The organism is Thermoplasmata archaeon (assembly GCA_038874435.1).
GTDB lineage: Archaea > Thermoplasmatota > Thermoplasmata > Lutacidiplasmatales > SKW197 > SKW197.
In genome coordinates, this window is record JAVZCK010000013.1 from 1 (window position 1) to 50,607 (window position 50,607).

Below are 50,607 nucleotides of genomic sequence, written 5' to 3' on the forward strand. Positions count from 1 at the left end.
AGATTGCCATGCATCCCATCCTCCTTCGTTTTTATTCAGGGAATTCTTAGAAATAAATTAAGGTTTAGGAGTTGTGAATAGAACCATGCTGCTTTATATACTAGCACCCCAAATCTTTATGACCCATCACCCAAAACTGAATATACTCCCTCCATTTTTGCATGGTGATGCGAACCTACACTAATAGTTATCTGGTTTCGGCCATGATGTTCAATCTTATAAATGGAGCTGCAATCGTGGTTTTTCCACTGTACATGCTCAAGTTGAGCAATGACTATTTGATGGCCACCTTAGTTACTGGGCTGCCACTATCAGCACAAGTTGCAGGGAACTATTTTTGGGGCAGAATTTCTGACAAACTCAGAACTAGGAAACTGCCAGCGGTTATGGGTTGTGCTGTGGGCAGCATGCTTTTTCTTTCCCTCCCTTTTCTTTTACCCCTCCTTTTCATTGTTACTCGCACACTCCAGAACATGCTATTAAGTTCTCAGATTTTGCTCCAGAACCTTGCTTCAGATACTAAATCTGAAAAGGGGAGTTCATTAGGAATCCTGAACATCTATTCCAACATTGGTGTGGTAGTAGGTGCCCTGGGTTTCGTATTTATACTGCCCTCTGAAACTCTGTCTTACAACTTCATTGTGGTATTCTCCATATCATTGACAATTGTGGGTATTCTAGGTACTTTGTTCCTCTGGCTTTCTGGCGATGTTTTCTTCAAGTCCCAAACAAAGAGAACAAAGGCAAGAACTATCTACCTCCTTTGCTTTCTCACTGCCATCGTTATGTGGGGTAACTATACAGTTTTCTCAATTTTCCCAGTTTACATCTCTGATTTTTCTGTCTCAATCAACGGGTTTACATTCACGGGCGTAAAGCTCACAGGGATTTTTATTGCAAGTTCTAGTCTCACGGGAATCCCTGCGAGTTACATTGCGGGTAAATTTACAGATAGGTATAGAAAAGAAAAAATTGCTGCAGCAAGCATTCTTGTCTATTCACTCATCTGGTTCATACTTTCAATCACAAACTCTCTTCCAATCATTTACCTAATCTGGATTCTTCCTGTTTGGCTCTTCTTTGTTCTTCCAGTAACCGCAGCAAGTTCAGAGAGTGTTAAGCTTGAAGAACGGGGTTGGGCAATTGGAATGATAAATGCAGGGATTGGTTTGGGTGCATTGCTTGGGAGTTACACGGGTGGTTATCTTTCAGACCACTATGGGTTCCAGGCCGCATTTGTGATGGCAGGTTTGATTGTGCTCCTTGGGCTTTTACCTCTTGCGTTCTGGAAAATTTCGTTTAAAAAAATGTACTGTTGCACATAGCCCGCAAATATTCCAAACCGTTTTCTGGCAAAATCTGAAAGAATTCTGTAAATTTTGTCAGACATTTTCTTTTGATTTAGCGCTGCATTCACACTCTCAAGTTCCATATAGTTCTGCTTTCTGAACCATGAACTTATATGGACATCTATTGGAAACGCCATGTAATGTTTCAAGCTGAAAAGGCAGACGCAATCAGCCACTTTGGGACCAACGCCCTTAATCTCCAACAGTGCATTTCTTGCGCTGGTATAATCCAATGTCGCAATTCTCTCAAGATTTATTTTCCCATCCACAATTTTTTCTGCCAATTCTAGAATTCTGGAATCTCTGAAACCCAAGCTGCAATTCTTTATTTTTTCAGAACATTGCAAAAATTTCTCTGGTGTAGGAAAACCAAAATAAATCCTTCCAGCTACTTCAATTTTCTCTCCGTAAGTGAGGCAGATTTTTTCCACCATTGCTTTAATCCGCTTTATGTTTGTGTTTGTGGCAAGTAGGAAAGAAAAGAGGCATTCATAGAGTTCCTGATTTAGAATTCTAAGACCTTTATAAGCAGTTGGAAGATGAGAGACCTCCGGAGCCCCAAAACTTGTTTCGACAACTTCTTTCATTTTAAGGTTGAGTCCGAAATACTCAAGAAATTCTTCCATTGTAAAGCCAGTAAAAGTTATCATCCTCCCTTCCTGTCTCAATTTGCACACTTTCTGTCGCACAATGCCCTCCCATATCTCTCCTTCCTTCCTCCAGCGGAATGCCTGTCCGCTATCTAAAGTGAAATCAAGATTGATTGGATTATCTGGCTCAACAAAGTATCTCATAACAGCACTTCAATACCTTTTTCCGTGATTCTGATAAGCGAGGGATTCTTCATCTTCTTCCATTTCATTTTCCCATGTTTCAATCGTTCCGAGCAGACCACATGACACCCATCCTTGCTGGCATAGTATAGAGAATAGTAATCTGCGCACTTTTTTGCATCTCTGTAGGCATAGATTTCTCCTTCTGATAGAAGCAGGAAATTGAGTGAAGAATAGTTAAGCATCTCTCTGAGTTTTCGCACTGCAGAAATCAGCCCTTTATCAATGTAATTTAAAAGTGTTTGGAAAATGTATTCGCTATCAATCATTCCACCATGGGCAATTGCCTTGTAGTTCTCAAGGCCGCCATTGTGGGCAAAATAGTACTTTCTTCGTCCATGCTCTGCGGAAAAAGGATGGCTGTGTTCTGCAGAAATTGTGTTTTTCTCGGATGCACGTCTTAAGTGCATAATTAGATTTACCTTTTCAAGTTTAGAAACCCTGCTTAGCAGCTCATTGATTTTCTGGCTTTCAGTTGCAGCATTGGCTTCTTTATAAAAAATCTCTTCTCCTCCAAGCACTGCAATTCCCCACCCATCCTTATGTCCCCTTGTTTTATCACCGCTACAGCCAAAGTCAGCACCAATCTTTCCGTTTTCGGCCAGGAAAACGAACTCTTGAAGAAGTTCTTTAGGCACGTTCAAGCTAGCCATCACCCCAAATAATCTGCACATGAAGATATGTATGTAGTATGAATATATTAATGTTAGTGTCTCATCAGTATCTCCGAACAAGTTGGAAAAGCCAGATACTCATTACTACCCTAAAAGCCATTAGAAAGGGAATTGATGTGGACATACTACCGGGAAACCTACTGATTTTTTCCCGGCCTACACCCCTATGGCTCCTGTGCCATAGAAGTGGCCATCAACCCTTTCCCAGTGTATTTTCATTTCACTCTCTTACTTCATAGAGAGCGAGAAGAAATTCCTTGAATCTCACCTCCTTCTCTATATAGATCTGCCCACTTGGCGCTGGTGCCGAAAGGCGTCACCTTACGAATATAGAATCCCCGTATGTTCCTGATAGTCAGTTCAGTTGCGGGTGTTATAGGTATTCGTTTCATGAGATATCTATAAGATATCTTAAATATTTAACACTTTCTATGCCTCGGTGGAATTTTGAAAGACCCGTTTGAAAATTTATAAGAAAGATGTATCAGGAGCTTTGCATACTGGCATCAATTTTTGAATTTTAGCCAGTATCTTTCGGAGATACTGCTCATTAGTTTCAGCGTCAAAATAAGGGATATGGCAACAGAGGTATTATATACCCCAAATACCATATGTACTATCTGGGTTTACCATGCTGCAGAATGTAGGAAGAAAGGTTTTATGTGCCGGGGTGCTGGTAATAATCATGCTCTCTCTGGGTTTCAATTTGTCTGGAGAAAAGAGCGTTTCTGTTGGCAGTGCTTCGAGAGGTGATTTGGCAATTGGGCTCATTCTCCATGGAACTGTGGTGACGATGGATAACAGTTCTACAGTGATTGACGATGGAATTGTAATAGTAAATGCCTCAAAGATTGTTTATGTGGGTGCGAATAACACAGTGCCACCTGAGTACGCGGGTGCACTTGAAATTTACACGAATGGCTACATCTTTCCAGCCCTCATGAATGTGCATGACCACCTCTCCTACAATTTTATGCCACTCTGGACTGTGCCTGCAAAATTCACAAACAGGTATCAGTGGCAGAACCATCCGTTGTATAGAGTGAACATCACAAATCCAAAGAACCTGCTCACTGGTACTACCTACCTTAACATGGTGACTGAGGTTTCTAAATGGGCAGAAATCAAGCACATTGCAGGTGGTGCAGCAAGCGTGGAAGGGAGTGACAATCTGAACTCAATCACAAAGATTCTAGCGAGAAATGTGGAGCACTACAACTTCGGACAGGATAGGGTGAGGACAAGGGTGACAAGTGTTACTTCAATGACACAGAGTGAGATTGACTCGCTGAGGAGTGCGATGGAAAATGGCACGATTGATGCCTGGATTGTGCATCTTGCAGAAGGTGTGGATGCATCCTCGCTAAACGAGTTTGATTTCATAAAGTCAATTGGTTTGCTTTCTAATACTACAAGAATTGTGCATGGTGTGGCGCTCACACAACAAAACTTTACAGAGATGGCTGCAGTTGGTGCGTGGATTTACCACTCTCCAGTTTCAAATCTGTTGCTCTATGGAGCTACGACCAATGTTTCGCTAGCGAAGCAGTGCGGTGTAAATCTGGTGCTTACAACGGACTGGTCACCAAGCGGGGGCAAAAATCTCCTGCTTGAGATGAAGTATCTTTATGAGTATGCGGATGAATACTGGCCAGGGACTTTCACACCACAGGACATTGTGAAGATGGTGACAAGAAATCCTGCAATCTCAATTGGCTGGGATAATTATGTAGGACATTTAGCAACAGGGCTTTATGCAGACATTGCAGTGTTTGCCAAACTTGAAACAGACCCATATCTCTCGCTCTTGAACAGCACAGAAAAGGATGTGAAATTGGTTTTGATTAATGGCGAGGCAATTTATGGTGACATAGAATACATGCAGATTTTGAAGCCAGGCGACTATGAGATAGTTGCTGCCCCCTGCGGTTTGCAGAAGGCAATAGATGTGACAAACGCAAGTGTCACGCTTGGCAACGAAACCTTTGCCCAGCTTTCATACTGGCTCACGGAAGCCGCAAAACTCAACAAAAGCTTTTTGAAAGAGCACATGAACAATGCAACCGTGCAGAACATGACAGATACAGAATTCGACCTTTGGCTTGCTTCCAAATTCCCGGAGGGAATCACACCCTATGTGCTCGACCCCGTGTTCACCTGCGACGACAGATTGTTCTTTGACATAATGCGAAATTCCACAAACGCAAACCTTACATTTGATGTGGAACAAATTTACTATACCTTCCATCACCAACCCTACATGCCAGACCTTGCAATCTCCCAGGCAGATGTTTCGATTACGCCAGCGTTTCCACCTGCTGGAAAGAATTCCACAATCAATGTGAGTGTGAGGAATGCAGGTAATTATTGGGCTTCAAAGGTGAGAGTTGAGGTTTACGCAGATGATGTGCTTGTAGGTAAAACCTTTGTGAACTTCTTGAATGCAAGTGAGAGCAAGACGGTGAGTTTCAGCACTTATTTCCAAGCAAGTCCGAACAAAATAAAGGTTGTTCTGGATGGAAAAAATAAGGTGCCTGAGAGTGTTGAAACCAACAATGTGGTGGAGATAAACCTTGCCTACCCTGACCTTGTGATAGAGAATGCCAGTGCATCGCCTTCTTCACCAATAGAAGGGGACAATGTAACTATTACTGCTCAACTCAAGAACTCGGGAAATGCTGCAGTGTCTGATGTTGTGGTGTATCTCATCGTTGATGGTATCAAGGTGAGCGAGGTCAAGGAGTCCTTAGCCATCGGGGAGACCAAGACAGTGACTTTCTACTGGATTGCTGTGTATGGCACTCATAACATCAGCGTTTACGCAGACCCAGGCAACACAGTGGGAGAATTGAACGAGGCAAACAATGGAGCTGAGTTTCAGATAACTGTGACGCAGCCAGTGAGTGAAACCTCGCTGCTGACTTTGGTTGTGCTTGGCATTGCAGTGTGTGTTCTGCGAAAGCCAAAGGATAAATAACCCCATTTCATTGGGGCGGTAATGAAGGCCTATCCTTTCCTCAAATATTCTTTTCTTTCCATGGGACGAAATTTGAGACGGACTTTCTTTTCAATTATTGGGATTCTCGTGGCAATCTCGCTGATTGCAGGTGAAGGAATTTCCATTGATTCTTCAGTCAGTTACATGATTGAGAAGCAACTTGCAGCTCTCCCTTACGAATTTTCTGGCTATGGAGAAAAAATGAATTTAAGTCAGATACAGGATGTGCAGGCACTTGTGAACAACCAGACGAATGTGCAGGAAAGCAGTTTTATGCTCTACTCAAAGGTGATTGCAGGAAACCAGACAATGCTGAACACTAGCATTAACCAGACCGAAATTCTATTTACTGGGGTTTATGGTGTTGATGCTATCTTCATAAAAAATCATGAAAAGCTTGGTGTTGAAGGAAGGATTTCTGTGGGGCAGGGGAATGCCACACTCACACGAATCCTTGCCCAGACACTTGGGCTTTCTCCCGGTGATGCCGTTTTCCTGTTTCAGAATACTACCGTGAAACAATTTAATGTGTCAAGCATTGTTGAGGATGGAAGCATTGCATATGGTGGCAGAACAGAAACACCGTCCCAAGGAATTTATGAAACAGGAGCGATTTACATAGACATTGCAGAGGCGTCTGCATTGTTTGCAGATTACCCTGCTGCAACTGTGGTTTACATCTGGGCAGAGAAATCAAAGGTTGTGAGTCCTGCTGACCCTGAGGCAACAGTGTTCAACCTCAAAAGAATGGAACGAAACCTCAACAATGTTCTGGCAGAGTATGGCATCACAGTGAGCTACAATCAGGAAATTGTTGTTGCAATCAACAGTGTCCAGTTCACACTTCTTGGCATCAGATTTTTGCTGGGTGGGCTTTCATTACCAGTCATTATTCTTGGTGTTTATCTTGGCACTCTGGGAAGCGAGTTGAATTATGCGGAGCGAAGGAGGGAAATTGGGATTTTGAAGGCAAGGGGTGCATCTGAATTAACAATTTTCACAATTCTGATGGGTGAGGCAATATTCTATGGTGTGGTAGCTGGCATTCTTGGATTGCTGCTGGGCATACTGATTTCAAGGGTGTTCCTTGCCACCTCGTTCAGCATTTTTGATGTGCAGCCGTCAGTTATGGGCTTCAGTGTCTCAGCGCTTACAATTGGAATTTGTGTGATTCTGGCCATTATTCTCAGTTTAATAGCAAGTTACAGGGCTGCAAAGAATGTGAGCAAGATTACGGTGCGAGAGGCACTGCATGCTTATACCACGGAGGAAGCAAAAATTCCCTACAAGCCAAAGAGGGATGTAATAATGGTGGCACTTGCGTTGATTACCTATGGGGCAATGATAACAATTTCTGAGGTTGCAAAACATCCAGAGTATTATGGATTCCAGGTGGCTATCAGTTTGCTCTGTCTTTCAGCAATTTTCATGGTGCTTGTGCCATTTTCACCGTTCTTCCTCATCATCGGGCTCTCCCGTCTTGTAACCAGAATTTCACCGAAAATCTACGATGTGTTTTCAAATACAGCCAAGCCATTCCTGAAAGGGTTGCATCCTCTTCTCCAAAAAAATCTGAAGCGAAATCCAAGAAGGGCATCTACAGTGTGCATGTTGATTTCGCTTGCGCTTGCCTTCGGGCTGTTTGTGGCTGTTACTTACGATTCCCAGGTTGCTTACGATGCGAAGCTTGTGAAGGCGGAGGTCGGAGCGGACATAAAGGTAACTGGATACACTTACAGAACAGTTGGAGGTGCCCATAATCTTCAGGGCTATCCAGCAATTCATGGCAATATCTCACAGTTGCCTGGTGTTAAGAGGTATGCAGAATGTCTGGTGTTTTCAGCGAATGCAGGAAGTGCGGGTGTGAGTGTGAGTACATTTAATGCGAGTGCCTATGCTTCTGTGGTGCCTGTGGAGAGCAGCATCTTTGTGGCAGGGAGTGTGGAGGCACTTAGTAAGCTGGATACTCAGAGTGCAATAATCACTGAGAGTTTTTCAAAGAGGGAAGGATATGCAATGGGGGATACGCTCAGGATAACTGCTGGGAATTTTTCAGCGGTTTTCAAAATAACAGGGATTGTCAAATACATGCCTGGTTTTGGAAGTGTGCCTGCAGCCGACATCTACATAACGAAGGAGAGTGTAAATCTGGAATTTTCGCAGTATCTTCTGTTTCTGGATGTGGAGGAAGGCAGGGATGTGGAGTGCGGAGAATACATTCGGGAAAACTATGGTGGCGAGGTTGCAGTGATGGTTTACAGTGAGGAGGTGGCGAAGCTGAAAGAGAATCCGCTCGTGGGTTCTGTTTATAATTTCCTCACAATTGAATTTGTTTTTGCGATAATAATTACTGCAGTTGGTATCGGAATGATAATGTTTATTGCTGTGCTGGAGCGGAAGCAGGAGATTGCAAACATGGTTGTCAGAGGTGGAAGTTTCGGACAGATTGCAAAGTTGATCTGGGGCGAGGGTCTCACTGTGTCAATTGTGGGTATTATTCTGGGTTTTGGCACAGGTGCCTTGACTGCGTTTGTGTTCAACAAACTTTTTGACCTTGTGATGACTGGTGGGAGTGTGATAGTGAGAGATGTGGTGTTTGGGCTAACGAGTTTGCAGATTGTTGTTGTGGCATTGAGTGTGCTTGTGGTTACAACATTTATAGTTGTGCTGCCGATGAAACGGCTGAAGTTGAATGAGATTTTGCGATGGAGAGGTGGTTAGATTGATAGTGATAAAGGACCTGATGAAAGTTTATAAGATGGGCAGAACTGAGGTGTTTGCGCTGCGTGGTGTGAATGCGGAGATTAAAGAAGGCGAGTTTGTGGCTGTGGTCGGACCTTCTGGATGCGGAAAGACAACGCTTCTCAATTTGATTGGTGGAATTGATTTGCCCACTGCTGGCTCAATCATTGTGAAGGGCACGAACATCTGCAATTACAGTGAGAAGGAACTTGTGGATTACAGGAGGAGGTATGTGGGAATGGTGTTCCAGTTCTTCAATCTTGTGCCAACACTGACTGCTTATGAGAATGTGGAATTGCCTGCATTGCTTGCTGGTATCGAGAAGAAGGCAAGGGAGAAGCGGGTGATGGAGTTGCTGAAGAGTGTGGGAATGGTGGAGAGAGCAGGGCATCTGCCTGATGAGATGAGTGGTGGGGAGCAGCAACGGATTGCAATCGCGACTGCACTTGTGAACAATCCCGCAATAATTCTGGCTGATGAGCCGACTGGAGAGCTTGATAAAAAGACAGGACTGGAGATTCTGGAGCTTTTCAAAGCGTTGCAGAAAAATGAGAAGAAGACACTCATTGTGGCAACGCATGACCCGAGGATAGCTGAGTTTGCAGATAGAATTTTGCACATGGAAGACGGAAAGATTACTGGGAAGAAAGAATAGGGTTTTGTAATTGTTTTAGAGATTAATTATTGCATAATGGCATGAAACGAAGGAGTGCTTACTTTCCTGCAGCGACATTCTCCAGCATTATGTTTAGCTTTTTTTCAATGAATTCTTTTACTCTTTGTGCAATCATATAACACTCTTCAGCTTCTTCAAGTGTGGGAACATAAAATTCATCTGGATAGCGGATATTCACGGCATAGAATGTGGGGTTTCCTACATCTATGTTTTCAAAATCACTGTCCTGTGCCTTACAAAGTTCCAGGAGGTACTCAAGATTATGGGTTTTCCCGAAATCCACGCCTTTCAAAACTAGATAAGATTTCAGCAGTTTTTCAACAAATTGCTGGCAATGAAAACAAACAGCACCTTTGGGAATTTCCTCAGAGGGTAAACACCTCTCATGGATAACAACTTTCCAGTCCTCCATTGCCCTTAACATCCATTTTTTCACATCTTCATTCATATTGAGATTCCTTCCTTCATGGCCTCTCTCACCAGAGAGCCAAACATTTTCTTACCGCCCTCAAATTCCTGTTCCGATTTTATTATCACATCACAATCTATTTTGACTTTGGCTAGAGATTCTCTAATCGTTTTTGAATAGAGCATTTTTTCTTTAACAGAGAGCCGTTCCTTCACCACTACAAGCACATCCCAGTCACTCTGAATTTTAAAATCGCCTCTTGCTCTGGAACCGAAGAGAATTATTTGCAAAACCTCAATTGAATTTGCTTTCATCACGCTGTTTATTTTTTCCTTCAAAACCGAGATTGCTGCTTCTCTGGTGTCTATTTCTCTCATTTCACACCATTTTAATCAATGCGTTTGAAGTATTTATTAATTTTCTCTTCAAGAATTTGGAAGGGAGTTGCTGAAAAGCGTGGGAGTGGTGGGGAGCAGCAACGCATGACACAAGGATAGCTGAGTTCGCAGATAGAATTTTGCACATGGAAGACGGGAGGGTTGGGGAAAAGAAAGTGAGATGAAATTGGCGAAATCATCTAACAAAAGGTTATATATTTGTTTCTTATCTCCTTTTTGTGAGCACAAAGGAAGAGGATAAAGTAGCAGAAACAATTAGGATGGCTGCCTTACTCCACGATATTGGAAAGTTTGTCCAGAGGGCTGGAGAGCTGGCGTGGCACGAAGATATTAGTGCGAAACTCCTAAGACCTTTTGTTCCTGCGAACCTATTGGATGAAAAGGTTGTAAAAGCGATCCAGTTCCATCATCATGAAAGGAGGGGATTGAGGATTGATGGGTTGGATGACGATGATAAGGAGATTCTGAAGATTGTACAACTTGCAGATAGATGGGATTCTAGACAGAGAGATGACCTGGATGACCCTGATGCTGAAAAGGGCTCACCTACTACAACACCATTGAGCTCGTTTTTTTCGAAGGAAATGCACTACCCAGTGGTAAGGTTTTACCTGCCTTACCACTATTGCAAACCGTCGCGGAATCCCCCGTTAGATTACAAAACATGTAAAGCTGGGTTTGAAGAGGGGCTGGCCCAGATTTTGACAAATAAAAATGTTTCTGCAAAAACAAGGATAGGAGGTCTTCTTGAGTTGCTGAAAGAATACACATACTTTGTTCCGAGTTATACACAAACTACATGCCAGATTTCCCTTTACCATCATTTAAAAAGTACATGTGCCATGGCACATGCAATCTATCTCTGGAAAGAAGAAAAAGGGATTGAGGTAATAGAAAAGCCTGACGGGGAACTTGAGAAGGAAGAAATCTTTTTGTTGGTTTGTGGTGATTTTGTAGGAATCCAGAATTTCATTTATACTATAAAAAGGGGAGCAGAGGAGAAGGAGGCGGGAAAGGGGTTTGGAAAAAGGTTGAGGGGCAGGTCTCTGCTTGTCCAAATGGTTCAATACTTTGTTGTGAATTATTTGCTTGAGAAACTTGGGTTAGGACAGGAATCTATTGTGTATTGTTCTGGTGGAAATTTTGCAATTCTTGCGCCTAACATCAAGAGCATAAAGGAAAAGTTAGATGAGGCAGAAAGAGAAATTACACAGTGGTGCAGGGAAAATTTGGAACCATTGGGAGTGGTAATAGCTACTATTCCATTTAGTGCAAATAACATTCCGAAAAAAGAAGATGAGACATGGGAAATTTGGACTAGTATTGGACAGAAGCTAGGAGAGAAAAAGCTGAGAAGAGACCGCAACCAGATTGAAAACTTATTTGAGCTTGAAAAAAAGGTAGAAGCTACTTGTTCATATTGTGGTGCCCCGAGAGAGAAGAATGCTGAAAAATGTGGTTTGTGTGAAGTATCTGAAATCCTTGGTGAAATTTACAATAAACCAGAAAATCTTGTTATGGTGTATGGCCCAGGGCGGGGTGGTAGCGGAATTAAGTTCAATGATGTAGGTGTGGAAATTGTTGGAGAAAAAATGTACAAACCAAAAGAAGGAGATGTCTGCAAATTGCTAGCTAACCAGGAGAAAGAAGAGGCCAAAGGCAAAGATTGGTGGGAGCTTGTAAGCATAGAGTGGCTTTTGGAGAATATAAAGGCAGATGCAGTACCTAGTAGAGATTATAGGCCTATCTGGCTCGGTAAATCATTTGATGCACTTACAAGCGTAGAGGAATCTGATAAACCAGAGAATGAAGGAGAAGAAGCAAAGAGTTTTCTCGGTTATCTCCTTATGGATGTAGATAGTCTTGGTGAAAAGCTTAAGAAAGAGATTAAAGTGCTTTCTCACCTTTCTGCTTTTTCTGGTGAACTTGATTTGTTCTTTACACGCGGGTTGGACTATATAATTGGAAAAGAACTCGGGAGAAAAAATGTATATGTTGTATACTCCGGTGGAGACGACCTTTTTGCAGTTGCGAGATGGGATAAGGCGATTGCTCTTGCCGAGAAAGTCCAGAAAGAATTTTCCGAATTTTTTGGAAACCAACTTACGATTTCTGCAGGTATTTCACTTGCCAGGCCGAGGTACCCAATCTATGGTGCGGCGAGAATGGTGAAGGAGCAAGAAAAAATTGGAAAAGGAAGAAAGGATAGTGAAGGCAAGCCTGTGAAGAATGCTGTAGGTATCTTTGATGGACCATTGGATTGGGATGGACTGCGAGAAGCATTAGAATTTGGGAACAAGATAGGAAATTGTGAGGAGATTTCCTCTTCATTTCTCTATCAACTCCTCTTCTTGTTTACAGATAAGGAATTACCTATCACAAAAAGAAATGCAAGAATTGCTTATCAGGTTGCAAGACATTTTGTCGAAAGAAAGCCAGAGGTTAATAAGTTACTTGAGGACCTGAAAGATAAGTTGTGCCAGATACCTCCTGGAGATAAAGCGGATAAAGAGGAATACCATAAAATGGTAGTTGCACTTTCTTATGCATTACTGAAAAGAAGGTTGAAAGAAAAAGAAGAAAGAGAGGTGAATAAAAATGTATCAACAACATGAACGGAGAGATTATCGTGGCCATGGTCCACAGAAACAGGAAGAAAAAGTAAACATTGATTTGAAGGGCATGAATTATGAGCAGATCGACCAAAAAGCCGCAGAAATTGCGGGAGAACTATCTAGAAAAGTGACGCCTAATCAGATGCGGAATGCTTTTGAGCTAATCGCAGGTGCGTTGAAAAAACTGGACCGTGGAAATATAGAAACTGTGAAGATGGATTTACTTCTAACCAAGCCGAAAATTGCATACATGGTCAAAGAAGAAAAAAGTATTCCAATGGTAAATTGGTTGCTTGCAGCGATTGAAAGTGCAATCAAGGCCAACGATGTGGAGACATACAAGAAACTTCAGGCGTTTAATGAGGCATTGTTGGGCTATTTCAAGTATGAGTGCGAAAAAAATAAGCAGAGGTGAGAAAAAATGAAGTTGAAAGGGAGAATAAAGGTGAATGCTGTGCTTACTGTGGAGACAGGACTGCACATAGGTGGAATGAAAGAGACATACAGTATTGGGGACCTAGATAACCCTGTGATAAAGATAAAATGGAAGCGAAACAACGAGATGAAAGATTTGCCATACATACCAGGAAGTTCGTTGAAAGGCAAGATTAGAAGTTTGGTTGAGGAGAAGGAAAAGAATGGCAAGTTTTGCACATGTGCTACTGATTCCTGCACAATCTGTAAACTTTTTGGACCAGGTCCCACTGGGGAAGCTAAAGGTGGGAAGCCAAGGTTGAAGGTGCGAGATGGATTTTTGTGCAAGGACCAGGAAGCCATGTTGGAAAGTGTTGATTTCGTAGAGATAAAAATGGAAAATACAATAGATAGGGCAAGAGGAACTGCAAAGAACCCGAGGCAGACAGAGCGAGTTCTACCAGGTACTAAGTTTGATGTGGAATTTGTGATTTCATTGTATGAGGGTGATCAACCGAAGGAATTTCTAGAACTTTTGTTTGGAGGGTTGTATATGCTAGAGGATGACTATCTTGGAGGTTCTGGTAGTAGGGGCTATGGGAAAATCTCTTTCAGCAGCATAAACATATATTATACTGCGGCTGAGGATTATAAGGCAGAGAAGGCCGCCAAAAAGGTTGGAGAGGGAAAAACTCTGAAAGAGGTAAATATAAGTGAGATATGCTCCCAAATTAAGTAGTGAGGTGTAACCGCCATATGAAATTGAATGTTGTGAGATTCTATAACTTCTATCCAAAATCAGAGTTTCCAGTGCTGCACTCAGATACGGTCTTTGGTGCAGTTTGTAATGCAATTGCCGAGTTGGAAGGTGATGCAGAGCTGGTTAAGATACTTGAAAGGATGGAAAAGAACACTGCAGATGGTTTTTGTGTGAGTTCTGGTTTTCCATTTGTGGAAAGTGGAGGACAACTAAGACATCTTATGCCTTTTGAAGTTTTAAGTTTATCTGAGAAAAAGGAGATGAAAGGGAAATTTGTGGATGTTGAATTTTTTAAGGAAACTAGTAAAGAGATTGATGATTTTATTTATTCGCCTCCAAAAGGGGTTTACAGAGTAAGAAATCGTGTGGGTAGGGAAATGGAAACGCCTACCACTTTGTTCTCTGTGCCTTATATCATAGACCCGGAAAGGGATGTATGGGGTTTCTGGTTTGCATACGCTGGTGATACAAAATTGTGTGAAGAAGCATTTAGATTTTTGAGGGATGAAGGGATTGGTGGCGACAGAAATGTGGGGAGCAAGTGCGAGAAAATAGAGTTTGCTACACTGGAAGTTTTGGATTCTGGTAACTACTTCACAAATCTTTCTCTTTATGTGCCCGCAGAAGATGAATTAAATGGGATAGTTGAAAAGGATTGCTGGTATAAGCTTATCTGTCGTCACGGATGGCGTGAGGTTGATGGTGTGGGCAAAGAATCAAAACCCGCGAGATACTATTTCACAGAAGGAAGTGTATTTTCTACAATTGGGAAGAAGACAGTTTATGGAAAATGTAGCCAGTTTGAGCATCTTAGGGGAGTGTGGTGGTCAGGGTTAACAATTCCGCTCTATTTCAACAATGTAGAGGGGGTGATTAAATCACTGCAATCAAAGGAAAATTAACTGCGCTCTCGCCCCTTCTTATCGGTTCTGAGGAAAAAGGGAAGCTCGGGTATGATTTTGTTGTGAAAGAAGGAATGGCATATCGTGTTGATATACACAAAGTGGTTGGAAAGATTGGAAATCAAGAAAGAGTGGTGAACGAGTTAGTATCCAAAATGATGGATAGAATGAATCCATTTGATATGGCGTCTTTCCTGAATGATTACAAAGTTCCACCAGACTCTGTTTCAATGTACGGAATTGATTCTCAGATTACATCAGCAAAGAGCACATACACTGTCCACTTTTTCATAAAGGATTCTGTGAACAGGGTTTATATCCCTGGCTCTTCAATTAAGGGTGCAATCAGAACTTACACAGCAGCGAGTAAATTATTGCAGAACAAAAAAGGGAAGCGGGTTGAGGATGTTGGGGAGGAAATTTTTGATTTGAAAAAGTCCTTTGAACAACCATGGCTTGAACTGTTTCAGCAAAACCTGAAAAGAAGAGACCCTCTCATCAGGGATGCAAAGCCAACGAAAAGCATTTCGGATGTGCTAACGCTTAGCACAATTGAGATTCATACGGAAAGAGGAGGAACTTTCAGAAGGCAGCAGGGAAAGATATACGGGGAGTTTGTAAAGCCAGGTGTAGAGTTTGATATTGAGTTTGGAAGGATTGAGAGAAATAAACTGCATGGTATCCTCACTAATGTTGATGCCTATTGCAAGAAAATTGGAGAAATGGAAGAGGCGTTTTACAGCGAGTATGGAAAAGAAGAGAACTACCAGCACATTGCAGATTTTTATAAGTCTTCTATCAGGAGTTCTGGAGATAAAGAGTATATTTTCAGGATAGGCATGGGCTCTTCTTTTCTCTGCACTTCTCTTCTACCAGTGCTGAAAGTTCTAGGGTATAAGAATGCAGAAGAGATTTTCAAAAAAGTTCTGCGGGGAAGGAGGTCTCCATTGGCTATTACAGTGCCCGACTCAAGAAAATTAACTAGCATCGGAGGTAGTTTGTATCCGATTGGCTGGGTTAAATTGACGCTTCAGGACTGAGAATATGAGTGTGTATCATTTAACCGGCTTGGGACTTAGCCCAGGGGCAGTTACTATGCCACTTTCTTGCGTTTACTATCTTGAAATGGCCTCACAGGCAGGGTACACCAGCGCCCAAAGGTTCTTTGAGTGGAGTGGAGAGGTGAAGAATGAGGTAGAGAAATACAAAGGGAAGCCAGAAGCGTTGATAATGTTTACAACGGAAGATGTGATTAAATGCATGGAAAAGGGTAGGTGTAGAGAGTATAGGGACGAGTGGTTTAACTCATCCAGTGATAAAAAGGACATTGGCGAAATTATAGATAGATATCTAGAGAAGCTCGAAGAGAACACAATTAGGAGTTTAAAGTATGTGTGCATGGTAAAGGTTGACATCAATGATTTTTCGCAGACAGTGGAGGTAGTTGGAACCACAATTTCAGCACTGCGAGATAAAGAGATGTGGTTCAATATGGTAGGAGGTGCTAACACAATAAATGCTGCACTACTTATTGCGGGTTTGTTATCAGGAGCAAGTACCAGATATTACTATGTGTTCTGTTCTCAAGAGGAGATAAAATACCTGCATCCTAGATGGATTAACTCACCGAAAGCGTTGGATGCCCAGATGGTAAATAATACAGTAAGGAAGTGGGTGGAATTGCCATTATTTTTCATGGGAATTGAGAGGTTGGAAACTCTTTATGAAATACTAAAAACTCGTGGGGGAAAAATTAATCGTAATGAAGCGACTGGTATTCTCGGAGAAATTCCTATTGAGAAACTCCGTGGAAGAATTCTCATGATTGAAGATACCACAGTTTCTGCAGGTGTGCTCTTGGAGCGTATAATGGAAATATATGGAAAGATTAAATCTAGGAATGTGCAGAATCTTACCGACTGGAAGAAGTGGGCTGAACAGCAAGGTATATTGAAGGTGTTGAGGTGGGAAAAATGAAGACATGTGTGATTGCGCCGATGGGCACAAGCCCTCCTGTTGTGAGCGAATACATTGACTGGCTTTATAGACACAACCAGTATGTGAACGATGTTGTGATTATTGATACGCAGGAAAAGAGGGTGAGGGCATCTACAGAGATAGTGCGTATTGCATTTCTGGAGAAATTTCCCGACTTGAGGGTGCATGTGCATACCCTAGAGTATCCAGATATAGATTCAACTGAAAGGAACATAGAGTTCATGCGTGTATGTGCAGAAATAATAAAGGAAGAGCGCGAGAAACATAATGTGGAGCGTGTCATTTTAAATGTTGGAGGTGGAAGAAAGAACATGTGCATCACGCTTACTTTAGTTGGGCAGTTGCTAGGAGTTAACGGTGCCTTCCATGTGGTAAACAAGAATGTGCAGGATGTGAATCTTACGCTGGAAAAAATGCGGAAAGATATCGAAGATATTTATGAACTGACGAGCGATGAGGAAAAGCTTGATAGGTTCAGGGCAAAAAAAGAAGATTTTGAGCATTTGCTATTCCCAGATGAAAGCCAGTATGAGATAATTCAGTTACCTGTGATACCATTGCCTCCAGAAGTTTTGGGGATAATAAAGACATTGTTGTGTGAGGAAAGCGATGTTGAGCTTCATGCAGAGATGCGGAGGTACAAGGAGTTACTCGCAAATGCAGGCCTGGGTTACTGGGAGCGAGGAAGGTTCAGAACCGAGAAATTTGGTGAAGAAATAGGGAAGTTGTTGTAGATGCTGGAAATAGGAAATTTTGTGGTTGGGATTAAGTTTGAGGAACCTGCAAGTTTACCAGAATGGAAGGGAAATTTTATAAGGGGAGTATTGGCCAAGCATGTGCGGGATATTTCCTGTTCTAGGAAGAGACAGGATTGTAAGTTGTGTAGAATGCGGTCTAACTGTGTTTACTATGCTCTGTTTGAGGCATCTGCGCCAGCAAATGCAAGGTATTTGAGCAAGCTTGAGGGAATTCCGAGGCCCATTGTGATTAGCGAAACTGGCATGGACAAAAGTGCGTATGAATGCGGAGAGACTGCGAGTTTTGGGATTGTTTTAGTAGGGAGTGGTTTGAAAGGATTGCCAGTGATTGTGGGTGCTTTGCAAAATCTTGGAGAATGTGGAATGAGCATTGGAGGGCACAGAGGAAAGTTTGTGTTGGAGCGAGTTCAAGCAAGAGGGTTAGACGAAAATAATTTGAATGTGTTTGAAGATGGGAAATTGAATTTAGATTTTCCAAGGTTGCGATTTGAGGATTTCCTTGTAAAGGTGGAGAACTATAGTGGTAAGCTGTGTTTGAATTTTCTGACGCCAACACAGATAAAAGCAGAAGGCACAGTAGAAACACCTCCAAAGTTTAGAAATCTTCTTGCAAGGTTAGCATTTAGAGTGAATGCACTTGCGAATTATTACACTGGTAAATTGGAAATCGCAGAGGGGAAAATAAAGCAGATGTTGAGAGCAAGTGAGAATGTGAGAATAGGTAGCACTGAAATTAAGATTCTCCCTGAATTTTTAAGGGTTTCGCACAACAAAGTGACGAGGCATCATATGTTCTTCATGGGTAAGATATGGTATGAGGGCGAATTTTCGAGAGATGTAATGGCGCTTTTGCGTTTCGGTTCCCTCCTCCATGTGGGCAAATATGCTGGTTTTGGATGTGGAGAATATCTGCTTGAGCAAGAACCAGTGCAGTTATGAGCGTGAGTTAATTTTTACCCGTTAATCTGCTTGGTTTGTGGTGTGCCTATGATAGACATGTGGGTATACTTAGGTATGCGTTAATAATAGCCAGAAATGAGGGATGTAGGAATACCTAAAGGGTGTACCTGATGCATATATCGAGAAGGTATACTTAGGTATGCGTTGATAATAGCCAGAAATGAGTGGTGTATGAATACCTAAGGTGGATGTAAGGATTGTAAAAACTAGGTATAAAGAAGGTATACATTGAGAATAGCATTTGTAGAGATGGCTCCAAAGAGAGAGGTGCTCGGTTTGTTTAGCACCAAGAGGTATCCATGTGTATACCTTCTGGGAGACGCATTTGTCGGGCATCCCTGCGTGAGAGATACATTATTATACATCCCCGACAATTTATAGAACGATTTTGCGTTTAAACCCGCAAAATCTCAAAAAATCGCCCGTGTCAAAACCCGATGAAAAGGGGACTGGAACGGGTGAATGCTTTACTATCTGACATCATAGAAGGTAAGTCAAAACCCGATGAAAAGGGGACTGGAACCAATCCTCACCTGTTGCAGAAGCCCTTGGAAATTTCAGTCAAAACCCGATGAAAAGGGGACTGGAACTTATAATACCTCTCTATTTCCTCATAGATTGTCCTGGTCAAAACCCGATGAAAAGGGGACTGGAACACCGTATATTTTTGTCCATTTTTTTCCACGATTTTAGTCAAAACCCGATGAAAAGGGGACTGGAACGTTTGAACTGGAGTCCTGAACCGTTACGCACGCTACGTCAAAACCCGATGAAAAGGGGACTGGAACGGGGGTTATCTCCTTCGTGTCTGCCCCGCCAGACACCTGTCAAAACCCGATGAAAAGGGGACTGGAACTTGTTTTTCACTACATACGAGCCAGACGGGTTGTTTGTCAAAACCCGATGAAAAGGGGACTGGAACGGCAAATAGAATACTTGCAAACACCCGTCATTACAAGGTCAAAACCCGATGAAAAGGGGACTGGAACCACCAAGAGGTGGCAGGAAATCCACTTGGATGGATTGTCAAAACCCGATGAAAAGGGGACTGGAACACTACAACATCACCAAGACCCGTTGCATCTATATAGTCAAAACCCGATGAAAAGGGGACTGGAACGCGGATACTCGTGTAGGTTACCATCCGAATGTTAAGGTCAAAACCCGATGAAAAGGGGACTGGAACGCGAACCAGCTCGTATATTTGCTTCGCCAAAAACTTCCGTCAAAACCCGATGAAAAGGGGACTGGAACGTAAAACTTCCTCCACCCTCCTTTTATCTTTGTTAAAGTCAAAACCCGATGAAAAGGGGACTGGAACGATTGCCGAAATAATCGGTTGAAATTACTTTTTCATTCGTCAAAACCCGATGAAAAGGGGACTGGAACTTTTTAGAACTACCTTGCCATTCAACAACACCGCTGCGTCAAAACCCGATGAAAAGGGGACTGGAACTAACGAGGAGCAGGAAGTTTTTGGCGAAGCAAATATAGTCAAAACCCGATGAAAAGGGGACTGGAACGGGATACCCCCACATGATAACCACCACACTTAACGCATTGTCAAAACCCGATGAAAAGGGGACTGGAACGGAAAGTCCTCTGGGGACTTAATCGGGCGGGTCTGCAGTCAAAACCCGATGAAAAGGGGACTGGAACTTGTGAACCCCCTGCATGTTTTGAAATGAGGATTTGGTCAAAACCCGATGAAAAGGGGACTGGAACATATACTCCAAAGCGTATATGGGGATGGTGATACCAGTCAAAACCCGATGAAAAGGGGACTGGAACAATACTAATTCCTCATCCGCTGCAATTTTCTTATCCGTCAAAACCCGATGAAAAGGGGACTGGAACCCCGTGATAATGTTTTCTCTCGTCCAAACACCCTTCCGTCAAAACCCGATGAAAAGGGGACTGGAACTGGAAATGCTGGCTATTGTAGGTCTCAAACATCCAGGTCAAAACCCGATGAAAAGGGGACTGGAACGATGCACTTGGGAATTTTGCAAGTGCTGGCTCTTCAGTCAAAACCCGATGAAAAGGGGACTGGAACATTACCATGTAATATCTATCAGCATGTAAGCCGCTAGTCAAAACCCGATGAAAAGGGGACTGGAACGGAGTTTAGCGTTGTTTATACTGCTTCAGCATCGGAAGTCAAAACCCGATGAAAAGGGGACTGGAACCAGTAAATTATAACATACTTCATTTTATCACCATCCGTCAAAACCCGATGAAAAGGGGACTGGAACTGTTAGATAGAGCAATACTTGACATACAGAACGATTTGTCAAAACCCGATGAAAAGGGGACTGGAACCTTTTTGTGTGATAGTCAACTGTTTCAGATGTGACACGTCAAAACCCGATGAAAAGGGGACTGGAACAATCAATGCCTCCAAACTTCTCAATCACATCCTTACGGTCAAAACCCGATGAAAAGGGGACTGGAACATAATCTGGAGATGTTTGCATGCAAGACACTTTGCAAGTCAAAACCCGATGAAAAGGGGACTGGAACAAAAAGATATGATATTAACCAAAATAAAAGAATTGGGTCAAAACCCGATGAAAAGGGGACTGGAACTTCTTGGTTGCATTCCGTCATCATCGGGTATTGCTTGTCAAAACCCGATGAAAAGGGGACTGGAACGTAGTCTTTGCACAGTTCAAACTCTGTATCTCCAACTGTCAAAACCCGATGAAAAGGGGACTGGAACCGAATTGATGACAGTGTAAAAGAAGCAAAGCAAAAGGTCAAAACCCGATGAAAAGGGGACTGGAACATAAAAATCAGGATTGCTTTTTTACTCCGAGATGCTGGTCAAAACCCGATGAAAAGGGGACTGGAACTTGCCGTTGGCTGCTGGTAACATGGTTAGGGAGTTTAGTCAAAACCCGATGAAAAGGGGACTGGAACTTCATACTCGCTCTTGCTCAATACGACACGGTCGTCGTCAAAACCCGATGAAAAGGGGACTGGAACTCTTCTTCTAAATCTACTAATCGGTTCTCTGCTAATAGTCAAAACCCGATGAAAAGGGGACTGGAACGAACTTTCCAAATGTCCTGTTCGCAGACATCCAAAACGTCAAAACCCGATGAAAAGGGGACTGGAACCCCCGTTCTTCTTTTGGGTCTTCATTCTATCACCCGTGTCAAAACCCGATGAAAAGGGGACTGGAACTGTCTCTTCGGGTAGATTACCATGTCGCTTCTCATAGTCAAAACCCGATGAAAAGGGGACTGGAACTATGGGCGTTTGCCGCTTTGACGCACTACTGCCATCCGTCAAAACCCGATGAAAAGGGGACTGGAACTATGGTTTTAGTATGTCTTGAACTATGAAGTTGCGTGTCAAAACCCGATGAAAAGGGGACTGGAACATAGCACAGACAACACTCAGAAGCGATTTTTTAGTGGTCAAAACCCGATGAAAAGGGGACTGGAACACATTTGTTCCTAATAAACCTAATATTCCCATGATTTGTCAAAACCCAATGAAAAGGGGACTGGGATGTTTATGTTGAAGGATTACCTAGTGGCATCTGGAACATTTCTGCATAGCATCTTGAAAGTTATAATGGCGGACATTCTAGATAATCCAGCGATAGGTTTAAAAACAACAAAGTGCATAAAGGAATATCATGAACAAAGCAGAACTCTTTGAAAAGATAACCCAGTTTCTGAAAGAGCGGGGAGTGAAAAAGGTAGCCATTTTTGGGTCATATGTTCGTGGAGAGGAGAGGCCAGATAGCGATATAGATATCGTCGTGGAGTTTTCAGAAAGGAAAAGTTTACTTGACATTATAGAGCTTGAGCAAGAACTCTCTGAGTTACTAGGAGTAAAGGTGGAATTACTCACAGAAAAATCGATAAGCCCTTACATGATTGAAAGAATAAGAAATGAGATGAAGGTGTTATATGGATGAGTAAAGACGATACAGTTTACCTGAAACATATTCTGGATGCACTACTTTGTTACACCCACTGCATATCTTACCTCTGGTGCGGTTTACCTGAAACATATTCTGGATGCACTACAAAGAATTGAGGAATATACGCAAGGAGTAAGCTATGAGTGCTTCCAGAAGAGTAACTTAATTCAAGCTGGTGTAATAAGGGAACTTGAGATAGTGGGCGAAGCAACTAAAAGATTAAGTGAGAATACCAGAATGAGATATCCGCACATACCTTGGAATAAAATGGCAAGGATGAGAGATAAGTTGATACACGGTTATTTCGGTGTAGATTTAGACGCTGTATGGGATACTGTTAAAAAAGATGTCCCATTGTTGAAAACCATGTTAGTAGAAATTCTTGAAAAAGAGAATAAATGAGCAGTAGTGCGTCAAAACCCAATGAAAAGGGGACTGGAACAAAGAGAGTTAAAAAGAGTTTAGAGTATTTCCTTGTTGTCAAAACCCAATGAAAAGGGGACTGGAACGGGTTTACGAATGGAGTCGCACATATCGCTAACCCGTGTCAAAACCCGATGAAAAGGGGACTGGAACGATTTTAACTTTCTCTTTTTTGTTTTTTCTCCTACCAGTCAAAACCCAATGAAAAGGGGACTGGAACGAATCTGCGAGCAACACAAATCTTTCAAACCCTTTCTGTCAAAACCCAATGAAAAGGGGACTGGGAGAATTCATTGGAGATGCACCTTTTCCTAAAAAAGGTCTGTCAAATTCTTGTTCTGATATTCTGAGCATTGAGATTGCATCTGCGGCAATTCGCAACATTTTTATCTCTTAACATCTTTCTACATCTCGGTGTTTGAGTGGGTCTGAACATTCTAAAAGGCAAGGAAAAACATACACCACCACCTGACCGCAGAGAAGAGGACTTACTTCACCGCATTGCTGCCACAGATGTCTGGAAACTGAATCCAGATGCAACTGCCAAATTCGTGAATGACCTTATCTCGCTACTTCTTACTGTACCTTTTTCCAGAGAACTGCACATGCGAGCACCACCAGAGCCGCCGGAAAGAGTGAAAGCCATCCTTGAAACTGTTTCAATGAAAACAACTGAGCTTGAGGTGAAATTCAACTCTCTCATTCCTAGCACAGAACTCTACTACCATCTTGGCTGTGCCCACTACAACCTCGCAAAATTCTCAGAAGCAGAAAACTTCTTTGATAAAGTCACCAAAGTGGACAAAAACCACTTCAAGGGCATGCTCGCACTCGGGCTTACAAAGATGGAGCTGGACAAGGACATCGAAGCCCTTGAAACAATGAAAAAACTGATAGAAATTGAGCCGAACAACGAAACTGGCTGGTATTCCCTTGGCTTAATACTCTACAAACTCAAGAAACATGAAGATGAGATTGAATGCTATGAGCGGGCAATTGCAATCAACAGAAGATATGAGCCGGCATGGAACAATCGTGGGCTTACGCTCTACGAACTTGGCAGGTATGGCGAGGCCGCAGAAAATTTCGCAGAAGCATTGAAAATCAACCCGAGAAATGAAAAATTCTGGCATGGGATGGGCCTTGTCCACATGAAACTCAACAATTTAGACACAGCCCTCAAGGACTTTGAGACCGCTGCTCAGGTTAACCCGCATTATCCAGAAGCATGGTACAGCAAGGCAGCAGTGCTTCTGCAGCTCAACAAACCCTCTGAGGCCTTGGGAGCAGTAGAGCAAGCTCTTTCACTCAGAAAAACCTTCAGGGATGCACTGCTTCTCAAGGGCAAAATCCTAGAAAAACTTGGAAAGATTGGAGATGCAATCTCAATTTTTGACGCCCTGATAACTGAAGCACCAGATAACCCTGAACCCTATCTTGCAAAGGCAGAGGTGATGGAAAAATCAGGAAACACAAAGGAAGCCCTCGCTGCCCTTGACAGAGTAATTTCTCTTTCAGGAAGTCAGGCGGCATATCTTCTCAAAGCCAGAATTTTGAGAAAGCATGGAAGTGTGGAAGATGCTCTCAGGGTTTACCTCCAGATTCTTGACAGGGATAGAGCAAACTACAATGTGATGAAACTTGCTGGTGAGTGTCTCTACGAGCTTGGCAAATATGACGACGCTTCCCAAATGTTCAAGAAGGTGCTGAGCGTCCAGGTAAACTCACATGAGGCATGGTTTTGGAAAGGAAAGTGCGACATAAAGCGAAATGCAATCAAGGATGGCATCCACGCAATGGAAATGGCTGTTTCACTCTCGCCAAAGAATGTGAAATACATAAGGGAGCTGATTCGGGTTGCAAAGGAACTTGGAAAAAGAGAGCTTTATCTCAAGTACGAGGAGATGCTCACTTCGCTGGAACAGGATAATCCAGAGGTTTGGTATGAGAAAGCAAATGCCTACTTTGAGATAGGAAAATTGGACGAGGCGGAAAAAGCAGTGGAAAAAGCAATTTCACTGAATAAGGACTGGCCAGATGCCCTCTTTCTGCTTGCCAGAATAATGCATCTGAAGGAGAATTACAACACTGCAGTTGAAATCATGGAAAACCTGCTAGAAAAAGACAATACTAATGCCTCTGCCTGGCTTTTCCTGGCAACCCTGAAAAATGAAATGGGAGAACCAGGAGATGCAATTATCTGTGCGGAACGCACCCTTGAACTCAAGCAGAGTGCAGAGGGCTATTACCAGTATGGACTCGCACTTAAAGAAATTGGCAAACTTGCAGAGGCAGGCAATGCATTTACAAAAGCGTTTGAGCTGGACAACAGCTATGTCCGTGCCTTAGTGGCAAGAGCAGAGGTGCTGGAAGCTTTGAAATCCTATGAGAGTGCATTTGAGAGCTATGCTTCTGCCTACCAGAAAAACCCATCTCCCAGGGTGCTTACAAAATTGATAGAGATGGGAGAGAAGATAGGAAGAATTGAGGACACAATAAAATACCTTGAGGAAGGAATTAAAAGGGACGAGCAGAATCCAGAACTCTGGCTTGTGTATGGCAGAATGCTTGCAAAAAAAGGAGAAGATTTGGAATCCATACGGGCATTCGAAAAGGGCTTGATGTTTGCACCAGAACATCTGGCACTTCTTAAAGCCCTGTTTGAAGGTTATGCAAAAGCAGAAAGATACGAGGAAGCAGTGAAAACTGGCTTGAAAATTGTGGAAACTGAAGAAACACCAGAGCTCTGGTATTCCATCGGAAATCTTCTCCTCAAACTGGGGCGGATTGAGCGAGCCCTTGAATGCTATCAGCAGGCAGTTTACCTCAACCCTGAGCTTGTGGAGGCCTATGTCGCCAGGGGCAAGGTATTTGCTGAAAAAGGAGAGTTTGAAAAAGCTGCAGGGGAATACCGCAGAGCGGTTGAAATCAGGCCAGATGCCTACGAACCCAGATTTGCACTTGCTACGCTGCTCACCAAACAAAAGCAGTATCAGGAGGCACTGGAACACATTGAGAAAGCAATTGCAACAAAGAGGAGTGCAGAAGCCCTGCTGGAAAAGGCAAGAATTCTTAACTCACTTGGGAAATTGGAGGAGAGCGTAACTGCCTACGAGCAGGCATTCCAAGTTTCACAGCAAATACCAGAAATTCTCTATGAAAAGGCACTCGTGCTAGAAAAACTTGGTTTGATTGAACCAGCAATTGAAACTCTTGAAAAGAATCTCCAGTTGCACAAACATGAAAAGAGTGCATCAGCCCTTGTTGAGATGCTTGAAGGTGTAGGGAAGCTGGAACAGGCCCTTGAGGTTTGCGAACGCGCTTTCAATGACTATAAAACTGAGCTCTTTCTGATTGCAAGGGAACGACTGTTCCAGAAACTTGGAAGGATTGAAGAATTGGTGGCCCATTACGACTTTCTCCTTGAAAAAGCTAGAACACCAGAGTTTCTGTACAAAAAAGCAGAACTTCTTTTGCAGCTCAAAAGGTATGATGAGGCAAGGGAGAGCATTGAGGAAGCATTGAGCATCGAGAAAAAACCAGAGTATTTTCTTGTCTATGCAAGGATCACCGCTGCAGCTGGCTCAATTGACGGCGCTCTTTCTGTGCTTGCGAAAGGACTTCGTTCCTTCAAAAACCACATCGGACTTACTGCAGAGCGAGCAAAGCTGCTGATTGCTGCTGGACGAGGTGAGGAAGCTGAGAAAATTGTGCAGGAGTTGATTGAAGAGGAACCAGAAAACCTGGAATATCTGCATCTCCTTGCAAAGCTGAAGTTGAGCACTGGCGATTATTCAGGTGCAATCACAATTCTGGAAAAAATTATTGAGCTTAGCCCGGAATCACCAGATGCTCTGAGCAATCTGGGGGATGCTTGTTTCCACACCCACAGATACGATGAAGCGTTAAAATGGTACAATAAAGCCCTGGCAGTTTTAGAATCTGCAGAAGTGAGGGAGAAGGCAGCAAGGACTGCACTTTTGCTCAGCAGATATGAGGAGGCACTGAAGCACATTGATATGCTTGTAAAAACCAATCCAGAGAATCCTGAATATTTGGTGCTACAGGGCAAGGCACTTGTGGGCTTGAATCGCTTTATCTATGCCCTTGAAACTTACAACAGAGTCCTGAAAATTCAGCCAGAAAATTTGAGTGCCTGGTATGGCAGGGCTTTGGCCCTTGCAAAAATAGGGGATGTGAGCGAAGCTCTGGCAAGCATTGAAAAGGCAATTTCTTTCGGTAGAAGCATGGAGGCATTGAAGTTAAGGGCAAAACTGCTCAGTGAATTAGGAAAATTTGAGGATGCATTGAATGCTTATGAGGAATTGCTCGTTTCAGAGCCAGACAACCAGGAACTGCTTCTTGAGAAGGGCATCACACTTGTCAGGATGGGTAGAGAAGAGGAGGCAGAGCAGATTTTCCTGAAATTGGTTGCAGCCCAGCCAGAAAATGCAACAGCCCATTACTATCTGGGAAAAATTTATGCCACCAGAGGTGCGCTTGAGGAAGCGAAGAGCCATTTAGAGACAGCAATCGAATCTGCGCCGGAGAATGCAGAGGCAAGAATGCTTCTTGCAGAAATTTACTTACGCACAGGGACACAAGATGGTATGGTGAAAGCTGGAGAGCAGTACACAGCAATACTTAGCTATCAGCCGAAGAACATGGCAATTATCTACAAACTCGCAGAAATCCACATGAAACTTGAGAATTTTGAAAAGGCCATCGACTTTATAAACGGATTTTTAGCAGAGGAACCAAATCACACAGGGGCACTCTACCTAAAAGGAAATATTTTTGTTAAACAGAAAAAATTGAGAGAGGCAGCAAGAACATTTGAGAAGCTTTTGAAGCTTCAGGAGATGCCAGAGGCACATCTGGACTATGCTTTCTGTCTCATGGGTCTTGAAAAATTTGAGGAGGCAAGAAGGCACATTGAACGCTACATTGAGTTGAAAGGAAAGGATGTGAAGGCATTGCTGGCTCTAGCGAGATGCAGTGAACTGTGGCAAAATTACGAGGAAGCAATTGAGAATTATACGGAAGTACTGGCATTTGAGTTTTGCGAAGAAGGAATAGAAGGCAAAATCAGGGTGCTGAAGAAAACAGGTAAATATAGGGAATTGTTTGACTTCTATAAGGAAGTGATTGCGAAAAAGGATAGTGAGAATTTAAGAGTTGAGGCCTTGGAAGCCCTATGCAAGTTTGGCACCGTAGAAGAGATTAAAAACTTCATAGAGACTTCCATTTCCAAGTTTCCAGATTCAGTTGCGCTCCTCGTGAAGAAAGGGGAACTTGAGGAGGCATGGGCGGAAAAAGAGAATGCAGTTAACACCTACATGAAGGCACTCAGCTTGCAGCGAACAGAACCAGAACTTTGGTATAAATGCGCTAAACTCTACCGCGAGCTTGGAAAGCTAGCAACTGCTGCAGAATGTTTAGATAAGGCAATCGAGCTTAAGCCAGAAAATCCTGTATATCTTGAAGAAAAAGGGAATTTAGCGTACGCAATGCTAGAAGTGGATGTAGCTGTTAGGAATTTGGATGCGGCTCTTGAACATGACGAGGCGAGACCTCAGACCTGGATTTCTCTTGGCAAAATTATGGATGAGATAGGTAGATACGCAGAAGCGTTGAGATGTTTTGAGAGAGCGATAGATATAGAAGAAAACGCAGAAGTCATGGCTCTGAAAGGAAGAACATTAGTTAAGATGGGAAAGGTTGACGAAGGTGTTTCCTGCTTCCAGAGAGCTCTTTCTCTGGACAAGAACCACGGAATGGCAAGATATTTCATCGGTGCTGTTCTTGCGAGAAAAGGAGACCCAAATAGCGAGAAAATATTAGAGAGTGTTGATGTCTGGCCTGCAGATGTGCGAATTCATCTTGGCAATCTGCTTTTCAAAAAAGGAAAGTTTGAAGAAGCGGCATGGAAGTATGATGAAGCCACGAGAATTGAAAGGAAGAAGATAGAGGGCTGGAACAACCTGGGTGTTGCCCTTGCAACGAACAGAATGTACGAGGAGGCAATAGATGCATTTGATGAGGCAATTGACATTGAAAAGGAGTATGGCACTGCTTGGTACAATAAGGGAATTGCATTACTGAAAATTGAGAGCTGGAAGGAGGCACTGGATGCATTAACGCTCAGCGGAAACTATGAGGGCTTTAAGCCCGAGATTCAAACAGCCATTGCCATCGCACTTCTGCAACTCCGGCGGTATGAGAATGCGATAAAATTGCTTGATGAGGTTGTTGCAAAGACAGAGTACGGAAAAGGAATTTACAATCTTGCACTTGCTTACCTTATCATAGATATACCTGAAAAAGCACTTGAATATGCAAAGATTGCTTACAAGAAAGAAAAAAGTGATGCAGCGAAATACTTGCTGCTCTATACCCTTAATCAGATAGATGAAAAAGAGTGTCTTGAATTTCTCAAAGTATGTGAAAATCCTGCTTTTGGATTCTGGCAATTTTATTTGCTTAAGGGCTACATTGAAATAAAGCAGGGTGAATTTCAAAATGCAATCAGGAGCTTAGACAAGGCAGTGCGTTCTCCAAAATCTGGGGATGTGTGGTTACTTAGGGCTTATGCCTATCTGATGGATGGAAAATACAGCGATGCAAGACGAAGTGCAGAAGCTGCGATTGCCCAGAAGCTCAAAAATTACTATGTGTTCACATTGAGAGGTGTGGCTGAGTATTTGCTCGGGAATTATGAGATTGCCAGAAAATGGCTTGAAATGGCTCTTGCAACTGAAAACAATTTACAAACCAACTATAATCTGGCTGCACTTTACTTCAAAATGGGCAAATTGGAAGAGGCTCTGAGGAGGCTTAAAGATGGATTGAAGTTTGAGCCAGAGAATGAGAAGCTAAAATTTTACAGGTTGCTAGTTCTTAGTGAGATTGAGAAAAAGAATGCGAAAAGTGCAGAAGAGGTAACTGGTGAATATCTAATCTCCGAAACTAGGGATTCCATTCTAGATACCCATGACCTTTCAATCACACTAGTTGTTAGCCAAGATAAAGGTGTAGAGTTAACTGTAAAGAATGAGATGTTCCAAACAGTCGAACCCTTTACGCTTAGTGTCGCTGGGATGCTTGCCTCTGGTGAACTAGCAATTCCACAGTTGTCTTCAAAAGAGGAGAAAAAGTTTAATCTCACCTACCAATTCAATGAGGAAGACGAGTTTCATGTAATTCCTGGCATTGATGTCTCCATTGAAGCAAAACTTTACTCAAGACATGGGAAGGTGCATTGTGAGTTATCACTGAAGAATTTGAAAGCGTATCCATTGAAACAAGTAAAGGTGCGGGCAGTAGAGGGCCTCGGTTATGTTGCCCTTGCTGAGGAAAAGGTTATTGAGGTGCTTGAGCCAATGGAAGAGAAGAAGCTCGCATTTACAATGGTGCCTCTCGCTTTCAAACAACAACTTGAAAAATGGAAGGAAAAGTTTGGAATTGAGATGAATCCAGAAATTCCATTGCCTTATGTGGAAATTGCTCTGCCTCCCATTCAGATCCCTGATTTTAAGCTAGAAGATGCCTACGAATACACAAGATTCGCTGAAACACGACTCAAGAGGATTTTGAAGACGATGGAGATAAAATCGAAGGCGATAGAGGATATGCTGAAGGCGCCTGTGCTTCAGGAAACCACTGCTACTGGGACGGCCTTAATCGACGAGCTAGAACTGATGGAGATAAGGAGAAGATAGGAAGAATTTAGAACATTTTCGCAAACTCTTAATACCTTTTCTTATTAGTGAAAATCATGACATTTGAGATTACTCTGAAAGGAGAACCACCACTGTTTGATAAAGACCTGGATACTGCTCTGCTCAATTTCCTGATAATGATAGGTTACCTTTCCAAAGAACATGACAAGCGCACGAAGGCAGTGAGTGTAAAGGAGAGTGTGGGCTACAAACTAATCAGAAACTGTTTCATTGAAAACATGGTGAGGGCCTGGAAGGTGAACGAACTCTGTACGGTGCTTTCTACAACCCCACCAACTGTATGGCGATACCTTAACCGTCTGAAGGACCTGGACCTTCTGGAAGAAGTGCCAACAGAAGATGGCTCGAAGGGCTACAGGATTCGTTATGGGAACTTTGCAATGGCCTGGAACTTTGTTGAAGCAAACACAATGAATGTGCTGGAAAATTACAAGAAGATGGTGAATCACATCCAGAAACTTATTGAATCAAGGTGAGAGCATGGCTTCGGAGAAGGATAGCAGCACAATAGAATACAGAATTTTAGAATATTTGCGAAAAAATTACCCAGTCAAAATTGAGGACTTAAGGAAATACCTGAAGATTTCAAAACCACGACTTGAGAAAGTTTTGAAGAAACTTGAGGCAAGGAAAATCATCACCATTGACCATGTCTCAGAGAACACAATCTATGTCCACCTAGTACGTTTCTCGAAAAAAGAGTACAAGCCAGGTAAATGGGACTCTATGTACCGTTAGGTTTGTTGTTCCCCTCTACCACAATCGGTTTTGAAAATTTTCGGTCACAGAAATTTATCACCACGCCCTGATCGTTTCTGATGTGTGCCTCGTACCATGACTTTATAAGTGGCTCAATTGTCTTCCAGAGACGGCTCATGCTCATTCTCTTGATGTTGGCATTGTAAATCTCGTATTCCTTCGGCACATCGCCATGTTCATCGCTACCATGAACCACAAAGACCACTCTCAGCCGAGTTTGGTTGTTTGCTGCATAAAAGTAGGCGATCATTGCCTGACTGTGCTCAAATTTTTTGTCGGTGAGACGGAGTTCGCTCAACTTTGAGAAATCAAAACCTGACTTCATACGCCAGTGCTTTTGACCCTCATAAACAGCAAACTCCCACTGCCATGGGGTGAGTTCCATCTCTATACCAAAATCAATGTTAAACCGAAGCCAAATATTGAAGAAAATCTCTGCAAGTTCCTTTGCCACAGGTGCTTGCTCGTCCGGAATGTATTTCCCCTCTATCTCGTACGAAAGGGCGTCAAGTTCGCGTTCCAGTTTTTGAAACCAATCCTCTGCCATTGTGATTCAATAGGATGATATGTTTTTGAGTTATAAATTTTTTGGGAGTTCTCAGAGAACTGTCCCCTTCACAATGGTTAGAATTGAAAGCAGAACAAATTGTCTGAAAAATGTTATATCTTCGGTTGACTTCGGAAAATAGATGAGCGTGAGAAGAATTGAATTGGGAAGAGACGAAAAGTTGAAGAACTTTATCATGAGATTAGCGATTGTCGATATTCCTTTTTACCCATTTGCCTTTTACATTATCCTCGGGCTCGATGAATCCTGGGAAATAATCTGTTGTGTCATGTTGATAATTTCTTCACTGCTCTCCTGGTTGTTGTTATACCACTCCCTTAGCAAACGCTTGCCAAATGAAATAGATGTGGACTGCAGTAATGGTTTTGTGGAATGGCCTGCCCCCACCTCTCCTTTTGCTCGTTCTTTTTATGAGGAGTACATGGTAAATAACATAATCCATATTCCTTTTTCTGATTTTGAGAATGCCAGGAAAACTGCATTAGGTAATATTTCTGTTAAATTAAGAAATGGCAAAGCTCTCTACTTTTATTCAAAGGCCTCAGCTGCTGAGGAATTTATTGAATGCTATGAATTGTGGAAAAATAAAGGTTTGAGAATTGTTGAAATTCCGACGCATAAGCTCAGAATCGAAATAGGTATACTGGGTTTTTCGTTCTTTTTTAGTGCACTGTTTTCCTATCTTCTATACATCTATGGAATTGGTAGTTTACTAATCCTAATAATTCCATTAGTTTTCTTCGGCTTACCATATCTGCTACATGTTATCTCCCGTGCGCCAGAAAAAGTGGTGATTGATTTCCAAAGTAATATTCTCAGGTGGGAAATAAAACCCCATGGTTTTCCAGATGAAACATTGTTAGAAAAGAAGTTTATTCATAAAAATGAGATGCAAATCCCACTCAACGAGATTGAAAGCATAGAATACTCTTTGGGCGGTATCAAATTAATCCTACGAAGAGATTATTTCTTTTGGCTTTCACCTACAAGTAAACATACTTACAATAAGTTAGTTGAGTACCTACCTCTTATGAAAAGAGGAGGTAACGCATAGTTTTCATTCCACTGGTGTTCTCAGAACTCTGTCACACCTGTGAAATTGAATTTTTCCAGATGAGCATATGGGCAGACAGTAACTCCAAAGTCGCCTCCAATTATCTTCCGCTCTTTACTGAGTCCTTTCACAGATGAAAATGCCTCCACTACATTCTGAGTAAATCTCAGATTTTTCACAGGATGGAGAATCTTTCCGTTTTCAATGTAGAATGTGCCATCCCTTGTCATTCCTGTAAAGATTGTCTTCACTGGATGGATGATATTTACATAATGGAACTTTGTCACGAGCAAACCTTTCTTGCAATTTGCAATCATGTCCTCTACTTTCATCGTGCCCTCTTTCATGAACAGATTAATTGGGAGTGGTCCCACTTCGAACGCACCCATACCTGGTGGTAAAGCATGTCCTGTGCTCTGCTTTCCTTCTCTGCCAGCAGTGTAGGAATCATAAACATAGCCCTTTGCCACACCATTTTCAATTATGTCCACACGCTGCCTTGGCACTCCCTCAAAATCAAAGGGCATCGGAATTCCTGAGGTGTTGTTGCCATCGTCCCAGATACTTACCTTCTCATCCATTATTTTCTTTCCGATGTTGCCACAGAGGAAGCTCCGCATTTCCTGGACAGCAAGTGCACCCATGCCCGCATAACTCAGATACCCGAGCAACTCAGAAACTGCAAGGGGCTCAAGAATAACCTCGTATTCGCCTGGCTCAATCTTCTTTGTGTGCAAACTTCCCACTGCCTTCTCTGCAGCGGTTTTCGCAACAGCTTCCACATCTATCTTATTCACATCCATATGTGCCATCTCGCTCCAGCCATAGCCCTTTTCCTCATTCTCATCAGCAATCATACAAATGCCCACTTTTGCCACAGTTTGTTTTCCGTAAACAGAAACACCGAGTGTGTTGGCAACGCAGATTTCATTAGTTGTTGTAGAAAAAGCGCCATAAGCAAGTGGTGCTGGCTTGTAGTTTTTGGCAGTCTCAAAAATCTTCTTCACTGCCTCTGCCTTTTCCTCAACAGTGTGGCTGGCAGTAGCCCTCACAAATGTTTTCGGTTTTTTCAGCTCCCTGATTTTTCCAGGTAACGAAACAAAGTCATTTCTGTCCTTCTGCAATTTTGCAATTTTTACTGCGGTCTCCACCATTTTTCTCAAGTGCTCATCATCAAGTGAATTTGCTTTTGCTGTCCCTATCTTCTTTCCAATCACCACACGCACATCTGCAGTGTAATTCTCCTCATACATGTTCTGGTGAATCTGAGAGTTCGCAAACCTTGTCAGATGACTCTTTTCACCCATGATACGCACATCTGCCTGGTCGCACTGCACCATCTTCAGAATTTTTTCCGCAATCTCAACTATATCTACCATTTGCCCACCCCCACACGAACATTGTTAAATCTAGTAGGTGAGGTTCCATGTCCTACACGCATTACCTGTCCTGGCTCGCCTTTCCCACAGTTCCTCAAGCCCCAGAGATGCCAGTATTCCTCAGAGCAAATTGCATCGCAGCTCCGCCAAAATTCATAAGTTATTCCTGTGTAAACACAGTTTTTCAGCATTTCTTTCATTTCTCCATTTTCTATTCTATAACCTATTTCCGTGCCAAACTGGAAGTTTAATCGCCTGTCATCAATGCTCCAGCTCTTGTTTGTTTCCACATAAATACCCTTCTTCGTGTCCTTAATCAACTCTTCAAATTTCCAGTTGCCAGGCAACAGATTTATGTTCGTCATCCTTATAATCGGCATTCGGTTGTAGTTGTCTGCCCTCATCGCACCAGTGCTTCTCTGTCCAAGCTTCGCAGCGGTCTCTCTCGAAGAAAGATAACCAGAAATTATTCCGTTTTTGATTATGTGGAACTGCTGGGCTTTCACTCCTTCATCATCGTAGCCAAAGGTTCCGAGCCCACCAGGTGCAGTGGCATCACCAACAATGTTCACAAGGTCAGAACCATACCTGAATTTGTTCAGTTTTTCAGGGGTCATAAAGCTTGTGCCAGCATAACTGGCTTCGTAGCCAAAGACCCTGTCCAGTTCAGAGGGGTGTCCACATGACTCATGCACCTGCAGTACCATCTGGTCCGAGCTTATTATAATGGTTGTCACTTCTGAGGGACACTGCGACGCATGGAGCAGCTGCTCTGCTTCTTTGCCCACTCTCTCTGCATTTTCCAGCAATTTCAAGCCCTCAAAAAACTCATGGCCCCCTTGTCTGTAGTCCCCACCAAACGATGTGGGATAACTTCTTGTCTGCATCTCGCCTGTCTCAATTGCAATTGCAGCAATGCCTCCACCTGTCTCCACAAATCTCTGGCTTATCCTTGCCCCTTCCGTGCTTCCAAACAGCTTGTTCTCTTCCCAGACCTCGCTATGGCCCATCGTGAGCTTGATTCTGTCTGAAATTCGCATGCGTTTTTCACAGTCAATCAGGTAATTTACCCGTTCTTCTGTAGACACATTCCAGGGGTCTTTTTTCACTGTTGACTCATATTTGTCAATTGCTGGCTCTTCAGGACTAAGCACCACTTTTTCCTTTGTTGTGAGTGCGGATGCCTTTGCAGTTCTCACAGCCAGTTCTGCAATTCGCTTTATTCCTTTCTTTGAGGTATCATTTGTAGATGCAAAACCCCAGGCACCATTCACAAGGACTCGAATTCCAACACCAATGCTGTCCGATATGCTGATTGCTGGCACTCCATTCTTTGTGCTTATTCGCTCTGATTTTCTTCCCACAAACCTCACATCTCCATATTCAACCTTTGCCTTTTCCAGAATTTTCAGAGCATAGTCCATCTCAACATCATGTTGCAACATGTGCACCACCATGGAATGCCTTAAATAGGAGTAAGTATTTCTACTTTTGCATAGGGACGCAAGTGGTTGACGCTGGCAAATGTGTTGATGGAAGAAGGTTGTCAAAAATGATTACAATAAAACAAAGGTTTATATACTACCAATGTATTACTATTATTGTAGGCAAAATGTATGCATGCTGTGAATAATCACAACTCACGATGACTCACTCTCCCTCCTTTTTTTATTTTTTTGTTGTTAAAAAGCAAGCGAAGAACATCGTTTTCTTGAGTGATTGCACAGTCAAAGCGAAAAGAATTAAAATAAATGCCCTATTTTTTCGAACAGAGCAAAATAAGTTGGGCAAGGAGTGCCTCTATCTGGATCCGTTCATTACTTCCTTCAGAGACCCTAAAATCTGCCTCACCAATTTTCTCCGCAATTTTTACCTTCAATTCTTCATCAATGTTAGCATCTAAAATATACCTATGGAGGTCTTCCAGAAACTCCTGTGCACTCATTCCCTGCTCGATCAAAAATCTATCAGCAATATTTTTTGCTCCATTGAAATCCTTTTTCATTATACAGTCCATAATCTCCTTCAACTCATCCCCTTTCAACCTACCAGTAACATGGTAAACTATATCTATCGTTATCTTTTCTTCAGTGGCACTGCAGGTCTGGAGAATGTTGATTGCCTTCCTCACATCTCCTGCAGCAAGATATGCGATAGATTCCAGCGCATCCTCGTCCACTTCAATGTTTTCCTTTGCTGCAATTTCTTTTAATCTGCTCAAAAGCAATGCCTTGCTCACAGGTACGAACCTGAAAACTGCACATCTCGATTGAATCGGTTCGATGATCTTGGAAGAATAATTGCATGAAAGTATGAATCTACACACTCTTGAATACATCTCCATTGTTCTTCGCAATGCGTTCTGTGCCTCCGGTGTCAAAGCATCTGCTTCATCAAGGAAAATTACCTTAAAACCCACATCACCAACAGCAGTGACTCGTGCAAATTCCTTTATTTTGCCTCTGACTACTGGAATTCCACGCTCATCCGAGGCATTCAATTCTATGAAATTGCTCTGCCAGTTCTCACCGAACAATTCCTTTACAAATGCCAGTGCACAAGTGGTTTTTCCAGTGCCTGGTGGCCCAGAAAAGAGAAGGTGTGGCATTGATTTGGCAGCTACATAACCCTTTAATCTACTGACAACCTTTTCCTGTCCTATGACTTCATCTAGCTTGGCTGGTCTGTATTTTTCAACCCAAATTTCCATCATCTCTCAGGAGATTATCTCCACAGTAAAATACTTTTCTACAATTATAAGATAAAATTAAAAGATAAGAAAAATTAAGGGCCACTGCACTGCAGATGCGTTCTAGGCAATCTATTCAGATTTTTTTATCTCCAGCTTCTCTTCATGTGTTATTTCTTTTTCAGGCTTTGGCCTCTGCGGCATCTGTGGTTGGTCAGGTGCAGCTTTTTGGGTTGCAGATTTCTCCATGTTTTTAATGAGTTTTTCTGTAATCTTTATTTCTTCAGCAAGCTTTTGTGTTGCATTGTCCGTCTTATTCCTGTTAGCAGAAACAACATCATTCTGATTATTTTCTGTTCTTTCGTTCACTTTCTCAACAATGATTTCCTCTACCACAATTGGGTTTGTCTCTGTTTCGCCATTGCTCGCAGATAGAATGATTTGCTGTGGTGTTGGTCTGTGCACCTGCGCTGTGATTTTCTTTGTCTCTTCTTCGATTTCCTTTAGTAGCTTCTCCACCATTGCGAACGGCACAGCTGGTAGCAGGTTGTCTAATAACGTCTGAAGTCGCCTAGCAGTGTATGATGGAGTATCTGACAGTTTCAGCTTCTTTGGAATGTGGTCATTGTCAATTTCTGTGACAAGATCTGCAACCTGTTTTAAGTTCGCCAGAATTTTTTCTGCTTGCTCTCTGCGTTCTCTTTCAAAACTGAAAGGTAGGATAGGCACAGCAATTACTAGACAACCCATTCTTCTTCCAATTTCTGCGACGATCGGTGCAAGAATGCTGCTTGTGTGTCCTCCAAGGGCTGCAAGAATCACGATTATGTCCGACTTTGGAAGGTTAATGTTGTCAGCAAAACTGTTGATTGATTCATTAGTAATGGTATCTGGTATCAATATCCTTGTCTGAATATTTGTGAGTGTTTTGATGTTGTTAGAAGTGTCGATTATAACTGTGCGCACATTTTTGAGCTGTGTCTGAGCTGCAAATACATTCAGTACCTTGCTTGCCTGAGAACCAGTCGCAATTATCGTGATTTCTGGGGTTTCTGCCAGAGCCCTTATTTTGTTTATTTCATCTTTAAATTGCATCCCATCCATCATTATCTCACCACCTTCGATTTTTCAGAGTTTATTGCTTCTACTTCCTTTTCCCTTGTCTCCTTCAGGCCTTTTAGATGCGTGAGCATCACACGCTCTATTTCGTTTGAAAGAATAACATCTATGGGTCCATGGAAGAGTCCTCTGGACTGGAGATCTGTCAATGCCACATAGATATCTTCTGAAATCTCTATGGTAATTTTTCTGCTGTTGCTATCTTTCGCGAGGTCGATTTTAGTTTCATCTATTTTGAGTGTTTCTTCTTTTTTTGTGTTCCTTTGAGTGATCAGGTCTATCAATGTTTTTCTGATAAACTCAGAGCGGTTGCTGTATCCCTCTGTTTTTATTATCTCGTCCAATTTTTGAATGATGTCTTCGGGTAGCCTTATTGTTATTCTTTCATTTATCATCCCATCACCTCTGGCCTATGTCCGACATCGTAGGACGATGCCATTTTATAGATAGGACATTTCGATATATAAACCTTCCGAGACCCTCTATAGGTTTGCAGTGGAACGATACCTTCCACAGGAGTTTTTCATTTATTTTTTTCTCAGTTTTTCAAATTATTTCTTACATCCTATATCGTAGGACAAATATTTAAAATCATTGTTACCAAAATTGGTAAACTATATCCTGGCATTAAGCTAGAGAGTCAAGAATGGCTGGAAGTTTTTCAGATAGATAAGACATCTCTTTACTAACATACTCCTCAATCTTGCCTTTATCACATAACAAGGAAATATTTGGGTCTATGGGAAGTTCTGAGAGCAGAGGAACACCAAACTTTATCTCTAAGTTTTCATAGCCAGGAAATCTCCCAAGAGGATATAGAATGCTGCCGCAGTGTGGACATCTAAAAGAACTCATGTTCATTACAAGACCAGCAATCTTCGTGTTGGTTTGACGAAGCATATCTACTGCCTTCATAACAATCATTTCCACAAGTTCCTGGGGTGTAGAGACCAGAATTACTCCATTCAATCGCAGCGATTGTAAAACTGTAAGCTGTGCATCTGATGTTCCAGGTGGGAGATCTATGATGAGGAAGTCGAGGTCTCCCCAGTCAGTATCTGCGAGCAATTGTCTTATTACACCTCCAATCAATGGGCCTCTCCAGATAACTGCTTGCGATTCCTCCTCCAGTACCAAATTTATAGAAACAACTTTAATGCCAAGGCGCGAAGTAACCGGCATGATCCCATTTTCTCCAGCACCCAATTTTTCAGTTAACCCAAAGATCTTTGGTATGCTCGAGCCAGTTATATCCCCATCAAGCAAACCAACCTTTTTTCCATTTTTTGCAAGTGCAGTTGAAAGCAAAGCACTCACAACACTTTTGCCGACGCCACCCTTTCCACTCATCACTGCTACCTTGTATTTTACTCTGTTCATTCTCTCTGAGATTTTCTTCGTCTGTTTCAGATACTCTTCGTTCATAGTGTCGCTTAACCTTCTCAAATAAATAAGGATTATGAAATAAAGGCGTAAAATTAATTATCAGAAGAGCATTCATGGGCTATGCAAGCCTATGTGAAAAAAATTGCTCTGGCAGGAGATTGGGCTACTGGAAAAACAAGCTTGGTGAAGAGATTTGTTTACAGTCAATTTGATGATAAATATGTGCAAACAATTGGCACAAAGGTCTCAAAAAAGTCGGTAAAATTCGGAAGCAAGGAAGGAGAAGTGATTGTCAATCTGATAATCTGGGATGTGCTGGGGCAGAGGGATTATAAGATGATTCATGCAAATGCATTTAAGGGATTGGATGGTGCAATTCTCGTGGTGGACATAACCAGAAAAGCCACACTTCAGAGCATTCATGACTACTGGTATCCTCAAATTGTGAAGGTGAGCGGGAGAATTCCATTCGTGATTTTCGGAAACAAATCAGACCTCAAGCAGAATGCAGAGGTAAAACTGGATGATATAAAAAACATTGCTGGGACTATCGGAGTATCCGAGGACCTCTGCATGCTTACCTCTGCAAAGACAGGAGAAAATGTGGAGAAGGCGTTTATAAGGATTGCCAGAGCTTGCGTTATGTCTCCTCCACCCCTGAGGGTGGCACAGGAATCTGGTGGAATTTACAAAACTCCTGATGTGTACACCGCTCAAGCGGTTCTGGATGCCATAATAATTGATTTTGTGGAGACCTATGGGAGCGAAACAGAGGCAATGGATGTTGTGGAGAAGTGTGCCAGGGCTGCCAATGTGAACATGCAGATGCCGGAGAAACAGGCACTGCAGGAATTTGTGGTAATGCTGAAAAAAGTGGAAGTGGAAAAAGGTTTCAACCAGGAATTCGTGGAGGAAAATTTTGCAAGACGGTTGATGATGATTGCCTACATTTAGATGGAAGTGATGCCGAAAGTTTATTAAAATAGTATGATATTCAGGCCTCAGATTCACATGCCTCAAAGAGTAAAGACATATGTTGGAAATCTGGATGCTATTATGGAAGGTGGGGTTCCAGAAGGAAATGTGGTAATAATTTTTGGAAAACCAGGCAGTATGAAGTCCTCTCTTGCTTATTCTATTCTTTACAACAACATGGAAAAAGAGGAAAAAAAGACCCTCTATGTCTGCTTGGAGCAGAGCAGTGCAAGTTTAGTCGGGAACATGGAAGGGCTTGGATTTAAGCCACCAATGGGGCACTCAAATATGAACATTCTAGACATTGGAATCCTCAGAAAATATATGCCCCAGATAGGTTATTCTGCTTGGATTGAGCTGTTTCGTGTAGACATTCAAAACCTTAAGAAGAACTTTGACTTCGAAGTACTGGCAATTGATTCTTTACCCGTATTAGAGATGCTGGCAAAATTCAAGGAACCAAGGGAAGAGCTCTTTTATTTCTTTGAGTGGTTGAGAGAACTTAAATGCACAACATTTATTGTTCATGAGGAAACAGACAATCCGTTCGAGTATGGAGAAGATTATCTAGCAGATGGAGTAATTCATCTGGACTTAAGGAGAGATGAAAAGAGTGTAAATCTTTACCTAGGAATTGCAAAGATGCGAAAAACCCAGCATAGACGCGGATATTTCCCCCTTATCTTTGGGAATGGGAAATTTGAACTCGTAATTGATTGAATTTTATGAAAAGAGCAAGAGGAAGAACCGTACAAATTCCAGAAGCACCGATTCAGAAACTGCTTGCTATCGCGCAAATTCCAAAAAATGCAGTGTCACTCGGGCAGGGTGTTCCTTTTTTCCCACCTCCTGAAAAAGTTGTGGCCGCAGTAATTGAGAGTGCCAGTACAGGTGGTTTTCGGTACAGTGAAGATGCAGGATTGCCAAGTTTAAGAAATGCGATAAAGCAAAAGCTAAGGAAAGAGAATGGAATCAAATCTTCAACGAAAAACATAATGGTGACTGCTGGTGGAAACCAGGCTTTTGTAAACTCAATTCTGGCAATAACAGAGGTTGGTGATGAAGTCATTCTGGTTGCTCCCTATTATTTTAATCATCTAATGGCTATAGAGATGGCAGGATGTAGGGCTAAAGTTGTGGAAGTTGGCGAGGATTTCCTCCCAGATGTGAAAGCAATTGAAAAGAAGATTACGAAGAAAACGAGGGCAGTGGTGACAGTTTCACCAAACAACCCTGCAGGTGTGGTCTATCCTCACAAACTGCTCAGAGAAATAAATGAGATGTGTGCCCAACATGGAATTTACCATATTTCTGATGAGGCCTACGAACATTTTGTTTTTGAGAAAGCAACGCATCTAAGTCCTGCCTCTCTAGATAAATCGCTTCAACATACCATTTCCCTTTTCTCATTTTCCAAGTCGTTTGGGATGGGTGGCTACAGAGTGGGTTACATGGTATTTCCTTCCCCGCTTTTCCCAGAGGTGCTGAAGGTGCAGGACACAATTGGAATCTGCCCACCTGTACCTTCTCAGCATGGTGCAGAGGCAGCACTGAGGGTTGGAAAAAAGTATCCTGGTAAGTATTTATCGAAAATGGAGAATGTGAGAAAAATATTTATTGAGGAACTGGAAAAATTTGATTTGCATCTCTCTCCTGCAAACGGTGCCTTTTATCTTTATGTGAGAATTCCAGAAAAGAGTGGAAAAAGGATTGATGACTGGGAGCTCGCAATTCAGATGATTGAGAGATATGGTGTGATAGTTCTGCCTTCATCCATTTTTGGGGATAAACATCCTGGCTTTCGGTTATCTTTCGGAAATGTGGATGAAGAGACAGGACTTGAGGGAGTAAGACGTTTTCTCAAGGGCTTGGCATCGCTGTGTCCTTGGGTGCGTTAAGTTTATAACATTGGTTTACATGGGGTGTTAAAGAGGGGTAAAATGCCGCAGGAAAGAGTAAATAGTGCTGATGCAGTTCGTGAGGTTTATGGCCCACTACTGGAAGATGTGGAAAGCATCGCAAATGGGCTTGCCCAGTCAGCAGCAATGTATCTAGAAGCACCTTCACTAACAAACATAAAAGGCAATTACATCTATCTGGCTGAATCCGAGGAGTTCAAGGCAGATGTTGAAAAAATGAATGCCTTGGTGATGAATTACAACAATCTTCTTTCCGCGCTTAACGCCAGGATTCGAAGTGTATGGAACGCGGTTATACGGAATCACAAGGACGAATTTGAGGTGAGAGGAGATATTGACGAGTCCTATTTCTCTGCATACCTTGTTGCAGATGCAGCGTTCGATGAAAGTTTCGTGCTTGACCTTGCCAAAAGCTTTGGAGAAGCGATCGTGCCAAAGTTCAACTTGCCACCAAAACTTCAGGTGAAATTCAAGGAGTTTTTGCTTGCAGAGGCAATAAGAGAACTGATCGGACAGATTGAGGGTTTGCGGGGAGGTCAGGAAGTCATTGCCCTCAGAAATGCGTATGCTGCTCTCACATCGCATTGCAATTACATGAAAAATGGGCTGATGAAGAAGATAAAGAATCCGAGAACACCCTGGAAGTATGCAGGCAGTGCAGAGTTGATTCGGTAAATATATCTGATTTAAGTTTAACACAAAAATCAATGTTTGGTGGGCTCAGCCGGATTTGAACCGGCGACCTTCACCGTTTTAAGACCTTCCTTTATTCTGGTACATGCCAGAGCAGACGAAAGGTCATGTCAAGGTGACGTCATACCGCTAGACCATGAGCCCTTGGAGGGAGGATAATCTGAGAGGATAAAAAAACTTTCTGTTTTGGTTTTCCATATTCCCAGCACATCACATCTGAAAACCAATGAATTACTCCGCTCTCCCCATTACACCAGTCCATTTAGTTAAATATAAATAGTCAGTGATACATACAGTATACCATGTATGGGAATAATCTTAAAATTAGAACCATGCTGGGTGTGCTAGTGGTATGTGCAATGTTGGTGGTCGTGCCATCTCTCTTTCTGGCAGAGAAGATGAGTAAAAACCCTGTAAAAATTGGAATCCCGAAGTGGAGTGATAAGGAGCTAGTTCTTAATCTGGTTATGGGAAGTTTTGCACCAGGAAAAGAACTAAACATTATTCCTCAGGAACTGCAGAAGACAGAGACGCAGGACTATGATTATTATATAATTCAATTCAAGGGACCAATCCTAAGGGAATGGAAAGAAGCGGTGGAGAAAGAAGGAGCAATACTACAAAATTATCTACCAAATTATGCATTTATTGCAGGGATGAAGAGGGACATTGTTAATACGGTATTTTCAAAGGAATATGTGAACTACATAGGCATATACCAGCCATATTACAAAGTACTGGTTGATAAGTACTCTGGTTCCAAAGAACTCAATATATGGGTGTTCTCAAAGGAGAAAATCCAAGATGTAGTTCAGAAATTGAGAAGTCAGGGATTTGCGGAAGTAAAAATTCATGACGAGAATGTTATACGGGCAAGAGGTGCATACTCACAAGTGATAATGGCTGCAAAACTCCCAGATGTGAAGTTTATAGAAGAGTACATCCCCCCGAAAATCCTAAACGACCAGAGTTCCCATTATGCAATCAGAGCTAGAGAGGCATGGAGTATCAATCGTTCAGGACTCCCTGCAAACATAAATGGAAGCGCAATATGTGCTGCAGTATTGGATACTGGGTTAGGAAGCACGACAAGTAATGCAGATAGAAATGATCCATCAAAAGTGCACTATGATTTTTTCCAGACATATTCTGGTGGAGTGCCTACAGGAAATTCAAGAGTGATTGCAATCTTGGATACTGCGGGTGATGGAAACACTGGTGACCTGTATTCGGGTCACGGAACCCATACGGCAGGCAGTGTCCTGGGAAATGGTTTCAGAAGCGGAAGCAACCCCATGAACAACCTCTACGATAATTCATATGCGGGCATGGCACCTCAGGCAAAGCTCATCTTTCAGGCTGCAGGAGTAATAAATGATTCTCTGGAGAATCTAACTTTCTCAACAGCTCTTCAAAATGCCACTAATGCGGCAATTAGTAACGGATATTATTTGAATGTACATAGCAATTCATGGGGTGCGGCATATTATGGAGAATACCAAGACGAGGCTGTTGTAGCAGATAATTTCATGTGGAATAATCGATATCTTCTTATAACTGCATCCGCAGGAAACGAAGGACCTGGTCTCCAGACACTTGGAATCCCTGCAACAGCAAAAAATATTCTCACAGTGGGTGCTAGCCAGAGTTTAAGGGAAGCAAAAGACATAGAAGATGTAAGCACATTTGATAAGATAACAAGTTTTAGTTCTAGAGGCCCCACTGCAGATGTAAGAATAAAACCAGATGTTACTGCACCTGGTTCTTATGTGATTTCAACGAAATCTCCAGTTGCTGCTTATGGGCTATATGGTGGTGTCGGTGAGTATTATGAGTACTGCTCAGGTACATCAATGAGCAATCCAATTGCAGCAGGTGCTGCAGTCTTAGTTTATGATTATTTTTACAAAGTTAAAGGAATTCCCACAAATCAAATTTCTGCATCACTTGTTAAAGCAATGTTGATAAATGGAGCAAGAGACATGGGCTATGGAGTGCCAAGTTATATTCAGGGCTGGGGAATGATAGACATTGAAAACACACTCTTTCCGAAGCCCCCAAGAAGTTTCAGTTATGTTGACTATACATCTGGTTTGAGCACTGGGGGCTATGCTCAGTATCAATACTCAGTTGCCTCTTCAACTGAACCGCTCAAAATCACCTTGGTTTGGACAGACTCTGCAGGTGCCAATAACGCCAATCCTGCCTTAGTAAATGACTTGAACCTTGTGGTTACCGACCCCAACGGAAATACATATTATGGGAACTATTTCAGTAACTCTTGGAGTGTCCCAAATCCTACAGGGACAAATAACTGGGATGCCGGAGTAGGAACACCTCAAGATGATGACAGAAACAATGTGGAATGTGTTTATGTGCAAAATCCAACACCTGGTACTTGGAATGTGCGTGTAAACGCAAGAAATGTGCCCACAGGGCCCCAGCCATTTTCGCTTGTGGTCTCTGGTGACCTCGGTCGAAGCGAATCCTACAAAGTTTGTCTCACAACCAAGGACATGTACAACAGGAACACTACGCAAGACCAAATGTTTTATGTACTCCCAGGAATGAAATTTAATTTTACATTTAACATTACAAATTTTGGCACGAACTCAGACACATACACACTCTCTTACTATGCACCATCAGGCTACACTATAGGATTTAGTCAGAGTTCAGTTACACTTGCTGCAGGTGAAACAAAGGAAATAACTGCTACAATTACCATACCTTCTACTGAGGCAAAAACATTAAGGCAGTTGATGATAAATGCGAGTTCCTTAAATGCAAGGGACTCTCTTACACTTCGGCTGTTTGCTCACACAGATTGGATGCCTTCATTTAAAAAGGTCACGAACACACAGAATCAATCAGAAACCGATTTTGATGTTGCTGTGAATTCCAGCAATCCGAATGACATATGGGTCACCTATGTTATACCCGTGCCTACAACCACATTGAATCCGAACAATACGGTTCATCAAGTGTTTGTAATCCGTTCTCTGGATGGAGGATATACATGGAGCCCTCCTACTCAGATTTCTACTAGCACAATGGAATATAAGTCCTCCCCCAGAATTTCCATTCAGAGTTCTACAGGCAAGGTATCGTTTGTGTGGTTAGAAACGCGATTGGCAGACGCTCAGAATGGTTTCTATCAGAACTCAGTAGTATTCAGGTTGTGGACAGGTAGTACATTTAACGCTCCTGTTACAATCCGGAGCCTTACGGACTATATGTCCCAAAATGGAAGAAACGTTTATGTCTATTCGCTCGTAGGGCCAGCGATAATCATGGAAAGTTCTACAAACTATATCAAGGTATTTTACGAGTACCTGCAAGATACATATACCTATTCACAGAAAGATGGTTGGCAATTAACAGCACGAGACCTTAATATCCATTGGCACTATTCCACAAACAATGGAGGAACTTGGAGTGCTGCAGCAACCCTTACTGGCAGTGTTACAGATGATGCAGGTCACACAGACAGCAGGGGCTATTACCCTGAGGTAACTGAGTGGAACGGAAGAATTTATTTAGTATATTACAAACTTGACGGCACTACAGGATATCGCGATATTTATTATATATATTCTTCTGTTGGCACTACCACATGGAGCAGTGAAATTTATCTTGAAACGAACGCAAACAATGGGGTAAACCAAGATATGTTCCCAATTGTTTTTGGCGATGGTAACAAACTCTGGATTGCTTGGAGTTCATGGAGAAACAAAGGTGGATGGAGTATCGTGCTGAAAAACACCACTGCAAATCCTCCTACAGGTGCAGCATCCTGGAATTCTGCCATTGTTCTCCCAATACTTTCTGAGATGTCTGGTGGATATTATGATAAAGCGAGTAATATGCAGTGGGGTGTAGGTAAGGTTAGTGTGATAAATACCACTGATGGCTTTTATTTGACATACCCAATAAATGAGACAATAAATCCTTGGAGGACTTCGCACATGAAGATGATATATAGTCCAGACGATTCATTCACGAACCTCAAATACTATGATTTGCCAACTTTCGCAGGCGGTGGACCATTCGCAAAGCTTGTGAAGAATGCTAACCAAAAAAATGTGATTGCATTTTATACTATGACCGACAATAGCTATCAAACAGACATAGTGTATACAAAAGTTTCAAAACCCTATTCCATTACCCTTCAACCCGGCTGGAACCTTGTATCTTCTCCACTGGAAAGCAACACTTTGTATGCATCACACATAGGCCAGCAGTTGAGCAGTGGTGAGAAGGTTAGATGGTACAATCCGCTTACAAAGGGCTATGAATCTGAATATGTTGTCGGTACTGCCTCCAATAATACATTCCTTCCAGATGGTCTTGGATTTTGGGTTTATGTAAACGCTCAAAAAACTATCACTGTATATGGAAGTGTTCCTGATTCCTGGGTTAAAAGAAGTGTTTATTTGTATCAAGGTTACAACCAGATTGGCTGGACTTCTCTGACAAATCTCACAACCACTGCCTGGGATTTGACAAATTCCACAAATTCTGCAGGGGAAATCAGGATTGTCTCAAGATGGAATGCAACTGCACAGATGACAAACACAACAGATGTCTTCTACCTTGCGATGCAGAAATACAACTTCGTAATTGAGCCGGGTAGGGGCTACTGGGTATGGGTCAATGTGGCTACCACCCTCCGCTACAACCCGTGAGGTGAGAAAATGGCAGAGAATGAAAGAACAGAAACAGAGGTAATTGCTGAGTTCACGAAAATCCCAGGGCTTGGACTTACAAAGGCAAAGAAACTCTACGAGAGAGGATACAGAAGCATAGAGGATTTAAAAAAGGCATCATTTGAGGAGCTCGCAGGAATAGATGGAATTGGTGAGAGCAGAGCAACGCTCATTAAAAATTACTTTATAGAACTTGCTGAAAAAGAAACAAAAGAGCAACAAGAAAAGATAGAAAAAACAGAAAATGTGGGAGAAACCCCAGCTCCACCAGAGCCAGCTGCTGAAAAACCCGAGGTGGAATTTGTGCAAGAAGGAAACACTGAGAAACCAGAAAATGTAGAGGCAGAAATTCCAGCCGGACCAGAGACCGCTGCTGAAAAACCTGATGAAAAGCATGTGCAAGAAGGGAATACTGAAAAACCAGAAGAGGCAGAGATTGCAACTATGGAATCACAGATTGAGGAGATGAAGGAATTTGTTGTAGGGTCAAAAGAGACAAAAGCAGAGACACAGATACCACCTGCATCTATTCGCAAAGAAAAGGGTTTCATAAATGGAGTGCCACCAGAATCTCCCATTAATAAAACTCAACCAATAAAAAGAAAGCAAAGCAATTTAATGAAATATGTGGCAGTGGGACTTATTTCAGTGCTGATACTTGCCTCAATCGTTACAATCTGGTACGCATTTCTCCCAGAAAGCCCCATTTCCATAGACGGAAGAATTGATGACTGGCGAGGAGTTGCTACTTACAAAGAGAATTCATATGGAAATGTTGCCACCATTGATGTGGTTGAGTACGGCATGCTATTTGAGGAAAAGCGCGTGAATTTCTTTGCTAGAACTCAAGGTGAGATCTTCGGCACAACCACTGGTGTAGATGTGCTTCGCATTTTCATTGATGCGGATAGTGCAGCAAACACTGGCTACCAGTACAAAGGCATAGGCGCTGAGTACAAAATTGAGGTCACTGGTTGGGAGGGAACAATCCACAGTGCCAACCTTCAGAGATTCAGCACAGATGCTAATACTATGAATTACAGTGCTTGGGAGAACACTGGTGAGGTAAGGGTTGAAAAGAGCTCAAATATTGTCGAGGGTTACATAAAAATAGCTGGTCTAACAAACTCAAGAGCTGTCTTTGTGATGAGCCACTATGAGGGACAGAACATTGCGGAGAAGGTCTGCGGAGCACCTGCAAGTTCAAAGCAGGCTTCGCTTGCGGTTTTCCAGAGGTATATCGGTGACGATGTCGTGAATGCGGGCAATGAGGTGCTTGAAATAAAACTCACAGCAAGAGGTGGCGAAGTCCATCTTAACTCAATCAGTGTGGAAAATGCAGATGTCTCACTTCCAAAGAACACTATTAGCAAGGATGAAGAGATTGTGATAAGAGCTACAGCAAAAAGTTTGAGCGAAGGACAGGGCTACAATTTCAAAGTAACCCAGATTAGCACAGATGTACCTTATCTGATTACAGGCAGTGGAGGCAGTGCCTATTTTGGAGCTCTACCTGCTGAAATTGTGATTGATGGCGCTTTTGGAGATTGGGCTGGAAAGAACAAGGGAATAGATGCTAAAGGAGACGCAAAGCCAGATACTGACCTTGTTGAATATGCAGCAGACCTTAGCAACAATGCCTACTTCTACATGGCTGTTGATGGCTCTATGCTTGCGGGCTGTGAAATACCAACTCTCACAACAAGACCCTCTCCACAACCAGGTCCAGTAGGTCCAATAGTCCTGAAGGAGAACCTTGGCTTGGACATAGCAAGGGTTTACATTGATTTGCTCAACTCCACAATCAACACCTTCAACCCAGCAATGATTTCACATGGTTATCTGATTGAGTTACAAGGGAGGAATGGGCAGGTAATCAGTGCAAAGGCATGGAACTGGGAGAATGGAATGAGGGCAGGAGAAGTGGCTAACGCCAACATTGTGTACGGAATAAACAATGGCAAGATTGAGTTCAGTGCGGACATGGCTGTCCTTGTTGGAATCTCTCCCGACTCCAAGTTCTACTTTGAAATGACAAACTGGCTTGGAGAGAAGGATGTAAGTGAGTTTGCATACACGAGGGATAACTGTGTGAACAACATAGAACACAGGGATGTTGTGGTGACCTCAATCACAATGAAAAAGGTTTCTCCGCTCCAGACAAGACAGCCACTGTACATGTACGGCAACATTACACCCGCGGGCACATATTACATTAGAATTACGAACCAGAACACTGGTGAATCTGTAACCGCAATTTCAGATGGTACTGGTTATTTTGGTACTCTGCTAGAGCCAATTGGAGCCGAACCAGGGGACAACATCCTGATTGAGGTGTTCACAGATCCGGGCTACACAAACCAACTCATAGTGAATCCTGCGATAAAAACTGTGACAGCTGATGACATTAACAACCAATTCATCGGTGGGCCAGCAAAAGACATGTCAACAACTGTGCCAGAGCTGTCGCTTGTGTTCTCAATTGTGCTAATTGGAGCGGTACTATTTGTCTCACGGACCAGAAGTCGAAGAAACTGAATTCTTTTTCCCTAAACTTTTTTTTATTAACTGTGGTAAATTTTAAGGGTCATAAAGATTTGGGGTGCTAGTATATAAAGCAGCATGGTTCTATTCACAACCCTAAACCTTAATTTATTTCTAAGAATTCCCTGAATAAAAACGAAGGAGGATGGGATGCATGACAATCTCCATGGAAGAGATAGGGAAATGTGATGTGAATCCCATTATCCAGTTGATAAAAGAGCT

At 42.4% G+C, this 50,607-nt stretch carries 35 protein-coding genes, 1 tRNA gene and 2 CRISPR repeat arrays; of the genes, 24 read left to right on the forward strand and 12 right to left on the reverse strand.

Annotated features, from left to right (window positions below):
• Positions 1-167 precede the first annotated feature (167 nt).
• Positions 168-1,325: an MFS transporter gene (locus QXD64_06120; GenBank protein ID MEM3396891.1), complete on the forward strand. Its 1,158-nt coding sequence runs from the start codon at positions 168-170 to the stop codon at positions 1,323-1,325.
• Here the strand turns inward: QXD64_06120 and QXD64_06125 are convergent.
• Together QXD64_06125 and QXD64_06130 are read right to left on the reverse strand one after the other, a co-directional pair.
• The gene (locus QXD64_06125) at positions 1,217-2,143 is read right to left on the reverse strand and encodes a DNA glycosylase (protein ID MEM3396892.1); all 927 of its coding nucleotides are present in this window, start codon (positions 2,141-2,143) and stop codon (positions 1,217-1,219) included. The genes QXD64_06120 and QXD64_06125 overlap by 109 nt on opposite strands.
• Positions 2,140-2,835 (reverse strand): class II glutamine amidotransferase, encoded by a 696-nt coding sequence (locus QXD64_06130; protein ID MEM3396893.1) that lies wholly within the window; start codon positions 2,833-2,835, stop codon positions 2,140-2,142. Before QXD64_06130 ends, QXD64_06125 begins: the two co-directional genes overlap by 4 nt.
• A gap of 652 nt (positions 2,836-3,487) precedes the next feature.
• Between QXD64_06130 and QXD64_06135 the strand changes: the two genes are divergently transcribed.
• The 3 genes from QXD64_06135 to QXD64_06145 are packed head-to-tail and all read left to right on the forward strand — an operon-like array spanning position 3,488 to position 9,251.
• Entirely contained in the window at positions 3,488-5,833 is a 2,346-nt protein-coding gene (locus QXD64_06135) for a CARDB domain-containing protein (protein ID MEM3396894.1), read from the forward strand.
• Between the two features lie 21 nt (positions 5,834-5,854).
• Positions 5,855-8,575, forward strand: coding sequence for an FtsX-like permease family protein (locus QXD64_06140; GenBank protein ID MEM3396895.1), 2,721 nt, complete (start codon positions 5,855-5,857; stop codon positions 8,573-8,575).
• A gap of 7 nt (positions 8,576-8,582) precedes the next feature.
• The gene (locus QXD64_06145) at positions 8,583-9,251 is read left to right on the forward strand and encodes an ABC transporter ATP-binding protein (GenBank protein ID MEM3396896.1); all 669 of its coding nucleotides are present in this window, start codon (positions 8,583-8,585) and stop codon (positions 9,249-9,251) included.
• 58 nt (positions 9,252-9,309) lie between these two features.
• Here QXD64_06145 and QXD64_06150 read toward each other — a convergent pair whose 3' ends face one another.
• Together QXD64_06150 and QXD64_06155 are read right to left on the reverse strand one after the other, a co-directional pair.
• Complete coding sequence (locus QXD64_06150; GenBank protein MEM3396897.1) at positions 9,310-9,720, reverse strand: HEPN domain-containing protein; 411 nt, start codon at positions 9,718-9,720, stop codon at positions 9,310-9,312.
• Entirely contained in the window at positions 9,717-10,058 is a 342-nt protein-coding gene (locus QXD64_06155) for a nucleotidyltransferase domain-containing protein (GenBank protein MEM3396898.1), read from the reverse strand. The genes QXD64_06150 and QXD64_06155 overlap by 4 nt, the downstream gene beginning before the upstream one ends.
• Before the next feature lie 239 nt (positions 10,059-10,297).
• Here QXD64_06155 and cas10 point away from each other — a divergent pair, with 239 nt between their 5' ends.
• The 13 genes from cas10 to QXD64_06220 all read left to right on the forward strand — a co-directional run bounded on the left by cas10 (position 10,298) and on the right by QXD64_06220 (position 31,329).
• Positions 10,298-12,694 (forward strand): type III-A CRISPR-associated protein Cas10/Csm1, encoded by a 2,397-nt coding sequence (gene cas10, locus QXD64_06160; GenBank protein MEM3396899.1) that lies wholly within the window; start codon positions 10,298-10,300, stop codon positions 12,692-12,694.
• Positions 12,678-13,109, forward strand: a complete 432-nt coding sequence (gene csm2 / locus QXD64_06165) for a type III-A CRISPR-associated protein Csm2 (protein ID MEM3396900.1) — start codon at positions 12,678-12,680, stop codon at positions 13,107-13,109. The genes cas10 and csm2 overlap by 17 nt, the downstream gene beginning before the upstream one ends.
• 6 nt (positions 13,110-13,115) lie before the next feature.
• Positions 13,116-13,847, forward strand: coding sequence for a type III-A CRISPR-associated RAMP protein Csm3 (csm3, locus tag QXD64_06170; protein MEM3396901.1), 732 nt, complete (start codon positions 13,116-13,118; stop codon positions 13,845-13,847).
• 17 nt (positions 13,848-13,864) lie between these two features.
• Positions 13,865-14,770, forward strand: coding sequence for a hypothetical protein (locus QXD64_06175; protein ID MEM3396902.1), 906 nt, complete (start codon positions 13,865-13,867; stop codon positions 14,768-14,770).
• Positions 14,771-14,790: 20 nt separating this feature from the next.
• Positions 14,791-15,810, forward strand: coding sequence for a type III-A CRISPR-associated RAMP protein Csm5 (csm5, locus tag QXD64_06180; protein MEM3396903.1), 1,020 nt, complete (start codon positions 14,791-14,793; stop codon positions 15,808-15,810).
• 55 nt (positions 15,811-15,865) lie between these two features.
• Positions 15,866-16,747, forward strand: coding sequence for a hypothetical protein (locus QXD64_06185; protein MEM3396904.1), 882 nt, complete (start codon positions 15,866-15,868; stop codon positions 16,745-16,747).
• On the forward strand, positions 16,744-17,502 hold the full coding sequence (locus QXD64_06190) for a CRISPR-associated protein Csx14 (protein ID MEM3396905.1): 759 nt from the start codon (positions 16,744-16,746) through the stop codon (positions 17,500-17,502). Before QXD64_06185 ends, QXD64_06190 begins: the two co-directional genes overlap by 4 nt.
• Positions 17,503-18,465, forward strand: coding sequence for a CRISPR system precrRNA processing endoribonuclease RAMP protein Cas6 (gene cas6, locus QXD64_06195; protein MEM3396906.1), 963 nt, complete (start codon positions 17,503-17,505; stop codon positions 18,463-18,465).
• A 447-nt stretch (positions 18,466-18,912) separates the two neighbouring features.
• Positions 18,913-22,007: direct repeats of the CRISPR family, unit length 30 nt; unit sequence GTCAAAACCCGATGAAAAGGGGACTGGAAC.
• 128 nt (positions 22,008-22,135) lie between these two features.
• Positions 22,136-22,420 carry a nucleotidyltransferase family protein gene (locus QXD64_06200; protein MEM3396907.1) on the forward strand — a complete coding sequence of 95 codons (285 nt, stop codon included), beginning with the start codon at positions 22,136-22,138 and terminating at the stop codon, positions 22,418-22,420.
• 36 nt (positions 22,421-22,456) lie between these two features.
• Positions 22,457-22,828, forward strand: a complete 372-nt coding sequence (locus QXD64_06205) for a DUF86 domain-containing protein (GenBank protein MEM3396908.1) — start codon at positions 22,457-22,459, stop codon at positions 22,826-22,828.
• 10 nt (positions 22,829-22,838) lie between these two features.
• Positions 22,839-23,136: direct repeats of the CRISPR family, unit length 30 nt; unit sequence GTCAAAACCCAATGAAAAGGGGACTGGAAC.
• A gap of 135 nt (positions 23,137-23,271) precedes the next feature.
• Positions 23,272-30,570 (forward strand): tetratricopeptide repeat protein, encoded by a 7,299-nt coding sequence (locus QXD64_06210; protein ID MEM3396909.1) that lies wholly within the window; start codon positions 23,272-23,274, stop codon positions 30,568-30,570.
• A 56-nt stretch (positions 30,571-30,626) separates the two neighbouring features.
• Positions 30,627-31,067: a transcriptional regulator gene (locus QXD64_06215; GenBank protein ID MEM3396910.1), complete on the forward strand. Its 441-nt coding sequence runs from the start codon at positions 30,627-30,629 to the stop codon at positions 31,065-31,067.
• Between the two features lie 4 nt (positions 31,068-31,071).
• On the forward strand, positions 31,072-31,329 hold the full coding sequence (locus QXD64_06220) for a helix-turn-helix domain-containing protein (GenBank protein ID MEM3396911.1): 258 nt from the start codon (positions 31,072-31,074) through the stop codon (positions 31,327-31,329).
• Here QXD64_06220 and QXD64_06225 read toward each other — a convergent pair.
• Positions 31,316-31,897 carry a hypothetical protein gene (locus QXD64_06225; GenBank protein ID MEM3396912.1) on the reverse strand — a complete coding sequence of 194 codons (582 nt, stop codon included), beginning with the start codon at positions 31,895-31,897 and terminating at the stop codon, positions 31,316-31,318. The two genes, QXD64_06220 and QXD64_06225, sit on opposite strands and share 14 nt — an antisense overlap.
• 442 nt (positions 31,898-32,339) lie before the next feature.
• Between QXD64_06225 and QXD64_06230 the strand changes: the two genes are divergently transcribed.
• Positions 32,340-32,972, forward strand: a complete 633-nt coding sequence (locus tag QXD64_06230) for a hypothetical protein (GenBank protein ID MEM3396913.1) — start codon at positions 32,340-32,342, stop codon at positions 32,970-32,972.
• A 20-nt stretch (positions 32,973-32,992) separates the two neighbouring features.
• Here the strand turns inward: QXD64_06230 and QXD64_06235 are convergent, their stop codons facing one another.
• The 6 genes from QXD64_06235 to QXD64_06260 all read right to left on the reverse strand — a co-directional run bounded on the left by QXD64_06235 (position 32,993) and on the right by QXD64_06260 (position 39,584).
• Positions 32,993-34,351, reverse strand: coding sequence for a TldD/PmbA family protein (locus QXD64_06235; GenBank protein MEM3396914.1), 1,359 nt, complete (start codon positions 34,349-34,351; stop codon positions 32,993-32,995).
• On the reverse strand, positions 34,345-35,808 hold the full coding sequence (locus QXD64_06240) for a TldD/PmbA family protein (GenBank protein ID MEM3396915.1): 1,464 nt from the start codon (positions 35,806-35,808) through the stop codon (positions 34,345-34,347). Before QXD64_06240 ends, QXD64_06235 begins: the two co-directional genes overlap by 7 nt.
• 299 nt (positions 35,809-36,107) lie before the next feature.
• A complete protein-coding gene (locus QXD64_06245) occupies positions 36,108-37,064 on the reverse strand; it encodes a replication factor C small subunit (GenBank protein MEM3396916.1) in 957 nt (318 codons plus the stop codon).
• 108 nt (positions 37,065-37,172) lie between these two features.
• Positions 37,173-38,147 carry a hypothetical protein gene (locus QXD64_06250; protein ID MEM3396917.1) on the reverse strand — a complete coding sequence of 325 codons (975 nt, stop codon included), beginning with the start codon at positions 38,145-38,147 and terminating at the stop codon, positions 37,173-37,175.
• Positions 38,147-38,554, reverse strand: a complete 408-nt coding sequence (locus QXD64_06255) for a ribbon-helix-helix domain-containing protein (GenBank protein ID MEM3396918.1) — start codon at positions 38,552-38,554, stop codon at positions 38,147-38,149. Before QXD64_06255 ends, QXD64_06250 begins: the two co-directional genes overlap by 1 nt.
• 232 nt (positions 38,555-38,786) lie before the next feature.
• Positions 38,787-39,584, reverse strand: a complete 798-nt coding sequence (locus QXD64_06260; protein MEM3396919.1) for an Mrp/NBP35 family ATP-binding protein — start codon at positions 39,582-39,584, stop codon at positions 38,787-38,789.
• 81 nt (positions 39,585-39,665) lie between these two features.
• Here QXD64_06260 and QXD64_06265 point away from each other — a divergent pair, with 81 nt between their 5' ends.
• Genes QXD64_06265 through QXD64_06280 form a run of 4 tightly spaced genes read left to right on the forward strand, consistent with a single transcriptional unit; the run spans position 39,666 to position 43,114 of the window.
• On the forward strand, positions 39,666-40,499 hold the full coding sequence (locus tag QXD64_06265) for a Rab family GTPase (protein MEM3396920.1): 834 nt from the start codon (positions 39,666-39,668) through the stop codon (positions 40,497-40,499).
• A 57-nt stretch (positions 40,500-40,556) separates the two neighbouring features.
• Positions 40,557-41,240 carry an ATPase domain-containing protein gene (locus tag QXD64_06270; GenBank protein MEM3396921.1) on the forward strand — a complete coding sequence of 228 codons (684 nt, stop codon included), beginning with the start codon at positions 40,557-40,559 and terminating at the stop codon, positions 41,238-41,240.
• A gap of 5 nt (positions 41,241-41,245) precedes the next feature.
• On the forward strand, positions 41,246-42,418 hold the full coding sequence (locus tag QXD64_06275) for an aminotransferase class I/II-fold pyridoxal phosphate-dependent enzyme (GenBank protein ID MEM3396922.1): 1,173 nt from the start codon (positions 41,246-41,248) through the stop codon (positions 42,416-42,418).
• Between the two features lie 42 nt (positions 42,419-42,460).
• Entirely contained in the window at positions 42,461-43,114 is a 654-nt protein-coding gene (locus QXD64_06280; protein ID MEM3396923.1) for a hypothetical protein, read from the forward strand.
• A 37-nt stretch (positions 43,115-43,151) separates the two neighbouring features.
• On the opposite strand, the gene QXD64_06285 is transcribed toward QXD64_06280, so the two are convergent.
• Positions 43,152-43,276, reverse strand: a tRNA-Val gene (locus tag QXD64_06285).
• A 158-nt stretch (positions 43,277-43,434) separates the two neighbouring features.
• On the opposite strand from QXD64_06285, the gene QXD64_06290 reads away from it, so the two are divergent.
• Both QXD64_06290 and QXD64_06295 read left to right on the forward strand, forming a co-directional pair.
• Entirely contained in the window at positions 43,435-47,820 is a 4,386-nt protein-coding gene (locus QXD64_06290) for a S8 family serine peptidase (GenBank protein ID MEM3396924.1), read from the forward strand.
• A 9-nt stretch (positions 47,821-47,829) separates the two neighbouring features.
• Entirely contained in the window at positions 47,830-50,379 is a 2,550-nt protein-coding gene (locus QXD64_06295) for a helix-hairpin-helix domain-containing protein (GenBank protein ID MEM3396925.1), read from the forward strand.
• Positions 50,380-50,607: the final 228 nt, after the last annotated feature.

Bases quoted from the DNA above. Each gene is read 5' to 3' on its own strand.
- QXD64_06260 (MEM3396919.1), bottom strand. From the start codon at position 39,584: ATGAACGAAGAGTATCTGAAACAGACGAAGAAAATCTCAGAGAGAATG.
- QXD64_06185 (MEM3396904.1), top strand. From the start codon at position 15,866: ATGCCACTTTCTTGCGTTTACTATCTTGAAATGGCCTCACAGGCAGGG.
- QXD64_06265 (MEM3396920.1), top strand. From the start codon at position 39,666: ATGCAAGCCTATGTGAAAAAAATTGCTCTGGCAGGAGATTGGGCTACT.
- QXD64_06125 (MEM3396892.1), bottom strand. From the start codon at position 2,143: ATGAGATACTTTGTTGAGCCAGATAATCCAATCAATCTTGATTTCACT.
- QXD64_06150 (MEM3396897.1), bottom strand. From the start codon at position 9,720: ATGAATGAAGATGTGAAAAAATGGATGTTAAGGGCAATGGAGGACTGG.
- QXD64_06135 (MEM3396894.1), top strand. From the start codon at position 3,488: ATGCTGCAGAATGTAGGAAGAAAGGTTTTATGTGCCGGGGTGCTGGTA.
- QXD64_06120 (MEM3396891.1), top strand. From the start codon at position 168: ATGCGAACCTACACTAATAGTTATCTGGTTTCGGCCATGATGTTCAAT.
- QXD64_06200 (MEM3396907.1), top strand. From the start codon at position 22,136: ATGAACAAAGCAGAACTCTTTGAAAAGATAACCCAGTTTCTGAAAGAG.
- QXD64_06130 (MEM3396893.1), bottom strand. From the start codon at position 2,835: ATGGCTAGCTTGAACGTGCCTAAAGAACTTCTTCAAGAGTTCGTTTTC.
- QXD64_06245 (MEM3396916.1), bottom strand. From the start codon at position 37,064: ATGATGGAAATTTGGGTTGAAAAATACAGACCAGCCAAGCTAGATGAA.
- csm3 (MEM3396901.1), top strand. From the start codon at position 13,116: ATGAAGTTGAAAGGGAGAATAAAGGTGAATGCTGTGCTTACTGTGGAG.
- QXD64_06235 (MEM3396914.1), bottom strand. From the start codon at position 34,351: ATGGTAGATATAGTTGAGATTGCGGAAAAAATTCTGAAGATGGTGCAG.
- QXD64_06155 (MEM3396898.1), bottom strand. From the start codon at position 10,058: ATGAGAGAAATAGACACCAGAGAAGCAGCAATCTCGGTTTTGAAGGAA.
- csm2 (MEM3396900.1), top strand. From the start codon at position 12,678: ATGTATCAACAACATGAACGGAGAGATTATCGTGGCCATGGTCCACAG.
- QXD64_06240 (MEM3396915.1), bottom strand. From the start codon at position 35,808: ATGGTGGTGCACATGTTGCAACATGATGTTGAGATGGACTATGCTCTG.
- QXD64_06270 (MEM3396921.1), top strand. From the start codon at position 40,557: ATGCCTCAAAGAGTAAAGACATATGTTGGAAATCTGGATGCTATTATG.
- QXD64_06255 (MEM3396918.1), bottom strand. From the start codon at position 38,554: ATGATAAATGAAAGAATAACAATAAGGCTACCCGAAGACATCATTCAA.
- QXD64_06295 (MEM3396925.1), top strand. From the start codon at position 47,830: ATGGCAGAGAATGAAAGAACAGAAACAGAGGTAATTGCTGAGTTCACG.
- QXD64_06140 (MEM3396895.1), top strand. From the start codon at position 5,855: ATGAAGGCCTATCCTTTCCTCAAATATTCTTTTCTTTCCATGGGACGA.
- QXD64_06225 (MEM3396912.1), bottom strand. From the start codon at position 31,897: ATGGCAGAGGATTGGTTTCAAAAACTGGAACGCGAACTTGACGCCCTT.
- QXD64_06175 (MEM3396902.1), top strand. From the start codon at position 13,865: ATGAAATTGAATGTTGTGAGATTCTATAACTTCTATCCAAAATCAGAG.
- cas6 (MEM3396906.1), top strand. From the start codon at position 17,503: ATGCTGGAAATAGGAAATTTTGTGGTTGGGATTAAGTTTGAGGAACCT.
- QXD64_06205 (MEM3396908.1), top strand. From the start codon at position 22,457: ATGCACTACTTTGTTACACCCACTGCATATCTTACCTCTGGTGCGGTT.
- QXD64_06275 (MEM3396922.1), top strand. From the start codon at position 41,246: ATGAAAAGAGCAAGAGGAAGAACCGTACAAATTCCAGAAGCACCGATT.
- QXD64_06220 (MEM3396911.1), top strand. From the start codon at position 31,072: ATGGCTTCGGAGAAGGATAGCAGCACAATAGAATACAGAATTTTAGAA.
- QXD64_06230 (MEM3396913.1), top strand. From the start codon at position 32,340: ATGGTAAATAACATAATCCATATTCCTTTTTCTGATTTTGAGAATGCC.
- QXD64_06215 (MEM3396910.1), top strand. From the start codon at position 30,627: ATGACATTTGAGATTACTCTGAAAGGAGAACCACCACTGTTTGATAAA.
- QXD64_06280 (MEM3396923.1), top strand. From the start codon at position 42,461: ATGCCGCAGGAAAGAGTAAATAGTGCTGATGCAGTTCGTGAGGTTTAT.
- QXD64_06190 (MEM3396905.1), top strand. From the start codon at position 16,744: ATGAAGACATGTGTGATTGCGCCGATGGGCACAAGCCCTCCTGTTGTG.
- QXD64_06290 (MEM3396924.1), top strand. From the start codon at position 43,435: ATGTATGGGAATAATCTTAAAATTAGAACCATGCTGGGTGTGCTAGTG.
- QXD64_06250 (MEM3396917.1), bottom strand. From the start codon at position 38,147: ATGATGGATGGGATGCAATTTAAAGATGAAATAAACAAAATAAGGGCT.